Origin of the sequence: Pantoea sp. BL1 (assembly GCF_000963985.1) — a bacterium.
In the GTDB taxonomy this organism is placed as follows: domain Bacteria; phylum Pseudomonadota; class Gammaproteobacteria; order Enterobacterales; family Enterobacteriaceae; genus Pantoea; species Pantoea rwandensis_B.
The window spans coordinates 57,672-115,165 of record NZ_JZRH01000010.1 but is presented as its reverse complement, the minus strand read 5'-3'; the positions used below and the strand labels follow the sequence as shown (position 1 = coordinate 115,165).

General features: G+C 55.0%; 54 protein-coding genes, 1 tRNA gene and 1 other annotated feature (2 of these 56 cut by a window edge). Of the genes, 35 read left to right on the top strand and 20 right to left on the bottom strand.

What is annotated here, in order from left to right:
• From hisA to hisL, 7 genes are all read right to left on the bottom strand, one after another.
• Window positions 1-340 carry the start of a 1-(5-phosphoribosyl)-5-[(5-phosphoribosylamino)methylideneamino]imidazole-4-carboxamide isomerase gene (gene hisA / locus VH86_RS06520; RefSeq protein WP_045832302.1) on the bottom strand. Its footprint begins 398 nt before the window's first position, so only the first 340 of its 738 coding nucleotides appear in the window; its start codon is at window positions 338-340; its stop codon lies beyond the left edge, outside the window.
• Window positions 340-930, bottom strand: a complete 591-nt coding sequence (hisH, locus tag VH86_RS06515; protein WP_034824743.1) for an imidazole glycerol phosphate synthase subunit HisH — start codon at window positions 928-930, stop codon at window positions 340-342. Before hisH ends, hisA begins: the two co-directional genes overlap by 1 nt.
• Window positions 930-1,997, bottom strand: coding sequence for a bifunctional histidinol-phosphatase/imidazoleglycerol-phosphate dehydratase HisB (hisB, locus tag VH86_RS06510; protein ID WP_045832301.1), 1,068 nt, complete (start codon window positions 1,995-1,997; stop codon window positions 930-932). Before hisB ends, hisH begins: the two co-directional genes overlap by 1 nt.
• Window positions 1,994-3,064 (bottom strand): histidinol-phosphate transaminase, encoded by a 1,071-nt coding sequence (gene hisC, locus VH86_RS06505; RefSeq protein ID WP_045832300.1) that lies wholly within the window; start codon window positions 3,062-3,064, stop codon window positions 1,994-1,996. The genes hisB and hisC overlap by 4 nt, the downstream gene beginning before the upstream one ends.
• Window positions 3,061-4,368 (bottom strand): histidinol dehydrogenase, encoded by a 1,308-nt coding sequence (gene hisD, locus VH86_RS06500; RefSeq protein WP_045832299.1) that lies wholly within the window; start codon window positions 4,366-4,368, stop codon window positions 3,061-3,063. Before hisD ends, hisC begins: the two co-directional genes overlap by 4 nt.
• Window positions 4,369-4,372: 4 nt before the next feature.
• A complete protein-coding gene (hisG, locus tag VH86_RS06495; protein ID WP_034824735.1) occupies window positions 4,373-5,272 on the bottom strand; it encodes an ATP phosphoribosyltransferase in 900 nt (299 codons plus the stop codon).
• A gap of 54 nt (window positions 5,273-5,326) precedes the next feature.
• Window positions 5,327-5,448 (bottom strand) — a sequence feature (His leader region).
• Window positions 5,424-5,471 carry a his operon leader peptide gene (gene hisL / locus VH86_RS25690; RefSeq protein WP_100396937.1) on the bottom strand — a complete coding sequence of 16 codons (48 nt, stop codon included), beginning with the start codon at window positions 5,469-5,471 and terminating at the stop codon, window positions 5,424-5,426. (Overlaps the previous feature by 25 nt.)
• 180 nt (window positions 5,472-5,651) lie before the next feature.
• Between hisL and VH86_RS06490 the strand changes: the two genes are divergently transcribed.
• Window positions 5,652-6,479 (top strand): SDR family oxidoreductase, encoded by an 828-nt coding sequence (locus VH86_RS06490; protein ID WP_045832298.1) that lies wholly within the window; start codon window positions 5,652-5,654, stop codon window positions 6,477-6,479.
• Window positions 6,480-6,585: 106 nt separating this feature from the next.
• Here VH86_RS06490 and VH86_RS06485 read toward each other — a convergent pair whose 3' ends face one another.
• From VH86_RS06485 to puuD, 3 genes are read right to left on the bottom strand one after another with little or no spacing between them, the layout of a single operon-like run.
• Window positions 6,586-7,863: an FAD-binding oxidoreductase gene (locus VH86_RS06485; RefSeq protein WP_045832297.1), complete on the bottom strand. Its 1,278-nt coding sequence runs from the start codon at window positions 7,861-7,863 to the stop codon at window positions 6,586-6,588.
• Window positions 7,864-7,887: 24 nt separating this feature from the next.
• Window positions 7,888-8,445 carry an HTH-type transcriptional regulator PuuR gene (puuR, locus tag VH86_RS06480; protein WP_034824711.1) on the bottom strand — a complete coding sequence of 186 codons (558 nt, stop codon included), beginning with the start codon at window positions 8,443-8,445 and terminating at the stop codon, window positions 7,888-7,890.
• Window positions 8,442-9,206 carry a gamma-glutamyl-gamma-aminobutyrate hydrolase gene (gene puuD, locus VH86_RS06475; RefSeq protein ID WP_045832296.1) on the bottom strand — a complete coding sequence of 255 codons (765 nt, stop codon included), beginning with the start codon at window positions 9,204-9,206 and terminating at the stop codon, window positions 8,442-8,444. Before puuD ends, puuR begins: the two co-directional genes overlap by 4 nt.
• 213 nt (window positions 9,207-9,419) lie before the next feature.
• On the opposite strand from puuD, the gene VH86_RS06470 reads away from it, so the two are divergent.
• The gene (locus VH86_RS06470; protein WP_045832295.1) at window positions 9,420-10,835 is read left to right on the top strand and encodes a glutamine synthetase family protein; all 1,416 of its coding nucleotides are present in this window, start codon (window positions 9,420-9,422) and stop codon (window positions 10,833-10,835) included.
• 358 nt (window positions 10,836-11,193) lie between these two features.
• Entirely contained in the window at window positions 11,194-12,549 is a 1,356-nt protein-coding gene (locus tag VH86_RS06465; protein ID WP_038646033.1) for an APC family permease, read from the top strand.
• Window positions 12,550-12,640: 91 nt separating this feature from the next.
• Here the strand turns inward: VH86_RS06465 and ygbI are convergent, their stop codons facing one another.
• Entirely contained in the window at window positions 12,641-13,402 is a 762-nt protein-coding gene (gene ygbI / locus VH86_RS06460) for a DNA-binding transcriptional repressor YgbI (RefSeq protein ID WP_045832294.1), read from the bottom strand.
• A 259-nt stretch (window positions 13,403-13,661) separates the two neighbouring features.
• Between ygbI and ltnD the strand changes: the two genes are divergently transcribed.
• The 5 genes from ltnD (at window position 13,662) to VH86_RS06435 (ending at window position 18,704) form a co-directional block, all read left to right on the top strand.
• A complete protein-coding gene (gene ltnD, locus VH86_RS06455; protein ID WP_072050585.1) occupies window positions 13,662-14,570 on the top strand; it encodes an L-threonate dehydrogenase in 909 nt (302 codons plus the stop codon).
• Window positions 14,571-14,572: 2 nt separating this feature from the next.
• On the top strand, window positions 14,573-15,832 hold the full coding sequence (gene otnK, locus VH86_RS06450; RefSeq protein ID WP_045832293.1) for a 3-oxo-tetronate kinase: 1,260 nt from the start codon (window positions 14,573-14,575) through the stop codon (window positions 15,830-15,832).
• On the top strand, window positions 15,829-16,455 hold the full coding sequence (locus VH86_RS06445; protein WP_038646045.1) for an aldolase: 627 nt from the start codon (window positions 15,829-15,831) through the stop codon (window positions 16,453-16,455). The genes otnK and VH86_RS06445 overlap by 4 nt, the downstream gene beginning before the upstream one ends.
• Window positions 16,455-17,234, top strand: a complete 780-nt coding sequence (locus VH86_RS06440) for an HPr family phosphocarrier protein (protein WP_045832292.1) — start codon at window positions 16,455-16,457, stop codon at window positions 17,232-17,234. The genes VH86_RS06445 and VH86_RS06440 overlap by 1 nt, the downstream gene beginning before the upstream one ends.
• 117 nt (window positions 17,235-17,351) lie before the next feature.
• On the top strand, window positions 17,352-18,704 hold the full coding sequence (locus VH86_RS06435) for a GntP family transporter (RefSeq protein ID WP_045832291.1): 1,353 nt from the start codon (window positions 17,352-17,354) through the stop codon (window positions 18,702-18,704).
• Between the two features lie 172 nt (window positions 18,705-18,876).
• On the opposite strand, the gene sbcB is transcribed toward VH86_RS06435, so the two are convergent.
• Window positions 18,877-20,298 (bottom strand): exodeoxyribonuclease I, encoded by a 1,422-nt coding sequence (gene sbcB, locus VH86_RS06430; RefSeq protein ID WP_045832290.1) that lies wholly within the window; start codon window positions 20,296-20,298, stop codon window positions 18,877-18,879.
• A 200-nt stretch (window positions 20,299-20,498) separates the two neighbouring features.
• Between sbcB and dacD the strand changes: the two genes are divergently transcribed.
• From dacD to tmaR, 4 genes are all read left to right on the top strand, one after another.
• Window positions 20,499-21,665 carry a serine-type D-Ala-D-Ala carboxypeptidase DacD gene (gene dacD, locus VH86_RS06425; protein WP_197079587.1) on the top strand — a complete coding sequence of 389 codons (1,167 nt, stop codon included), beginning with the start codon at window positions 20,499-20,501 and terminating at the stop codon, window positions 21,663-21,665.
• Between the two features lie 88 nt (window positions 21,666-21,753).
• Window positions 21,754-22,218 carry a GyrI-like domain-containing protein gene (locus VH86_RS06420; RefSeq protein ID WP_045832289.1) on the top strand — a complete coding sequence of 155 codons (465 nt, stop codon included), beginning with the start codon at window positions 21,754-21,756 and terminating at the stop codon, window positions 22,216-22,218.
• A 159-nt stretch (window positions 22,219-22,377) separates the two neighbouring features.
• Window positions 22,378-23,436: an FUSC family protein gene (locus tag VH86_RS06415; RefSeq protein ID WP_034824691.1), complete on the top strand. Its 1,059-nt coding sequence runs from the start codon at window positions 22,378-22,380 to the stop codon at window positions 23,434-23,436.
• A 284-nt stretch (window positions 23,437-23,720) separates the two neighbouring features.
• Entirely contained in the window at window positions 23,721-24,041 is a 321-nt protein-coding gene (tmaR, locus tag VH86_RS06410) for a PTS system regulator TmaR (protein WP_034824689.1), read from the top strand.
• 102 nt (window positions 24,042-24,143) lie between these two features.
• Here tmaR and VH86_RS06405 read toward each other — a convergent pair whose 3' ends face one another.
• Window positions 24,144-25,211 (bottom strand): LacI family DNA-binding transcriptional regulator, encoded by a 1,068-nt coding sequence (locus VH86_RS06405; RefSeq protein WP_045832288.1) that lies wholly within the window; start codon window positions 25,209-25,211, stop codon window positions 24,144-24,146.
• A gap of 99 nt (window positions 25,212-25,310) precedes the next feature.
• Here VH86_RS06405 and VH86_RS06400 point away from each other — a divergent pair, with 99 nt between their 5' ends.
• Window positions 25,311-26,078 (top strand): YdcF family protein, encoded by a 768-nt coding sequence (locus VH86_RS06400; RefSeq protein ID WP_045832287.1) that lies wholly within the window; start codon window positions 25,311-25,313, stop codon window positions 26,076-26,078.
• A 165-nt stretch (window positions 26,079-26,243) separates the two neighbouring features.
• Here the strand turns inward: VH86_RS06400 and VH86_RS06395 are convergent, their stop codons facing one another.
• Window positions 26,244-27,161: a ketopantoate reductase family protein gene (locus tag VH86_RS06395; protein ID WP_045815203.1), complete on the bottom strand. Its 918-nt coding sequence runs from the start codon at window positions 27,159-27,161 to the stop codon at window positions 26,244-26,246.
• A 213-nt stretch (window positions 27,162-27,374) separates the two neighbouring features.
• Here VH86_RS06395 and fusA point away from each other — a divergent pair, with 213 nt between their 5' ends.
• The 8 genes from fusA (at window position 27,375) to VH86_RS06355 (ending at window position 38,510) form a co-directional block, all read left to right on the top strand.
• Window positions 27,375-29,474, top strand: a complete 2,100-nt coding sequence (gene fusA, locus VH86_RS06390; RefSeq protein ID WP_045832286.1) for an elongation factor G — start codon at window positions 27,375-27,377, stop codon at window positions 29,472-29,474.
• 259 nt (window positions 29,475-29,733) lie between these two features.
• Window positions 29,734-31,347 carry an ABC transporter substrate-binding protein gene (locus VH86_RS06385; protein WP_045832285.1) on the top strand — a complete coding sequence of 538 codons (1,614 nt, stop codon included), beginning with the start codon at window positions 29,734-29,736 and terminating at the stop codon, window positions 31,345-31,347.
• A 217-nt stretch (window positions 31,348-31,564) separates the two neighbouring features.
• Entirely contained in the window at window positions 31,565-32,080 is a 516-nt protein-coding gene (locus VH86_RS06380; RefSeq protein ID WP_038646074.1) for a GNAT family N-acetyltransferase, read from the top strand.
• 29 nt (window positions 32,081-32,109) lie between these two features.
• Window positions 32,110-33,723, top strand: a complete 1,614-nt coding sequence (locus VH86_RS06375) for an ABC transporter substrate-binding protein (RefSeq protein ID WP_045832284.1) — start codon at window positions 32,110-32,112, stop codon at window positions 33,721-33,723.
• A 13-nt stretch (window positions 33,724-33,736) separates the two neighbouring features.
• Window positions 33,737-34,729 (top strand): ABC transporter permease, encoded by a 993-nt coding sequence (locus VH86_RS06370; protein WP_038646076.1) that lies wholly within the window; start codon window positions 33,737-33,739, stop codon window positions 34,727-34,729.
• Entirely contained in the window at window positions 34,726-35,559 is an 834-nt protein-coding gene (locus VH86_RS06365; RefSeq protein ID WP_045832283.1) for an ABC transporter permease, read from the top strand. Before VH86_RS06370 ends, VH86_RS06365 begins: the two co-directional genes overlap by 4 nt.
• Entirely contained in the window at window positions 35,556-37,160 is a 1,605-nt protein-coding gene (locus VH86_RS06360; RefSeq protein ID WP_045832282.1) for an ABC transporter ATP-binding protein, read from the top strand. The genes VH86_RS06365 and VH86_RS06360 overlap by 4 nt, the downstream gene beginning before the upstream one ends.
• Before the next feature lie 12 nt (window positions 37,161-37,172).
• Window positions 37,173-38,510: an LLM class flavin-dependent oxidoreductase gene (locus VH86_RS06355; RefSeq protein WP_045832281.1), complete on the top strand. Its 1,338-nt coding sequence runs from the start codon at window positions 37,173-37,175 to the stop codon at window positions 38,508-38,510.
• Window positions 38,511-38,821: 311 nt separating this feature from the next.
• Here VH86_RS06355 and VH86_RS06350 read toward each other — a convergent pair whose 3' ends face one another.
• The gene (locus tag VH86_RS06350; protein WP_369800313.1) at window positions 38,822-39,607 is read right to left on the bottom strand and encodes a phosphate/phosphite/phosphonate ABC transporter substrate-binding protein; all 786 of its coding nucleotides are present in this window, start codon (window positions 39,605-39,607) and stop codon (window positions 38,822-38,824) included.
• The gene (locus VH86_RS06345) at window positions 39,504-40,553 is read right to left on the bottom strand and encodes a fatty acid desaturase (protein WP_045832280.1); all 1,050 of its coding nucleotides are present in this window, start codon (window positions 40,551-40,553) and stop codon (window positions 39,504-39,506) included. Before VH86_RS06345 ends, VH86_RS06350 begins: the two co-directional genes overlap by 104 nt.
• 217 nt (window positions 40,554-40,770) lie before the next feature.
• Between VH86_RS06345 and VH86_RS06340 the strand changes: the two genes are divergently transcribed.
• The 3 genes from VH86_RS06340 (at window position 40,771) to VH86_RS06330 (ending at window position 42,578) form a co-directional block, all read left to right on the top strand.
• Window positions 40,771-41,793, top strand: coding sequence for an LLM class flavin-dependent oxidoreductase (locus VH86_RS06340; protein WP_045815195.1), 1,023 nt, complete (start codon window positions 40,771-40,773; stop codon window positions 41,791-41,793).
• A 163-nt stretch (window positions 41,794-41,956) separates the two neighbouring features.
• A complete protein-coding gene (locus VH86_RS06335) occupies window positions 41,957-42,145 on the top strand; it encodes a type II toxin-antitoxin system HicA family toxin (RefSeq protein ID WP_034824653.1) in 189 nt (62 codons plus the stop codon).
• Window positions 42,146-42,164: 19 nt separating this feature from the next.
• On the top strand, window positions 42,165-42,578 hold the full coding sequence (locus tag VH86_RS06330; protein WP_045832279.1) for a type II toxin-antitoxin system HicB family antitoxin: 414 nt from the start codon (window positions 42,165-42,167) through the stop codon (window positions 42,576-42,578).
• Window positions 42,579-42,663: 85 nt separating this feature from the next.
• On the opposite strand, the gene VH86_RS06325 is transcribed toward VH86_RS06330, so the two are convergent.
• The 3 genes from VH86_RS06325 to VH86_RS06315 form a co-directional block, all read right to left on the bottom strand.
• Window positions 42,664-43,491 (bottom strand): glycosyltransferase family 8 protein, encoded by an 828-nt coding sequence (locus VH86_RS06325; protein ID WP_045832278.1) that lies wholly within the window; start codon window positions 43,489-43,491, stop codon window positions 42,664-42,666.
• A 19-nt stretch (window positions 43,492-43,510) separates the two neighbouring features.
• Window positions 43,511-44,893: a D-arabinono-1,4-lactone oxidase gene (locus VH86_RS06320; protein WP_045832277.1), complete on the bottom strand. Its 1,383-nt coding sequence runs from the start codon at window positions 44,891-44,893 to the stop codon at window positions 43,511-43,513.
• A gap of 74 nt (window positions 44,894-44,967) precedes the next feature.
• Window positions 44,968-45,609, bottom strand: a complete 642-nt coding sequence (locus VH86_RS06315; RefSeq protein WP_045815191.1) for a TetR family transcriptional regulator — start codon at window positions 45,607-45,609, stop codon at window positions 44,968-44,970.
• Window positions 45,610-45,820: 211 nt separating this feature from the next.
• Here VH86_RS06315 and VH86_RS06310 point away from each other — a divergent pair, with 211 nt between their 5' ends.
• The 7 genes from VH86_RS06310 to VH86_RS06280 all read left to right on the top strand — a co-directional run bounded on the left by VH86_RS06310 (window position 45,821) and on the right by VH86_RS06280 (window position 52,051).
• Window positions 45,821-46,648, top strand: a complete 828-nt coding sequence (locus VH86_RS06310; protein ID WP_045832276.1) for a MetQ/NlpA family ABC transporter substrate-binding protein — start codon at window positions 45,821-45,823, stop codon at window positions 46,646-46,648.
• Window positions 46,649-46,657: 9 nt separating this feature from the next.
• Complete coding sequence (locus VH86_RS06305; protein WP_052696560.1) at window positions 46,658-47,785, top strand: methionine ABC transporter ATP-binding protein; 1,128 nt, start codon at window positions 46,658-46,660, stop codon at window positions 47,783-47,785.
• Window positions 47,766-48,422 (top strand): methionine ABC transporter permease, encoded by a 657-nt coding sequence (locus VH86_RS06300; protein WP_045832275.1) that lies wholly within the window; start codon window positions 47,766-47,768, stop codon window positions 48,420-48,422. Before VH86_RS06305 ends, VH86_RS06300 begins: the two co-directional genes overlap by 20 nt.
• Window positions 48,423-48,704: 282 nt before the next feature.
• Complete coding sequence (locus VH86_RS06295; RefSeq protein WP_045832274.1) at window positions 48,705-49,904, top strand: M20 family metallopeptidase; 1,200 nt, start codon at window positions 48,705-48,707, stop codon at window positions 49,902-49,904.
• A gap of 11 nt (window positions 49,905-49,915) precedes the next feature.
• Entirely contained in the window at window positions 49,916-51,220 is a 1,305-nt protein-coding gene (locus VH86_RS06290; protein ID WP_045832273.1) for an NtaA/DmoA family FMN-dependent monooxygenase, read from the top strand.
• Between the two features lie 170 nt (window positions 51,221-51,390).
• The gene (locus VH86_RS06285; protein WP_045832272.1) at window positions 51,391-51,744 is read left to right on the top strand and encodes a type II toxin-antitoxin system RelE/ParE family toxin; all 354 of its coding nucleotides are present in this window, start codon (window positions 51,391-51,393) and stop codon (window positions 51,742-51,744) included.
• A gap of 4 nt (window positions 51,745-51,748) precedes the next feature.
• The gene (locus VH86_RS06280) at window positions 51,749-52,051 is read left to right on the top strand and encodes a helix-turn-helix domain-containing protein (RefSeq protein WP_038646107.1); all 303 of its coding nucleotides are present in this window, start codon (window positions 51,749-51,751) and stop codon (window positions 52,049-52,051) included.
• A gap of 408 nt (window positions 52,052-52,459) precedes the next feature.
• Here the strand turns inward: VH86_RS06280 and VH86_RS06275 are convergent.
• Window positions 52,460-52,535: transfer RNA gene (locus VH86_RS06275), tRNA-Asn, on the bottom strand.
• A 507-nt stretch (window positions 52,536-53,042) separates the two neighbouring features.
• Between VH86_RS06275 and VH86_RS06270 the strand changes: the two genes are divergently transcribed.
• The 4 genes from VH86_RS06270 to nac all read left to right on the top strand — a co-directional run.
• A complete protein-coding gene (locus VH86_RS06270) occupies window positions 53,043-53,966 on the top strand; it encodes a sugar ABC transporter substrate-binding protein (protein ID WP_045832271.1) in 924 nt (307 codons plus the stop codon).
• Window positions 53,967-53,998: 32 nt separating this feature from the next.
• Window positions 53,999-55,483, top strand: a complete 1,485-nt coding sequence (locus VH86_RS06265; RefSeq protein WP_034824628.1) for a sugar ABC transporter ATP-binding protein — start codon at window positions 53,999-54,001, stop codon at window positions 55,481-55,483.
• Window positions 55,484-55,497: 14 nt separating this feature from the next.
• Window positions 55,498-56,529 (top strand): ABC transporter permease, encoded by a 1,032-nt coding sequence (locus VH86_RS06260; RefSeq protein WP_038646197.1) that lies wholly within the window; start codon window positions 55,498-55,500, stop codon window positions 56,527-56,529.
• 795 nt (window positions 56,530-57,324) lie between these two features.
• Window positions 57,325-57,494, top strand: partial view of a nitrogen assimilation transcriptional regulator NAC gene (gene nac / locus VH86_RS06255; protein ID WP_045832270.1) — the 5' end (the start) only. Its footprint extends 748 nt past the window's final position; 170 of the gene's 918 nt are visible here — the first part of the coding sequence; it begins with the start codon at window positions 57,325-57,327; its stop codon lies off the right edge, out of view.

The window sequence follows — 57,494 nt, the reverse complement described above, 5'->3', positions numbered from 1 at the left end:
TTTTCACTTCTTCTGGCTGTTTCACGGCCGTGGAGCCCACCACCACGCGGGTCGCGCCAGCCGCCAGCAAGGCTGCAACGTCTTGACGATTGCGGATGCCGCCGCCGACCTGCACCGGTACATTCACGCCGCGCAGCAGGGTAGTCAGCAGAGGGATCTGGCGTTTAGCCGGATCTTTGGCGCCAGTGAGATCCACCAGGTGCAGCACTTCCGCGCCCTGACGTTCGTAATCCTGCAGGCGCGGCAGCGGATCGCTACCGTAGTCGCGCTGCTGGCCGTAGTCACCCTGATGCAAACGCACCACTTTGCCGTCGATTAAATCTAATGCCGGGATAATCATCACATCTCCAGGAAGTTTTTCAGCAACTGCGCGCCTGCTTTGCCAGAACGCTCCGGGTGGAACTGCACGCCGAAGAAATTATCTTTCTGCAACGCAGCGGTGAACGGATGGCCGTAATCGCACTGGGCGATGGTGGCGGCGTTCACCGGCATGGCGTAGCTGTGCACAAAGTAGAAGTAGCTGCCGTCCGGGATATTACGGAACAGGTGGTTGCCAGCTTGCGAAGTGATCTGGTTCCAGCCCATGTGCGGCAAGGGCAAACCCTGGGTATCCATCAGCGAAACGGGTTCATCCACCAGACCCAGCGTGGTCACGCCGCCATTCTCATCGCTCCCGCGCCCCAGCAACTGCATACCAAGACAAATGCCGAGCACCGGTTGGGTACAGGCTTTGATCAGATCGATCAGGTCACGCTCCTGCAACTGGTTCATGGCGGCTTGGGCGGTGCCCACGCCCGGCAGCAACAGCTTATCGGCGCGCAGCACCACATCCGGATCGCGGCTCACCTCGGGCGTATAGCCGAGGCGCTCAATTGCCCACTTCACCGATGACAGGTTGGCGCACCCGGTATCGAGAATCACCACATTCATCACAGCACTCCTTTCGAACTCGGCAGGGTGTTGCCTTCTACGCGAATTGCCTGGCGCAAGGTGCGGCCAAAGGCTTTGAACAGGCTTTCCACACGATGATGGTCGTTCTTGCCTTTGGTCTTCAGGTGCAGGGTGCTCATCATGGCGTAGGATAGGGAGCTGAAGAAGTGCTCAACCATCTCGGTGCTGAGATCGCCGACACGCTGGTAGCTGAACTCGGCTTTAAATTCGATGTGCGGACGACCAGAGATATCCAGTGCGCAGCGCGCCAGGCACTCGTCCATCGGCAGCACGAAGCCGAAACGGCCGATGCCTCGCTTGTCGCCCAGCGCTTTCAGCAGTGCTTCACCCAGCGCCAGACCGGTATCTTCTACGGTGTGGTGATCGTCAATATAGAGATCGCCTTTCACGTCGATGTTCATGCGGAAGCCGCCGTGTACGGCAATCTGATCCAGCATGTGGTCAAAGAAGCCGACACCGGTGTTGATCTTGCTGCCGCCTTCGCGGTCCAGCCACACTTCCACCTTGATCTGTGTCTCTTTGGTGTTGCGTTGCACCAGCGCATGGCGGTCACGTTTGGTCAGGCGTGCCTGGATCGCGTCCCAGTCAATACCTTCCGCACCGTAACGCAGGCCCTGAATGCCCATGTTCTCAGCCAGCTGGATATCGGTCAGGCGATCGCCAATCACGTAGCTGTTTGCGGTATCCAATGCGCCTTGTGCCAGCCAGGCTTCCACCATTTTGGTTTTCGGCTTGCGGCAATCACAGTTATCTTCTGGCTTATGCGGGCAGATCAGGATGTCGCTGAAGTTCACACCCTGTGAAGTTAGGATCTGCATCATCAGGTTATGTGGGCCATCAAAATCAGCCTGTGGGAAGCTGTCGGTGCCCAGACCATCCTGATTGGTGATCATCACCAGCTGATAGCCGGCATTTTGCAGGGCCAGCAGCGCAGGGATGGCGTTCTTTTCAAACGCCAGCTTCTCCATGCGATCTACCTGAAAATCCGTTGGCGGCTCAGAGATAATGGTACCGTCGCGGTCGATAAAAAGGGTCTTCTGACTCATGCTTGCTCCACTGATAAGGCTTGCAGCGCGGCGATCAGGCGCTCGCACTCTTCACGGGTGCCGATGGAGATGCGCAGGCATCCCGCAAGGCCGGGGTTTTTGTTTTGGTCGCGCAGAATAATGCCTTGATCCCACAACGTTTTAAACACTTTTGGCGAATCAGTGAAACGCGCCAGAATATAGTTGGTTTCGCTTGGGAACACCTGCTGCACCACGCTCAACTGTGGCAACTGCTCAAACAGCCAGGCGCGATTGGCGTTGAGTTCCGCCACGTGCTGACGCATCAGTGCAATGCCTTCTTCGCTCAGCGCCTGTCCCGCCACATCAGCAACCGGGGTCGCCAGCGGGTAAGGAGCGATCACTTTCATCAACAGATCGATCACTGGCTTGTTGGCCAGCGTAAAGCCACAGCGCAGGCCAGCCAGCGCAAAGGCTTTTGACAGCGTGCGCAGGATCACCAAATGTGGATATTCTTTCAACCAACCCGCGAGAGTCGCTTCCGGGCAGAACTCGATATAGGCTTCATCGGCGACCAGCAGTGCTTTACCGGCGGTCATCTCCAGCAGTTTGCGGATATCATCTTGATTGATCAGGTTGCCGGTCGGATTGTTCGGGCTGCACATGTAGACCACTTTCACGCCGTCTAACTGGTCCGCAATCGCCGGCAGGTTCAGCTGCCAGTCATCCAGCGCTGCCACGGTGCGATACTCAATGCCGATGGTTTCTGCGCTGACGCTGTACATGCCATAAGTCGGCGGACAGAACAGAATCGCATCCTTGCCCGGCTCACAGAAGGCACGCATTAACAGCTCAATGCCTTCATCAGCGCCACGGCTGACAATCACTTGCTCCGGCGATAAACCGGCATAAGCCGCATAGCGCTCAATCACCATCTTCGGCTGGCATTCCGGATAGCGGTTCAGCGTTTGCTGTGACAGCTCAAAGGGCACCGGAAGCGGAAATTCGTTGGCATTCAGCCACACATCACCGTTACCCCCCAAACGACGCGCAGATTGATACGGCGTCAACGCGCGCACATTGGCGCGGGCTAAATCTTCAATGCTCATGCTTGCTCCTTCAGCGCGGCAACACGCAGGGTAACGGCGTTCTTATGGGCTTCCAGCTGCTCAGCAGCGGCTAAGGTTTCGATGGTGGCCGCCAGATTGAGGAAGCCTTGCGGCGTCAGCTCTTGCACCGTCATACGCTTCTGGAAATCGGCTAATCCCAGGCTGGAACAGGTTGCGGTATAACCGTAAGTCGGCAGCACATGGTTGGTGCCGGAAGCGTAATCACCTGCCGATTCCGGTGACCAGTCGCCCAGGAACACGGAACCCGCACTGGTGATCGTATCCACCAGATCGCGTGGCTGGCGCGTCTGAATAATCAGGTGCTCAGGACCGTACAGGTTGGAGATCTCCACACACTGAGCCAGATCGCGCAGCACGATCAGACGGCTACTCTCCAGCGCCTGACGCGCCGTGGCAGCACGTGGCAACTGCGCGAGCTGTTCTTCCACCGCCTGCGCCACGCCTTCTGCCAGTTTCAGCGAAGGGGTCAGCAAGATGACCTGAGAATCCGGGCCGTGTTCTGCTTGTGATAGCAGATCAGAAGCAACAAATGCCGGTGTGGCACCTTCATCAGCAATCACCAAAACCTCTGACGGGCCAGCAGGCATATCAATCGCGGCACCATCCAAGCGCTGGCTCACCTGGCGTTTAGCTTCAGTGACGTAGGCGTTGCCTGGGCCAAAGATCTTGTCGACTTTCGGCACGGTTTCAGTGCCGAAGGCCAGCGCAGCAATCGCTTGTGCGCCACCAACCTGAAACACTTCTTTCACGCCGCACAGTTGCGCGGCATAGAGAATTTCGTCGGCAATCGGCGGGGGAGAACAGAGCACCACACGACCACAACCGGCGATACGTGCTGGGGTTGCCAGCATCAAAACCGTGGAGAACAGCGGGGCAGATCCGCCAGGAATATACAACCCAACCGATTGCACCGGACGGGTGATCTGCTGGCAGCGCACGCCAGGCTGCGTCTCGATATCCACCGCGGGCAGAATCTGCGCGTTATGGAAAGTTTCGATATTACCGACAGCCACTGCCATCGCCTGCTTCAGCGTATCGCTCAAGCGATCGCTGGCGGCTTGCATCTCTTCTGGCGTGACGCGCAGGTTTTCCACCTGCGCTTTGTCAAAGCGCGCACTGAACTCGCGCAGCGCATCATCGCCTTGTTCTTTTACTTGCGTCAGCACATCGCGCACGATTTCGCTGATGCTCGCCGAAGCAGAAATTGCCGGGCGCATCAGCAGCGCTTGCTGCTGTTGTTCATCACACTGTTGCCAGTCAATCGGGGTCATGATTGTGCTCATGCTGTTACTCCAACATTTTTTCAATTGGCAGTACCAGGATGGAGCTGGCACCCAGCGCTTTCAGTTTTTCCATGGTTTCCCAGAACAGGGTTTCACTGCTCACCATGTGCATCGCCACGCGGCTTACTTCGCCTGCCAGCGGCAATACGGTTGGGCGCTCGGCACCTGGCAGCAGGGCGATCACTTCTTCCAGGCGCTCGCTTGGCGCGTGCAGCATGATGTACTTGGATTCACGTGCTTTGATAACGCCCTGAATGCGCGTCATCATTTTGTCGATCAGTTCTTGTTTCGCCGCTGGCAGTTCGCCATCGCGCTGAATCAGTACCGCTTTAGAACGATAAATGACTTCCACTTCGCGCAGGCCGTTGGCTTCGAGGGTGGCACCGGTCGATACCAGGTCGCAAATGGCATCGGCCAGACCCGCACGTGGCGCGACTTCCACCGAACCGTTCAGCAGGCAAGACTTAAAGGAAACGCCTTGCTTATCGAGATATTTCTTCAGCAGGTGCGGATAAGAGGTGGCAATACGTGAGTTCTGCAGGCACTGCGGGCCGGTGTATTCTGCATCTACGGGCATCGCCAAAGACAGGCGGCAGCCGCCGAAATCGAGACGGCGCAGGGTGAAGTAGCGTGGATCTTCGCCCTGTGCACGGCGGTCCAGCAGCTCTTCTTCCAGCACGTTCTCACCGACGATACCGAGATCCACCACGCCATCCATCACCAGGCCAGGGATATCGTCATCACGCACACGCAGGATATCGATAGGCATGTTCTCCGCAAACGCAATCAGACGCTGCTGCTGAAGGTTAATTTTGATACCGCAGCGGGCCAGCAGTTCGCGTGATTCATCACTTAAACGGCCAGATTTCTGCATAGCTATGCGAATACGGGTGTTATCTAACATGTTTCCTATCCTCTTATTCAATCCTGTCTGAACTCAGTTGGGTTGCGTTCGCCCATAAAAAAACCCCCGGAAGATGATCTTCCGGGGGCTCTCTTTGCGTTCGCACCACTGGAAGATCCTAATCGTCTCCCAGCACACATCGCCTGAAAGACTAGTCAGGATGATGGTGATGATGGTGGTTGAACTGAACGCGTGTCATAGTAAATTCCGTTGCTGAATGAGTATTCATTTGCGTGCTGATTAACCTAACGAAGATGACGGCGCTTGGCAACCCTTTTTTAACGTCAGTTCTCGGAACCTTCCGCAACAGTTTGCGCTGGTTTGCCATAATCGCTGGGACTAAGATGAAGTGTCTTAGCGCTGTAAAGCAGGAGTCGGTATGAAAAAAGTCGCGATTGTAGGTCTGGGATGGCTGGGTATGCCGCTGGCGATGGCGCTGACGGCGCGCGGCTGGCAGGTAACCGGCAGCAAAACCTCCCCCGATGGTGTGGATGCTGCGCGCCGCTGCGGTATTGAGGCATTTCAACTGGTGCTAACACCCGAGATTGAATGTGAAGCGGATGAGTTGGCCACGCTGATGGCGGTGGACGCGCTGGTGGTGACATTGCCTGCCAGCCGCACGGTGCAGGGCGGAGAAGATTACATGCAAGCCGTGCAGAACGTGGTCGATACGGCATTAGCGCATAAAGTACCGCGCATCATTTTTACCAGCTCGTCGTCGGTGTATGGCACCGGTTCGGGCGTCATGAAAGAGAGCAGTGCGTTGCAGCCAGAAAGTGTGGCGGGCAAGACGCTGGTAGAACTGGAAAACTGGTTGCATGATCTGCCCGGTACCAGCGTGGATATTGTACGACTGGCGGGTCTCGTCGGGCCAAACCGTCATCCGGGGCGCTTCCTCGCCGGGAAGATTGGACTGGAGAATGGTGGCCATGCAGTTAATCTGGTGCATCTGGATGATGTTGTGGATGCCATTGTACTGCTGCTGCAAACGCCGAAGGGTGGACGCGTGTATAACTTGTGTGCCTCAAAGCATCCAGCGCGTGATGATTTCTATCCGTTTGTCTCGAAGCAGTTAGGGCTGGTGGCACCAACGTTTGTTGCCGAGCCGGAGCGAGAGGCGGGGAAAGTGGTGGATGGGTCGAAGATCTGTAATGAGCTGGGGTTTGAGTACAGCTACGATGACCCGATGAAAATGCCGCTGGAGTGAGGTTAGCGTTCGAGTGCCGACTTTTGCACTTTTTCCGTAGCGGCGAGGTTTATCACGCGTTGTGCAAAACCCACGCAATAAACTTTGCCGCTACAATACGTTACGGCTAAACCCCCAACCGATCCCGTAACGCGTACCACGCCGCACCCATCGCCGTCAGTGGCACTTTAAACCGCCTGCCGCCGGGAAACGGTAAATGCGGTAATTTGGCAAACGCATCAAATCTTTCTGCATGTCCGCGCAGCACCTCGGCAATCAGCCTTCCCGACAAATGGGTACAGGTCACGCCATGTCCACTATCCCCCTGCATAAAGAACGCATTCTTCTCGATCTGTCCAAACTGCGGCATACGTGACAGCGTCAGCAGGAAGTTGCCGCTCCAGCGGTGGCTGAATTTCACTTCCTTCAGCTGCGGGAAAGTGCGTAACAGCTTGGGTCGAATCAGCGCTTCAATATCATCCGGCTCGCGTGCGCCATACACCACGCCGCCGCCGTACAGCAGGCGGTTATCGGCGGTGAGGCGGAAGTAATCCAGCAGGTAATTACAATCTTCGACACAGTGATTGTTCGGCAATAAACCCAATGCCTGATCGCGGCTTAATGGCTCAGTGGTGAGGATTTGCGAGCCACACGGCATGCTTTTACGACTCAGGCGCGGTTCAAGTTGTGAGGGGAGATAAGCATTACCGGCAAAAATCACAAAGGTGGCAGTGACTTCGCCTTTAGCGGTCTTTACGCGATGCGGCTCGCCATACTTCACTTCCAGCGCAGCAGATTGTTCATAGATACGTCCACCGTGCCGGCGAATTGCTTCCGCTTCACCCAGCGCCAGATTAAGCGGATGCAGATGACCGCCGCGCTTATCCAGTAAGCCGCCGACGTAACGATCGGTCGCCACTTCGCGACGAATCGCGCGCTCATCCAGCAGCTCTAAATGATGGTTGCCATAGCGCTCCCAGTTGGCTTTTTGGCTGCGCAAGTGGCCCATCTGGCGCTGATTCAACGCCGCAAAAATGCCGCCTGGGCGGTAATCGCAGGCGATGGCGTAACGGTCAATGCGATCGCGAATAATCTCCGCGCCCTCAAACATCATATTGCCCAGCATCTTCGCCACGTCTTTGCCGTAGCGCTGTTCGATCACGTCCACGTCGCGGCTGTAAGAATTCACCACCTGGCCGCCGTTACGACCGCTGGCTCCGAAACCAATCCTGGCCGCTTCGAGTAGCACCACGTCATAACCGGCTTCGGTCAGAAACAGTGCCGAGGAGAGGCCGGTAAATCCGCCGCCAATAATACAGACATCACACTGCACCGATTCCTGCAGTTCGGGCCACGGCTCATGCGCATTAGCCGTTGCTGCGTAATAACTTCCCACATGTTGCATCACATCCTCCTTTAGCGCGTGAACTCAGAAATTCGCTGGGGTGTGCGCACTGACGATGCGACACGGCAGCTCAGACGTATTGGTAAAACTGTGCGGCAAACCGGTATCGATCACATAACTCTCGCCACAATAAAGGTGATAACTCTGACCATTGACCACTAGCGTGATTTCCCCTTCCAGCACCGTGCCGGTCTCCTCGCCAGGGTGACGCAGTTTCTCTCCGGTACTGGAACCCGGTTCGTAGCGTTCAATCAGCATCGCCAGCGCACGTTTTTCAGCACCGTTCTCCACCAGACGCAACGACACGCCGAGGCTGCCGATCTCCACGCACTCTTCCGGACGGACAATAACGCGCGGCGTGCTGTTCACCTTGGGTTCCGAGAAAAATTCTGACAACGACAAGCCGTACACCTTCAGCAGTTTCTGCAGGGTACTCAGCGCTGGGCTGACTTTGTCCTGCTCAATGGTGCTGATGGCACTGTGAGTGAGTCCTGACAACTCAGCGACGCGACGCTGAGACAATCCCATCTCCTGCCGGATTTGCGATAAACGTCGTCCGGGCGCCAGAGTGGCATCATTCATGGCCGTTTTTCCTTGTGATAACAGACAGCAGCGTGGATAAAAGCCGCAAACAGGCGTTGCGAAACCGGGTCTTGATCAGAGTGCCACTCCGGATGCCACTGCACCGCAAGTGCAAACGGGTGCTGACGCAAACTCACCGCTTCAATCAGCCCGTCAGGCGCACGCGCTTCAATACGCAGCTGCGGGCCGGGTTCGCGGATGCCTTGTCCATGCAGAGAGTTCACGGCAAAGGATTGCGCGCTGCCCAGCACCTGGCTCAATAGACCTTCCGCTTCAGGCTGCACTTCATGCACCGGCGCGTATTGCTGTTCGAGCGGCAGCGCATCATCCTCACGATGTTCCTGAAACAGGTGCGTCATGTGCAGCTGGCGATGCAGGGAACCCCCGTTGGCCACCACCAACTCCTGCAAGCCCCGACAAATACCCAATATCGGCATTTTTTTACCGATTGCATGGGTGATTAGACCAAATGCGAGGCGATCGCGTGCCGGATCGGCATGTTCCTCTTTACCCTCTTCACCGTAGTGCCAGGGCTCAATATTGCTCGGGCTGCCGGTGAGTAAAATGCCGTCCAGCAGCGTCATACTGTTTTCTAATAGATAAGGGGCGTGCATCAGTTGGTGGGGCAAAGGCAAGGGAACACCACCGGCAAGCACGATGGCATCGAGATACTTATTGTGAACTGTCTGTCCGAGATGGCTGCCGATGTGGTTCTGACACATCACTACGCCAATCAAGGGTTTGTCAAAAATAATGCCCATAACGTCTCCGCGTTGCTGTTCAATATTTTCACCGTTTTTGCGCGTCCGGCCTAAAAAGTGTGCAATATATTGTCAATCTAGCAACCGGTTGTTCGTTCTTCCAACAGAATTGTTACATTTGCACACTTTTTGCGTTAGCGCTATGTTAGAAGAGTGGCTGTTATTTTGAGCATTGCGCGAACCAATACTAGACGGTAAAGGGCGGGTGGGAACATGACGAACCTCGTAGAAGTAGAAGACTTCACGCGGCACAGTGAAGAGAAACGAACAAGCGCGTTCCAGCTGGAGGTCAAAACCTGGCTGGAACGCCATCCTGAAACGCAGTATGTCGATATTCTTCTGAATGATTTAAATGGGGTATTTCGCGGAAAGCGCATTCCCATCGCTGCATTGGCAAAACTGGAAAAAGGGTGTTACTTCCCGGCCTCGGTTTTCGCCATGGATATCCTCGGTAATACCGTCGAAGAAGCCGGACTCGGACAGTCCCTGGGTGAACCCGACAACCTCTGCATCCCGGTTCCCGGAACCTTAATTCCCTCTGCCGCCGATCCTGAACGCATTGCGCAACTGCTGCTCACGATGTGTAACCAAGATGGCACTCCCTTTGACGTTGAACCCCGCAATGTCCTCAACCGCTTGTGGCAGCAACTGCGCAATCGAGGGCTATTCCCGGTGGTAGCGGTAGAGCTGGAGTTCTATCTGGTGGATAAAAAGCGCGATGCGGAAGGCTATATCCAGCCACCCTGTGCGCCGGGCAGTGATGAAAGGAATATGCAGAGTCAGGTTTATTCAGTCGATAATCTCGACCATTTCGCTGATGTTCTGCGTGATATCGACGATATTGCAAAACAGCAGGGCATTCCTGCTGATGGCGCGCTGGCGGAAGCTTCGCCGGGCCAGTTTGAGATCAATCTGCATCACACTCGTGATGTATTAAAAGCCTGCGATCATGCCATTTTGCTCAAACGTCTGGTGCGCCAGGTGGCGGAAAATCACGGCATGACGGCGACCTTTATGGCCAAGCCCTATGAAGAGTATGCGGGGAGTGGCATGCATGTGCACATCAGCATGCTGGACGCCGCCGATCACAACGCTTTCTCTCTCGATGACGGCAGCGATTCGCCGCTGTTAAAACGCGCGTTAGCAGGGATGATCGATTTAATGCCCGCTTCAATGGCGCTGCTGGCACCGAACGTGAACGCTTATCGCCGCTTCCTGCCTGAGGCTTACGTGCCCTTGCAGGCTTCATGGGGACACAACAATCGCACCGTTGCTTTACGTATTCCCTGTGGCGATGTGGATAACCACCGCGTGGAGTATCGCGTAGCCGGTGCGGATGCAAATCCTTACCTGGTAGTGTCAACAATTCTTGCCGGTATTTTGCACGGTCTGGATAATCAACTGCCCTTACCGCATGCGGTGCAGGGCAATGGTCATGAGGCGGAAGGGCTGCCATTACCGGTCCGCCAGAGTGATGCGCTGTATGAATTTGAAAATAGCTATCCGCTGCAAAAACTGCTGGGCGAGCATTTCAGCGGGGTGTGGCACTGCTGCAAACAGAACGAGTTAATGCAGTTTGAACGCCTTATCACCGCCACGGAAATTGACTGGATGCTGAAGAACGCCTGACCCGCAGAAGAATTTCGCTAACGTCTTGTGCCGATGGCATAAGTTGGGGCAGAATACGTCCCCTGCAAAATTCGAAACATAACCGACGCTTATACCGTCGGTTATTTTTTTGCAGATTGCAGTACACACACAAATTACCGAGGCCGGACACGCATCCGGATAGATAGATACTGACAACACGCTTGGGCGTGAGATTTGAGGAAAACAAAGATGGGGCTGTTTACAATTGCACCAGCGCAAGCTGGTTCTCGCTTTCGTGATGATTACGGCGCGGCGACAATCGCAAACACTAATATCACTTCTCACTGCAGCACGTTGCGCAGTATCCCGCAGATCACCTCTGTTGGGGGCCTGAACAATGTCGCTTAACACCTCCGCACCACAGCGTGCACACCTGAAAAAATCCCTGACTCTGATCCCGGTTGTCATGATGGGCCTGGCGTATATGCAGCCAATGACCCTGTTTGATACTTTCGGTATCGTCTCTGGATTGACCGACGGCCACGTCGCCACCGCTTATGCTTTCGCGCTGATCGCGATACTGTTTACTGCCGTGAGCTACGGCAAGCTGGTACGCCGCTTCCCATCTGCGGGCTCCGCTTACACCTATGCTCAGAAGGCTATCAGTCCGCACGTCGGCTTTATGGTGGGTTGGTCATCACTGCTGGACTATTTGTTCATGCCGATGATCAACATCCTGCTGGCGAAAAGCTACTTTGAGACGCTGGTGCCGGGCATTCCATCGTGGATTTTCGTGGTGTTGCTGGTGGCCTTTATGACCATCTCTAACCTCCGTGGTATCAAAACCGTTGCCAACTTCAACAGCGTGATCGTCGTGCTGCAAGTGGTCGTGATGGTGGTGATTACCGGTATGGTGGTTTACGGTGTGGCGCACGGTGTTGGCGCAGGAACCCTGACCAGCAGCAAGCCTTTCTGGTCTGAGAATGCTCACGTAGTGCCGATGATTACCGGTGCGACAATTCTGTGCTTCTCGTTCCTCGGCTTTGATGGCATCAGTTCGCTGTCAGAAGAGACCAAAGATGCAGAACGTACCATCCCGCGCGCGATTTTCCTGACCGCGCTGATCGGTGGTGTGATCTTTATCGGTGTGTCTTATTTCCTGCAGTTGTACTTCCCGGACATCTCGCGTTTCCAGAATCCGGACTCTTCACAGCCTGAAATCATGCTGTTTGTCGCGGGTAAAGCGTTGCAGATTGGCATCCTGATTTTCTCTGTGGTCACCGTGCTGGCGTCTGGTATGGCCGCACACGCAGGCGTTTCTCGTCTGATGTACGTGATGGGCCGTGATGGCGTGTTCCCGCAGCGTTTCTTTGGCTTCGTGCATCCGAAATACCGCACGCCGTCACTGAACGTGCTGTTGGTCGGCGCTGTGGCACTGCTGGCGATTAACTTCGACCTGGTCACGGCGACTGCACTGATTAACTTCGGTGCGCTGGTGGCATTCACCTTCGTCAACCTGTCAGTGATTGCGCAGTTCTGGATCCGTGAAAAGCGTAACAAGACGCTGAAAGATCACCTCAACTATCTGGTGTTGCCAGTGATGGGTGCTTTAACAGTGGGCGCGTTATGGATCAACCTGGAAGAGACCTCGATGGTACTCGGCCTGGTGTGGGCAGCGGTCGGTATTATTTACCTGGCGTTTGTTACTCGCACCTTCCGCAATCCGGTTCCGCAGTTCAGCGAAGAAGTGTAATTTTCGCTGCGCAATGCGTAGCGGATAAAGACTTCATGTTGTATGCAAAAGGTCGCCATATTGGCGACCTTTTGCTTTTATCCCGGCACATTCAACCCGCCAGCACCAACTCCCAACTCCCCGCACTCAGCGTTTCACGTCCCGCTTTACTTAATTCTGAATCGGTCACCAGGGTATCAAAGCGCTCCAGCGGCAACGCCAGATGCGTGGCAATCTTGTTGTATTTCGAACTGTCGCTCAGCAGCACGCGTTTACTGCTGACATCGCTGGCCGCCAGTTTGACTGGCACCTTATCTTCATCCGGTGTAAACAAGCCGCGTGGCCCCCAGCAGGAGGCAGAAATAAACGCGATATCAATCGCCAGCATGCGCAGACTTCTCGCCGCCGCTTCGCCCACGCTGGAGCGATTCTCACGGCATACGGTGCCGCCAGTGTGAATCAGTTTGCAGCCGCTGCTCTCCATCAATAAACGGGCGATCACGAAATCATTGGTGACCACCAGCAAATCGTCGCGCTCGACTAACTCACGGGCCAGCGCCAGCGTCGTGGTGCCTGCATCGAGATAAATGCAGCTGTTACGTGGGATGTGGCGCGCGGCAAACTGACCAATAGCCATCTTTTCACTGCTGTACATGCTGGTTTTCACCAGATGTGACGGCTCGGCCGCCAGACGATCGGCCGAGCGCACGCCGCCCGATACCGACAGCACGGCACCTTGCTCTTCCAGCTTCTGCACATCGCGACGAATGGTCATGTGCGAAACGCCCAAGCGCTCGGTCAGCTCGGCAATGCTCACCACGCCGCGTTCGGCAACCAGCGCTAAAATTTGTTGATGACGTTCTACCGGAATCACATCGATCTCCCTGAATTACCAATTTTTCACATTGTAAGGCATCGATTCACAGCCTGCAGCACAAATTATCCCAGAGAAATGTTAGCAAATACCCCGCCATACTGGGCGTTTCCGTGGGGATGCTGGGGTGTGAATCGATGTTATGCGTTGTGCGTGTAAGTTAATTTTTGTGATTTACCGCACGTTTCTCCGCCAGTAACTGCGGCAGAATTAACACCATTGAACAAAATATCACTTAAATTAACAACGGAGGTGTGCTGTGTCAGCAACCGTGAATAACATTGGCGTCATTGGTTTGGGTTCCATGGGCATGGGCGCAGCGCAGTCCTGTATTCGCGCTGGATTGAACACCTGGGGCGTTGATTTAAATCCGCAGGCGCTGGAAACCCTGCGTCAGGCGGGTGCGCGCGATGCACAGACTTCCGCTGCCAGCTTTGCCGCAGAGTTAGATGCCGTGCTGCTGTTGGTGGTCAACGCTGCGCAGGTCAAAGCGATTCTGTTTGGCGAAACCGGTCTGGCGGCACAACTCAAGCCGGGTACTGTGGTGATGGTCTCTTCCACCATTTCTTCACAGGATGCCCAGGCGATTGAACAGCAGCTGGCGCAACATCAACTGCTCATGTTGGATGCGCCGGTCTCAGGCGGCGCAGCAAAAGCGGCGGTCGGCGAGATGACCGTGATGGCGTCCGGCAGCGATGAAGCCTTTGCCCTGCTGAAGCCGGTACTGGATGCGGTTGCCGCCAAAGTGTATCGCGTGGGCAGCGAAATTGGCCTGGGATCAACGGTGAAAATTATTCACCAGCTGCTGGCGGGTGTTCATATTGCGGTAGGTGCTGAAGCAATGGCGCTGGCTGCGCGCGCAGGCATCCCACTCGACACCATGTACGACGTGGTCACCAACGCAGCGGGCAACTCGTGGATGTTTGAGAACCGCATGCGTCATGTGGTGGACGGTGACTACTCACCAAAATCTGCCGTCGATATCTTTGTGAAAGATCTCAACCTGGTGGCAGATACGGCAAAATCGTTACATTTCCCGCTGCCGCTGGCTTCCACCGCACTCAACATGTTTACCGAAGCGAGTAATGCAGGCCACGGCCGCGAAGACGACAGCGCAGTCATCAAGATTTTCAGCGGCATCACGCTGCCAGCGTCAAAGGAGAAGTAACCATGCGTTTAGGCGTGATTGCAGACGACTTTACCGGTGCAACGGACATTGCCAGCTTCCTGGTGCAAAACGGTTTGCCCACGATTCAGTTCAACGGCGTGCCGCAAAGTCATGACGATGTGAGCGCGCAGGCGATTGTCATTAGCCTGAAGTCACGCTCTTGCCCGGCGCAGCAGGCGATTGATCAGTCACTGGCGGCGCTCGCCTGGCTGCAACAGCAAGGCTGCGATCGATTCTATTTCAAATACTGCTCGACCTTCGACAGCACCGAACACGGCAATATCGGCCCGGTGACCGATGCACTGCTGGCCGCACTGGTGCAAACGCAGACGGTGATCTCCCCAGCGCTGCCAGTGAATGGGCGCACGGTGTATCAGGGCTATCTGTTTGTTGCCGACCAGCTGCTGTCTGAATCGGGCATGCGTCATCATCCGGTGACACCAATGACCGATAGCAATCTGGTGCGTCTGATGACACGCCAGGCGAAAGGGCAGGCGGCGGTGATCAATGCTGCACAGCTCGATAAAGGCGCGGCCGCGGTGCGTGAACAGCTGAATGTGCTGAAAGCGCAGGGCATCAACTATGTGGTGCTGGATGCACTCAACGAACAGCATCTGTTGACACAAGGTGAAGCCCTGAAAGAGACCGTACTGGTCACCGGCGGTTCGGGTCTGGCGATTGGTATCGCACGCGCCTGGGCCACCCAACAGCAAAACAGCGATGCCGAGCAAGCGGGTCGTCCACAAGGCGATCGTGCAGTGGTGATTTCTGGCTCTTGCTCGCAGATGACCAATCGTCAGGTTCAGGCCTATCGCCAGCAAGCGCCATCGCACGAGGTGTTGGTTGAGCGCTGCCTCGACGATGCGCAAGGTTACGCGCAGGAACTGTGTGATTGGGTGGCAGCGAATAACGAGCAGCCTTTGGCACCACTGCTGTTTGCCACCGCGGATGCACAGCAATTGCAGGCAATCCAGCAGCAATATGGCGCAGCACGCAGCAGCGAAGCGGTTGAGCACTTGTTTGCCGCCGTCACCCGTGAGCTGAAATCACGCGGCTGGCAGCGCTTTATCGTCGCCGGGGGCGAAACCTCTGGCGTGGTGGCACAGAGCCTGGGCGTAACGGCGTTCCATATCGGCCCGATGATTTCCCCTGGGGTGCCGTGGGTGCGCGACATCCAGCAGCCGCTGTCGCTGGCCCTGAAGTCGGGCAACTTTGGTGACGAACAATTCTTTGCCCGCGCACAAACGGAGTTTTCAGCATGACCGAACAACAAGCACGCGAAGAGATGGTGCAACTGGGCGCGTCCTTCTTCCAGCGCGGATACGCCACCGGTTCAGCCGGCAATCTTTCACTGTTGCTGGAAGATGGCAATCTGCTGGCGACCCCCACCGGCTCTTGCCTTGGCGAATTGCAGGCCGACCGCCTGTCAAAAGTGACGATGCAGGGCGAGTGGATTTCCGGTGACAAGCCTTCTAAGGAAGTGGCGTTTCACCGCGCGCTTTATCTGAACAATCCCGCCTGCAAAGCGGTGGTGCACCTGCACAGTCACTATCTGACCGCGCTTTCGTGCCTCAACGATCTCGACAGCGAAAACTGCATTCGCCCGTTCACGCCCTATGTGGTGATGCGCGTGGGCGATGTGCCCGTGGTGCCGTATTACAAACCGGGTGACGATCGCCTGGCCGAAGATCTTGCGCAGCTCGCGCCACGTTACAACGCTTTTCTGCTGGCCAATCACGGTCCAGTGGTGGTCGGAAAATCGTTGCGAGAAGCGGCCAATAACACTGAAGAATTGGAAGAGACCGCGCGTCTAATGTTCACGCTCGGCGACCGCTCAATTCGCTATCTTACCGATAGCGAAGTGGCGGAATTGAGGAATTACTGATGCCTAAGTTTGCAGCCAATTTATCTACGCAGTTCGGCGAATTACCGTTTATTGAACGCTTTGCCGCAGCGGCTAACGCCGGTTTCCGTGCGGTGGAGTTCCTGTTCCCGTACGACTATCCGGCTGAGGTGATCAACGCTGAGCTGGAGAAACATCAACTGGAGCTGGTGCTGTTCAACACGGCTGCCGGGAACGTGCAGGCGGGTGAGTGGGGCGTGTCGGCAATTCCAGGACGTGAAGACGAGGCGCGTGCCGATATCGATCGTGCGCTGGAATATGCGCTGGCGCTCAACTGCCCACAGGTGCATGTGATGGCGGCAACGGTGCCTGAAGGTGCCGACCACGCCGCATACGAAGAGACCTTCGTGCGCAATATGCACTACGCCGCTGAGCGTTTTGCGCCACACGGTATTCGCCTGCTGCTGGAAGCGCTCAATCCGATGACGAAACCGAATTACCTCTACTCCAGCCAGTATCAAACGCTGGCGATGATGGAACGTATCAATCGTCCTAACGTGTTTACGCAGTTGGATCTGTTCCATGCGCAATTGGTAGACGGCAACCTCAGTCATCTGATTCACGAGTACGCCGGGCGTTATCGCCATATTCAGATCGCTTCTGCGCCGCATCGTCACGAACCAGACGAAGGCGAGATCAACTATCCGTACCTGTTTAGCCTGCTGGATGAAGTGGGCTACGACGGTTGGGTCGGCTGCGAATACTTCCCACGCGGTCGCACCGAAGCGGGCCTCGGCTGGTTCGCACCGTACGCGAAATAACTTTTTTGTACCGACCTGCACAGGGCCTTTACGCCCTGTGCGGGGAAAAATTGCCTGAAGCCGCCAATACCAGAGAAAGCTGTACCCAAAATATACTAATATAATTAGAGGTTTATCATGTCTACCGCGTTACTGCTCGCTATTGCGACAGCCAGCATTGTGATATTGCTGCTGCTGGTGATAAAAGCCAAAGTCCATCCGTTTGTTGCTTTACTGATTGTCAGTCTGATCGTCGCCATCAGTACCGGGATTCCGGCTGATAAGATCATGGAAACCATCTTTAGCGGCATGGGCAACCTGCTGGGTCATATCACCATTATCATCGTGTTGGGGGCGATGCTCGGCGCAGTGATTGAAGCCTCGGGCGGTGCCGAATCACTGGCGCAGCGCTTCAGTAAGTCGCTGGGTATCAAACGCACCGTCGCAGCCCTGACCATGGCGGCATTCATCCTGGGTATTCCGGTATTCTTTGAAGTCGGCTTTATCATTGTGATCCCGCTGATTTACGGCTTTACCAAAGTGGCGCGCGTCTCACCGCTGAAATTCGGTTTGCCGATGGCGGGCGTGATGTTGACCGTGCACGTAGCGTTGCCGACACACCCAGGCGCAGCCGCCGCAGCCGGTATTCTGCATACCGACATGGGCTGGTTAATGATGCTCGGCATCCTGATTTCAATCCCGGTGGGTATCGTCGGTTACTATGTGGCAAAAGCGATGAACCTGCGTCAATACCACCTCTCAGTGGATGTACTTGAGCAGTTGCAGCTGGCAAAACCTGAAGGCACGCCAAAAAGCGAAGTGCCACCACCGGGTGCGATGACCATTGCGGGTCTGATTGTCGTGCCGATTGTGCTGATCGTATTGGGTACGCTGGCGCACACCATGCTGGCGGAAGGCAGCATTTTGCGTGATGTGATGACGGTGATTGGCAATCCACCGATTGCGTTGCTGATTGCGCTGGCACTGGCGGCATGGCTGCTGGGCGTGCGTCGCGGCTGGAGTAAAGAGAAGCTGGAAGACTTAACTGGACGCGCGATTCCCAGTTCAGCCAGCGTGATTCTGGTGGCCGGTGCGGGCGGTGCATTCGGTAAAGTGCTGGTGGAATCCGGTGTGGGTAAAGCCCTGGCGGTGACGCTGGAAACCCTGCATCTGCCTCTGGTGCCCGCTGCTTTTATCTTGTCACTGGCACTGCGTGCGTCTCAGGGTTCTGCCACGGTGGCGATTTTGACCACCAGCGGCTTGTTGAGCCAGGCGGTGGGCGATGTGACCGATATGCAGCGCGTGCTGGTCACACTGGCGGCGTGCTTCGGTGGCCTGGGCTTGTCCCACGTTAACGATGCCGGTTTCTGGGTGGTAACGCGTTATCTGGGGCTGTCAGTCGCCGATGGCCTTAAGACCTGGACCGTACTCACCACATTGATGGGGTTAAGTGGTTTTGCGCTGACCTGGCTGGTGTGGGGGATGATTTAAGGTTTAAAACGGTCGCCATTGAGGCGACCCTAAAGAGGCTACTGGTATGGCGCACATTAAAGTGCGCCTGCATCTGAAATGCATTTCAAACGATCATCAACCTGGTACACATTTATGCCCACCAGGTTGCGATATGCCGCGATTCAAATGACAGGATCACGCGCGTGAGCGATTAAGACATCAACTCCTGCGCATACAAATACAACGCTTTCAGCTGCGCCATCTTCTCCGCATTATCCTCATGCAAGCTCGCTAATGACTCCAGCTCTAACAGGAACGCCTGCACACGCTCGGCATTCAGTGCTTCACGGCGATGCTGCAACCATCGCTGCTGCTCGTGATCATCCAGCGTGCCGGGGAAGTTACGCGCACGATAGCGGAACAGCAGTTTCGCAATACGTTTATCGTCGAAGGTCAAATCCAGCGCCGGTAGATTCTGCGGCGGCGTCTGACGCACAATGTTCATTGCCGCGCGATCCGCATCGCTAAAGAAGCCGTCATACAGTTGCGCATCGACATCATCGGAAGGTTTGAACGGCTCCGCTTCAGCAAACAGCGTCACTGCTTTCTCGCGCACTTCGGCATGCTGACGCAGCAGCGCCAGGTTCGCCAGACAGCGCTCACGATCAATATTCAGGCGTGCAGCATCTTCAGGACGTAAGGTATTCGCCGGGGCTAACACCGGGCATTTATTAATGTGCACCAGCTTAATCGGCACTGCTACTCGATCACCCAACTCACTCTGTTTGGTGTACAACCGCTCGCGCAGTTCATCCGCATCCAGTTCCAGCAGCGGCGACATATCGCCCGCCAGATCCACCACAATCAGCGCATTACGATTATCCGGATGCCATGCCAGCGGAACGACCCAACTGGTGTTGCCACGTGCCGCACCGAACATGCCGGAGACGTGCACCAGCGGCTTCATCTGTGGAATATCAATCAGGTTCATCAGTTTCTGCTTGTTGCGATGGGTAAACAGAAACTCGAACAACTTCGGCTGCTTCTCTTTCACCAGTTTCGCCATCGCCAGCGTGGCATACACATCCGACATCGCATCGTGCGCCTGTTCGTGCGCCACGCCGTTGGCCTTGGTGAGATGTTCCAGTTTAAAGCTGGGGAAGCCGTCATCATTTTCCGGCCAGATAATGCCTTCCGGGCGCAGGGCATAACAGGCGCGCATCACATCCAGCAGATCCCAACGTGAATTGCCGTTCTGCCAGCTCCAGCCGTAAGGATCGAAGAAATTGCGATAGAAGATATTGCGCGTCACTTCATCATCGAAGCGCACGTTGTTGTAACCAATCACACAGGTTTGTGGCTCGGTAAACAGCCCATGAATTCGTTCAGCAAATGCCGTCTCTGTTACGCCGCGCGCTTTAGCGACCTGTGGCGTGATGCCGGTGATCATCACCGCTTCCGGCTGCGGCAGGTAGTCATCGGCGGGCTGGCAGTAAAACACCTGCGGTTCACCTACGGCGTTGAAATCTTTATCGGTACGCAGCCCGGCAAACTGCGCCGGACGGTCCAGTGAGGGACTTTTACCGAAGGTCTCGTAATCGTGGAACAAGAAGGTGAACTCAGAGGCGGGCACGGCAGTATCCTGGCAATAGAAAATCAACGCACAGAATAGTCGTGTGCAGCAGGCAGCACAACCTTGTTTACCGCTGCTGCGGGAAGGCGCACAGCATTTGTCCGCAGTTCATACTTTTTTTCAATTTATTCAACTATCCAGGCGCTAATTGCCGTAAAACGTGCGGCGGTAAATTCATTTTTTGATTTGAGGAAGAAGTGTTGAAAAGGCGTCTGCTGGTAACTGTATCTGGAATGATTGTTTGGGCATCACTGGCACACGCTGATGACAGCATGCCATTCCCAATGACACCTCCGCCGATCGATGCGGCTTCGTGGGTGTTAATGGACGCCACCACGGGCCAGATCCTCACTGCCGGCAATCCCGATGAAGAGCGTAACCCGGCCAGCCTCACCAAGCTGATGACCGGCTACGTGGTGGATCGCGCGGTTGATCAGAAAAAAATCACCCGTGATGATGTGGTCACTGTCGGTAAGGATGCCTGGGCTGCCGGTAATCCGGTGTTCAAAGGCTCCTCACTGATGTTCCTCAAGCCCGGCGACAAAGTGACGGTTCGCGATCTGATGCGTGGCGTAATCATCGACTCCGGCAACGACGCCTGTGTGGCGCTGGCGGATTATGTGGCGGGCAGTCAGGACAGCTTCGTCAATATGATGAACAACTATGTACAAAAGCTCGGTCTGACGCATACCCATTTTGAAACCGTGCACGGCCTGGATGCACCCGGCCAGCACACCACCGCGCGTGATTTGGCGGTGCTGTCGCGTGCCATCATCAATGGTGAGCAGGATTTCTACGCCATGTACGCGGAGAAAACCCTGAGCTGGAACGGGATTACGCAAAATAACCGTAACGGTTTGTTATGGGATCAAAACCTTCACGTTGATGGCATGAAAACAGGCCATACTGAAACGGCAGGTTTCAACATCATCGCGTCAAACATTGTTGGTCGTCATCGCCTGATTGCGGTGATCATGGGCGGTAAGAGCTCGAAAGGGCGTGAAGAGCAGGCGCGTAAATTGCTGGTGTGGGGCCAGAACAACTTCGATACCGTGCAACTGTTCCATGCAGGTAAGAAAATCGGCACCGAAAACGTCTGGTACGGCAATCCGCACAAAGTGGATGTCGGCACCACTCAGGATGTTTATCTGTCTCTGCCGCGCACCGAAGTTTCAAACGTCATGGCGAAATATGTGATTGAGCGTAAAGACCTGGAAGCACCGCTGAAAGCCGGTGAGCAGGTGGGTGAGATCCAGGTGATGGATAAAGATAAGCAGTTGGCGAGCTATCCGCTGTATGCCTTACAAGGTGTGGATAAAGCCGGCATCATCACGCGTATCAGTGACTACGTAAAACAGAAATTGTAATCCGCAGCGGATAGCTGAGTCACTCCCATGGCACAACAGCATGGGAGTAAAACAGTGAAGCTTTCTGCTGCTGAACGGAGGCAAAGGTATGAAAGCATCTATCGTTGAACGCAATCCTCAAAGCTGGCTGGGCTACCATCTACAGGGACCGTGGCAGGAAACCGTGCCGCGTGGGTTTAACCAGCTTAAAAGCTGGGTCGAGCAGCATGGCATGACAGGCGAGTGGCTGGCCATCTATTATGGCAATCCTGAAGTTCTGCCGCCGGAAGAACTGCGGGTTGAAACGGTGATCACCGCGCCTGCAGATGCGGTGCCCTCCTATGGCGACGACATCGAACAAGGGTTGCTGCCCGGTGGGCCATATTTTCATGCGCGCATGGAAGTGATGAATAACGATTTCTTCACCGCCTGGCACAGCCTGTTTGATCACCTCAAGACGCAAACCGACTGGCAGGTGGATAACCGCCCTTGCTTCGAACACTACCTGTCCGACGGCTCCGACAGTGGCGACTGGCTGGTGGACATGTACATTCCAGTGCGTTCAGCCGACTAATATCATCAGTGCGTTACCTCAATGTTTCATAAGAGAAAATAAGATGTAGCGCACTTGTTGAATCGTAAAAAAAGAGCGGAAATAGTGCTGCGCAGCACTCAATGTTCCTGCCGTGCCAGGGTAACATAGCGCGCAAATTTTTATCGTTTCCGGACCACCATGTTACGCGCCGACAAACCCATCTCTGCCATTGAGTTCTGGTTCTACCGCCACTATCGCGCTGTGCACGGCGTGCGCATCGCTATTGCCTTCGTGCTCTGTTTTCTGTTTGTGCGTTTGACGGATATTCCGGAAGGAACCTGGCCGCTGATCACCCTGGTGGTGGTGATGGGGCCGATCTCGACCTGGGGCAATGTGTTTCCGCGTGTGATCCAACGTATCAGCGGCACTTTTGCCGGGCTGGCATCGGGTTTGATTGCTCTGAAACTGGAGCTGATCTCACTGCCGATGATGTTGTCATGGTGCTTCGTGGTGATGATTATTTGCGGCTATCTGACGCTGGGTAAGCACCCTTATATGGCGCTGTTGATTGGTATCACGCTCGGCGTGGTGGTGGGTGCACCGGCCGGTGACTTCACCGTGGCGCTGTGGCGTGGCGGCGATGTGATCCTAGGTTCGATTATGGCGCTGCTGTTTAGTGCGATTCTCGCTCAGCGCGCCTACACACACTGGCGGATTCAGCTGTCCGATTCATTTCTGGCGATGGCGAAACTGCATCACACCGGCTTTTCCGCTAACCTGCTGGAAAAACCCCGACTAAACAAACCCTTCCAGAAACAGCTGACCAGCGTCATTAAGATGCGCGCGCTGCTGGAACCGGCCAGCAAAGAGACGCGTATTCCTAAATCGGTGTTTGAAGCGATTCAGACCATCAACCGTAATATGGTTAACACGATGCAGATGCAAATTGATGCATGGTGGTCATCACGTGAGAGTCACCTGTTGCTGCTCAATGCCCCGACGCTGCGCCGCAGTCAGAAAATGACTGAAGACACGTTGAACGCGCTGGCCACATTGATGGTGAAAGGGGAGACGGAAGGCGTGATCGCCAACAGCCATGAGTTGGAAGAGATCACCCAGGAGCTGGAGCAGTTGATTGCCAACCGCAGCGGGCGCTTAGAGACCACGGCGATCTATGGCTACGTGTGGTTGAGTCTGGAACAGGCGCGTCAACTGGAGCGTATTACGGACCTGGTCCGTCTGGCACTGCGCAAATAGTTTTCTCAGGCAATGACTTAATGTGAATCACCCTTTCTTTGCGCTAAGATAAGTGCCAGTCCGAAATTAGCTGTGAAAATTGCGAACTCAGCTAGCAAGCCGCTAAGCTGTAGCTCACCCGTCATACTTCAAGACGCAGGTGCGTTAGCTACATTCACACACCCCGGTCGCTTACTGATGTAAGCTCGCGGGGATGTGTACATTTGCTGCCTTCCTGCGCCTTGAACTATCTAGGGTGTATGACTATTCCGCCTGCCGCGGCAGGCTCAAAGAAAGGTGCCAACATGGAAAATGCCAAGCAATCATTTCAGGACGTGCTGGAGTTTGTACGTATGTTTCGTCGTAAAAACAAACTGCAGCGCGAAATCGTGGATAACGAGAAGAAAGTCCGTGATAACCAGAAACGTGTGTTGCTGCTGGACAACCTGAGCGAGTACATCAAACCAGGCATGAGCGTTGAGGCGATTCAGGAAATCATTGCATCCATGCGTGTGGACTATGAAGACCGCGTCGATGAGTACATCATCAAAAATGCTGACTTGTCGAAAGAGCGTCGCGAGCTGTCGAAGAAGTTGAAAGCGATGGGTGAACCAAAGCCGCAGTAAAAATGTTGGGACCGTAAGGTCCCAAATTTTTTGCAGCGTAACGGCTTCCGCCACGCATTGCCTGCCGTGGCATGCGTATTAGCCTGTGCTGCTTTAACCTGATCAGGCTTTGGGTTTTAATTGTCGCGCTAATGCCTGCAACTGAACGGCGATCTCCGCCATATCCACATCGTCTTGCATCGGCGCAGCTGTTGTTTCGCGCAATACCAGCTCGGTTACCAGCGGCAGAGGCTGTACCGCTTCTCCGGCCAGTTCCGCCAACAAGCGGTCCACAGATACCGCACCCAACTGCTGCAAATCCTGACGCACGGTGGTGAGCGGCGGCTGATACCATGCGCTCTCGGCAGTGTCGTCATAACCAATAATCGACATCTCCCCAGGAATCTTCACGCCGTGTTGGTGCAGTGCACGCATCGCCCCAAGCGCCATCTGATCGTTCGCCACCAGCAGGGCCTGTGGCAGGCGATCCGGCAGCAACTGCAAAAGCGCCTGATATCCGGATGCCGCGCTCCAGTCGCCATGCAGTACGCATATCGGCTGCAACTGGTGTGACGATAACGCCCGTTGCCATGCAGTGAAGCGCGCCCGCGCCGAAGCCGAACTCTCAGGCCCATTCAGCACGCCAATCTGCTGGTGGCCCAGCGCGATGAGATGCTCTACTGCCTGCTGCGCACCCGATTCACTCTGATACTGGCACTGGCTGACAGCAGCATGTTGTTCAACATCGAGAAACAGCACAGGCTTGCTGCCGCACTGCTGCTGCACCTGTGCCGCCTGTTCAGCATCGAGCGGCAGGTTGATGAGTAGCGCATCAACGCGCTGCGCCAGCAGTTCATTCACCGTGTCCTGGGCATTTCCGGCCGTATTCGCCATGGCGATCACCAGATGGTAACCCTGTGCGGCGGCACGTTCATGGATCGCAGAGGCAATCTGTGCCGGGGCCATCAATGCCAGATCGCTGGTTGCCAGCCCCAGCGTGCGCGTGGCTTTTCCTGCCAGCTGCTGTGCCACGCGGTTGGGCACATAGTTCAGCTGTTGCATCGCGGCTTCGACTTTGGCGCGCGTGCGTGGCGAAACCTGCACGGAATGGTTGAGCACACGGGAAACGGTCTGGTAGGAAACCCCCGCCAGTGCAGCGACATCATCGAGGGTAACGGAACGCGCAGTCATAAACTCTCCTGAATCTGATAGCGGCGAGTGTAGCAAATTTTTCTCTGCTGTCGCGGAGTTAAGCCGCTACACTGCCAGTGTTAATGCGAGGAGAACGCGATGCAGCTCAATAGCCAACAGATTCAGGATATCAATACGCTTGCGGCCTGGCTGGCGCTTGACCACATGCCGACAGATGGCACGCTCGAGGTTGATTTGGCAATTCTTGCCGGTCACGCGGTACTGCCCAACGTTGAAGGTGTGATTGCGCTGGCGAAGAAGTATCAGCTGCCTCTGATGATCAGCGGCGGTATCGGTCATTCCACGGTGCTACTGGCGGAGATGATCGCTAATCATCCGCTTTATCGTCAGATTTCTACCCAAGGCAAAAGCGAAGCAGAGTTGCTGGGCGACATGGCGCGGGTTTTTGCCGCACTGCCGGACGATCAGCTGCTGCTGGAAACCGCCTCACGCAACTGTGGTGAGAATGCCGCCTTCAGCCAAAAACTGCTGGATGAGCAGAAGTGGCAGCCGCAGCATGTGCTGCTGGTGCAGGATCCACTGATGCAGCGACGCACCTGGGAAACCTTCCGCTACCAGTGGCGCGACCGAACCGATGCGCCTGAATTTATCAGCTGGCCGGTGTTTGTTCCGCAGGTGATGATGGATGCCGGTATGCTGCGCATTATCGGTGCGCCGCCGCAAGGATTGTGGTCGATGGAGCGTTTTCTCTCCCTGCTGATGGGTGAAATCCAGCGCCTGCGCGATGATGAAAACGGCTACGGTCCGCGCGGCAAAGGTTTCCTCGGGCATGTGGATATCCCGGATGAAGTTGAAGCAGGCTGGCAGCGCTTGATGCAACTCAAAGGCGTGCAGTCGCGTCTTTAAACATCAGGCCACCACCCACAGTGGCCCAACAATCCCCGTAGGGTGTGCATGTTGTACGACGGATGTTAACCATCAGGTCACCAGCAACAGCGACCTTACAAACCGCGCAAAGGTGCGCTTTTATGCGCACCTGGCCCGAAAACCACAGCGGTTAACGTGGCGCAACTATGCGCTGCGATTCTGTAAATACACCTGCAAATTCACATACACCGCATTCAACAACGGCGTCACCACGCCACTGCGTGCGCCTCGCACCAGCAGATCACCAATCACCTGATCCGCCTCAATCTCATAACCCTGGGTTAAATCGCGATACATTGAAGAGGTCATCGCCACCTGAGGATTATTCAGCGTCTCATAGATCTTTGCCGTGACCGCTGGCCGTTCCTGATAGCCGTCAGCACCAAGCACTGAAAGCACTTCAGTAAAAATCCCCTGCAATAAGGCTTCACCACCTTGAGACCGCAACACCTGCTGGGTATTACCCCGCGCGATGCAGCACACCGCCCCTAGGGTGCTTAGCAGCAGCCACTTCTCCCACAATTCGCTGATGATGTTGTCAGCAAAGACCGTATCGAATTGCGCGATGTTCAGCGTCTCATCGACACGTTGCAGACGTGCATCATTGTGCCCATCGAGTGCACCGTAGTAGAGAATATGCAGTGGCGTCATCTGCACCACTTCACCTTGTTCACCCAGCGTGGCGTTGATTTTGCACAGGCCGCCAATCACCTTGTCGCCAAAGCGAGCGCGCAGCGTATCGATATGCCGCATGCCGTTGAGGATCGGCATGATCAGGGTTTCTGGCCCGACGGCGGGTGCGATATCCGCGATAGCCTGATCGAGCCCGAAGCTTTTCACCGTCAGAATGATCAGATCAAACTGGCCTGTCAGCTTGCCGGTTTGCGCCAGCTGCGGCTGAATCACTTCTGTGCCGCCCGGCGTTTTTAGCACCAGACCGTTTTGCTGCAGTTGCTGAAAACGGCGCTCGCGCACCAGAAAAGTCACATCACGTCCTGCTTGCGCCAGACGTGCACCGAAATACCCGCCGGTGGCTCCGGCGCCGACAACCAGAATGCGCATGGTTAGATTTCCCGTTGAGAGTGAGACCTTTACCATAAATCGCCTGGGATAAGCTTGCCAGCCCGTAAATGCTGAATCTATTGCAAGATTTTTTCGATGGCTAAAAAAGGCTCAAACTGTTCGTATTTACTCGTACAATAGGTCTATGCTGTTGCGCAGCGGCGGGCAATGGTGCCCGCCCACTTTTCCAGTCGAACAGACTAAGGACGCATCATGCCCCGACCCCTACCTATCGAACGTTATCGCAATATCGGCATCTCCGCGCACATCGATGCCGGCAAAACCACCACAACGGAGCGCATCCTGTTTTATACCGGAATGAGCCACAAGTTAGGTGAAGTGCACGATGGCGCGGCAACCACCGACTGGATGGCGCAGGAGCAGGAGCGCGGCATTACCATCACCTCGGCGGCAGTGAGCTGCTATTGGCCGGGAATGGATGGCAGCTTCACGCCGCACCGCATCAACATCATCGACACGCCCGGACACGTGGATTTCACCATCGAAGTGGAGCGATCCATGCGCGTGCTGGATGGCGCCGTCATGGTATATGACGCTGTAGGTGGCGTGCAGCCACAGTCGGAAACCGTGTGGCGCCAGGCCAACAAGTATCATGTGCCACGCATTGCTTTCGTTAACAAAATGGACCGCCAGGGCGCGGACTTCTTCCGCGTGGTACAGATGATGAAAGATCGTCTGCATGCCAACCCGGTGCCGATTGTGATTCCGATTGGTGCGGAAGAGCACTTCGCAGGCGTGGTGGATCTCAACAAGATGCGCGCCATCTATTGGGATGACGCCAGCCAGGGCATGACGTTCAGCTATGCGCCGATCCCTGATGAGTTGCAGGCGCTGGCTGCCGAATGGCGTGAGAATATGGTGGCCGCTGCGGCGGAAGCCAGTGAAGCGTTGATGGATCGCTATCTGGAGCAGGGTGATCTCAGCGAAGAAGAGGTCATCGCGGGCTTACGCCAGCGTACGCTGATTGGCGAGATCCAGCCGATGCTGTGTGGTAGCGCGTTCAAAAACAAAGGTGTGCAGCGCATGCTTGATGCCGTGATTGAGCTGATGCCTTCACCGCTGGACGTGCCGCCGGTTGCCGGTGTGAACGAAAAAGGCGAACACGATGAACGCCATGCTGATGACGATGAACCGTTCTCGGCGCTGGCCTTCAAACTGATGAGCGATCCCTATGTGGGCCAACTGACCTTTGTCCGCGTCTATTCAGGCGTGCTGCGCAAAGGCGACAGCGTGTGGAATGCGGTGAAAGGGCGTAAGGAGCGCATCGGACGTATCGTGCAGATGCAGGCTAACGATCGCATCGAAATCGAGGAGATTCGTGCGGGTGATATAGCCGCCTGTGTCGGTTTGAAAGAGGTGACGACGGGCGAAACGCTGTGCGATCCCAATGCGATGATCACGCTGGAACGTATGGAGTTCCCGGACCCGGTGATTTCGCTATCGATTGAGCCGAAAACCAAGGCAGATCAGGAGAAAATGGGGCTGGCGTTGCAGCGTTTGGCCGCAGAAGATCCGTCATTCCGCCTGCACACCGATGAAGAGTCGGGGCAGACGATTATCTCCGGTATGGGTGAGTTGCATCTGGAGATCATCGTTGATCGCATGAAGCGTGAATTCGGTGTGGAAGCCAACATTGGTCGGCCACAGGTCACCTATCGCGAAACCATTCGTAAGACGGTGCGCGATGTGGAAGGCAAGTTTGTGCGTCAGTCGGGCGGTAAAGGGCAGTATGGTCATGTGGTGCTGACGCTGGAGCCGCAGCCAGCAGGCGCCGGTTTTGCCTTTGAAGATGCCACCAAAGGCGGCGTTGTGCCACGCGAGTTTATTCCTTCGGTGGAGAAGGGGATTCGTGAAGCGCTGAACAGCGGCGTACTGGCGGGTTATCCGGTGGTAGACCTTAAAGCTACGCTGACCTTTGGTTCGTATCATGACGTCGACTCCTCGGAAATGGCGTTCCGCATGGCGGCGATTTTCGGTTTCAAAGCCGCGGCAAAACAGGCTGACCCGGTGATCCTTGAGCCGGTGATGCAGGTGGAAGTGGAGACGCCAGAAGAGTATGCCGGTGGGGTGATGGGCGATCTGTCCTCACGTCGCGGTACGCTGCAAGGCATGGACGAACGCTTTGGCGCTCGTATCATTCGTGCGGAAGTGCCGTTATCGGAGATGTTTGGCTACGCCACCACGCTGCGATCCATGTCGCAGGGCCGTGCCACTTACAGTATGGAGTTTGCGCATTACGCTGAAGCACCACGCAATGTGGCCGAGGGAATTATTGCGGCGCGTGCGGAGTAATTTTATCGGCGGCAGGGAAGCCGCCACTTAACGCCCTTTCAGATCATGACTCGTAAAGTACGCATGACAGCGCCGGATTGCAGATCGGTATAAATAGCGACTTTACGGTTTTATTTCCCGCCTTAAATCATTTCATCACAACCTTTGCCACTATTGTCGTTTTACATTTATTTATCCGGATTTTAATAATTTAGCGGAAATTAAAAACAGACCGAAATCGGACTGATTAAAAATAACACCTGCTATCACCAAGGATAATATGAAAATAAATGCAATTTCTCTGGCACTGGGCCTCAGTTTGCTCGGCGGTGCACCTCACGTTGTTGCCGCCGATAAACCGGTGACCGGTGGCAGTTTGACGGTGGGCGTAGAAACCGAACCCACCACTTTTAACCCGCAGCTGAACGGTCAGGACAAAGCCGAAATCACACTGCGTAACTTCTGGGAATCGCTGTTGGCACGCCGTCCTGACGGCAGCTTTGTGCCCTGGTTGGCCGAAAGCTATCAGGTCAGCGAGGATAGCAAAACTTTTCGCTTTAACCTGCGCCGCGATGTCACCTTCTCCAACGGTGAAAAATTGGATGCAAACGCGGTGGCTGAAAACTTCCGTCAAACTCAGGTGGCGCAATACTGCGCCGGCACCAGTCTGTGCCTGATGGGATCGCACATCGACAAGATTGAAACACCAGACGATCATACGCTGGTGATCACGCTGAAAGAGGTTTATTCGCCGTTCCTCTCCTTCGCCGCTGGGCTGCAAATCCTCTCTCCATCCAGTTGGAAATCATCGCAGTTGAAATCCGGCGGTCCAGAGATTGCGGGCACCGGGCCGTTTATTCTGCAAAGTTATGAGAAGGGCCAGCAGGTAACCTTCGTCAAGAACCCAAAATACCACTGGGCACCAGCCACCGCTAAGCATCAGGGGCCGGCTTATCTTGACCGTGTGACCTATCGCTTCCTGCCAGAATCCTCGGTGCGAACTGGCGCGCTATTGTCTGGCCAGGTGGATGCCATTGAAGGGATTTCCGGCAACGATGCCGGTGAGTTCAAAGACAACAGCGATTTCACCTACCAGCACGCGCTCAATACCGGTACGCCGTACTCGCTGTTCCTCAACGTCGAATACGGTCCGACCCAGGATGTGAAAGTGCGTCAGGCACTGTTGCAGGGGCTGGAAATCGACCCGCTGCTGAAATCAGTGTATCGCGGTGAACGCACGCGCGCTTGGGGCATTACTTCGCCAATTGATCCGCTGTATAACAATGAATTAGAAGGGAAATACGGCAATAGCCCGGATGCTGCTAACAAGCTGCTGGATGAAGCGGGCTGGCAAACCCGTGACAGCGAAGGCTTCCGCACTAAAAATGGCGAACGCCTGCGCATTGAACTGATTCAGGCACAGGCCACGGTGCGTGACCAGCGAGACGTGTTGTTACAGGCGATTCAGGCTCAGGCGCGTCAACGTTTAGGCATCGATCTTAAACTCAACTACGTGGATTCTGGAACCTACGCGGACGTGCGAAAAAGCGGCAAATTCGGCACCATTGCTAATTCCAACACGCCGACCGATGGCGTAGATATTGAGAATCACTATCGGCCGATAGCCCAGGGGGGTGCGATTAACTACAGTCGCGTCAACGATACCAGTATCAATACATTGCTGGATAAGGCGGCCGCAACGCTGGACTTGCAACAGCGCCGTCAGTTCTACAGTGAACTGCAACAGCGCGCACTGCCGCAGCTAGCCTTAGCGGTTCCGCTGTACGAACCGGAAGATCAATTGGCCACCGCCAGCTATGTGCACGGTTATGGGTTCCGCAGTTATAAACAGATGCCGGAAAGCGTTTACGATGTGTGGTTAAGCAAACACTGATCCATAAAAACGATTTGTAGCGGCATGATTTATTGCGCGTGTATGAAAAGCAGCTTTAATGCTCATCGGCGCGCGATAAATTTTGCCGCTATGCTGCATGCCGAATAATCGAGGGTGTTATTTCCCACAATTAACAAATCGATTGCCACTATTCTCGTTTTACTTTAATTCCCCGGATTTCAATAATTCCCTGAAGATTAATTCAGGAAACTCGCAGATGAGCCAATCTATTCAGGTCGCAACTCCCGACGATGCCGAAGAAATATTTGCCCTGTTACAACGGGCGTACGCCTCGCTGGTGGCGCTGGATGTGCATTTCACCATCTCGCAGGGCAACGTGGAGCAAGTGCGTCGTGTCATTGAACAGGAAACCGTATTGGTGCTACGCAAATGGAAGCGGGCGGTGGCGACCGTGACGGTTCGTTTTCCATGGCAGCAAGAAACGGATGCGCCTTCCTCTTTGCCGTTTATCCACTGGTTTGCCGTGGACCCCGATTACAAGGGGCAGGGCTATGGCCGTGAAATCATCAGCTACGCCGAAGACACACTGCTGAAACAGACACTGAAAGCACCGGGTGTTTATCTGGCGACGGCCACCAAACATCCGTGGTTGAGCGAGCTTTATCTGCGTCGTGGCTATCAGCCTTTCTATCATCGTACCAATGCGTTGGGCGAAGCGCTGGTGTTCCTGAAAAAGGAGTTCCACCCGCAGCCCATCGCCAATATTGCCTGATTTACCGCAGTTAAAATAACAGGGACATTATGAAAGCGAATTCAATCACGCTCGCACTGGGGCTGGCGTGCCTGCTGATCACCACGGCGACGTTGGCCGCAGAACAACCGCGCAGCGGCGGTTCACTCACCTATGGCGTGGAAACTGAACCGGCGCCGTTAAACCCGCAGTTAAATGGTCAGTCAAAAGCGGAAGTCACGCTGCGTAATGTGTGGGAATCACTGCTGGCGCGCCGCACCGATGGCAGTTTTGTACCCTGGCTGGCGACGGGTTACGAAGTCAGCCCGGACGCAAAAACCTATCGATTCACGCTGCGTCCTGACGTCACTTTCTCGAACGGTGAGAAACTGAATAGCCGTGCAGTGGCGGAGAACTTCCGCCAGGTTCAGGATCCAAAATACTGCGCCGGAACCAGCATCTGCGCTTTGAGCGCACGCATTGCCAGCGTTGAGACACCCGATAACGACACCGTGGTGATCACCCTAAAAGAGGGTTATGCGCCATTCCTCTCGTTTGCCGCCAAGCTGCAGATTCTGGCTCCCGCTAGCTGGCACTCCTCACAGCTCAAAGCGGGCGGTAAAGATATCGCCGGGACCGGGCCGTTTATCATCGAAAGCTACGAAAAGGGGCAGCAGCTCACGCTGGTGCGCAATCCACACTACAACTGGGCTCCGGCGACTGCACATCACCAAGGTCCGGCATATCTGGAACGGGTGACGTACCGCTTCCTGCCAGAATCCTCGGTACGTACCGGCGCGTTGCTTTCCGGTCAGTTGGATGTGATTGAAGGCATCTCGGGGAATGATGCCAGCGAGTTTAAAGACAGTGCGGATTTCACCTACCAGCACGCCCTCAACACCGGTACACCCTATTCGTTATTTCTCAATGTGGAGTATGGCCCTACGCAGGATATGAAGGTGCGTCAGGCGCTGCTACAAGGGTTGGATATCGATCCGTTGCTGAAGTCGGTGTATCGCGGTGAGCGCACCCGCGCATGGGGCATCACCTCACCCGTGGATCCGCTCTATAACAACGATCTGGAAGGGCAGTACGGCAACAACCCGACGGCGGCCAATAAACTGCTCGATGAAGCGGGATGGCAAACCCGTGATAGTGATGGTTTCCGCACCAAAGCGGGCCAGCGCCTGAGCATCGAAGTGATTCAGGCGCAGGCCACGGTGCGCGATCAGCGTGATGTGTTGCTACAGGCGATTCAGGCACAGGCGCGTCAACGTCTCGGCGTCGAAATCAAACTGCGTTATGTCGATTCCGGCACCTATGCCGAGGTGCGGAAAAGCGGCCACTTCGGATCTATCGCTAACTCAAATACCGAAACCGACGGTATCGACATTGAAAACCACTATCGCCCGGTCAATGCCGGCGGGGCGATCAACTACAGCCGGGTAAATAGTCCGGAAATCAATGGCTGGCTCGATCAGGCTGCCGCCACCCTGGATATCAACCAACGCCGCAAGTTCTACAGCCAGCTGCAGCACTACGCATTGGCGCAGCAGGCTTTGGCGATTCCGTTGTATGAACCGGAAGACCAGATTGCGGCAGCCCGCTATGTGCACGGTGTAGGTTTCCGCAGTTATAAGCAGATGCCGGAGAACGCTTACGACATCTGGCTAAGTGACCATTAATCAGGAGGCGAAGATGAGTCTGGAAAGCATCGTAACCCGCGCACCACGACCGCGTAAGCCGGCCCTCTGGCGCGGTGAACTGTCGCGCCGCATCATCGGCCGCTTGCTGGGAGGTGTACTGGTGCTGTGGGCCGCCGTCTCACTGGCCTTCCTCGGTGTGCATTTAGCACCCGGTGATATCGTCAGCCTGCTGATTGGTGAGCAGGTACGCACCCCGGCGATTGAAGCGGCGATCCGAGCCGAATGGGGGCTGAACGAGCCGCTGTGGTGGCAGTATCTGCACTACCTGTGGCGAGTACTGCACGGCGATTTTGGCCGTTCCTACATGCTCAACACAGAAGTCAGCCATCTGCTGGCGACCCAGCTGTGGCCGACCATCAAGCTCACGCTGGCGGCACTGCTGGTGAGCATTATTTTCGCCGTGGCCGTTGCTGTGGGAACGGCACATCGCCGTATCGGGCGCCGTGTTGCCAACAGCGTTGAGCTACTGCTGGCGTCCACGCCTTCTTTCTGGATGGGCATCGTATTGCTGTTTATTTTCAGCTTCACGCTGCGCTGGTTCCCGGTGGCTGGCGATCGATCGTTATCTTCGCTGGTGTTGCCCGCGCTGGCGCTGGGACTGGCACAAGGTGCGGTGGTTGCACAGCTGCTGCGACGTGAACTGGAGCGCGCTTTGGATGCCCCGTTCACACTGACACTGCGCGCCTGGGGCGTGGGGGAAACCACCATACGTTTGCGCCATGCACTGCGCCATGCTGCGTTACCCGCGGTGACCTTAACCGGCTGGCTGGTGGGGGGCTTGCTGAGCGGCGCGGTGATCACGGAACAGGTGTTTGGTCGCCCAGGCCTCGGCAAGCTGACCGTTGATGCCGTGTTAGCCAAAGACCTGCCCGTGGTGCTGGCGGTGGCGATTCTCTCGGCGCTGATCTACGTGGTGATGAGTACGCTGGTCGATATCCTGTCGTTGTGGATCGACCCGCGTCTGCGTGGGGAGAACAAATCATGATTGCCGCATTGCAAAGGCTACCGACCACATTGCCCAGCGCTGTCTGGCTGGCACTGCTTTACCTGGTTTTACTCGCCATCGCGGTAATAGCACCAGGTGTGCTCACCCACAGCGATCCGCTGTTAGCCGATCCGGTCAATGCCCAGTTGCCACCTTCCGCCACACATTGGCTGGGCACCGATCAGCTTGGACGCGATCTGCTGACTCGCGTCATTTACGGTAGCCGCTATTCGCTGTTGATCAGCGTAGCCGCCATGGCCCTGGCGGTGGTGTTTGGCACCTTACTGGGTCTGCTTGCCGCGCTGGCGCGTGGTGTGATCGATGAGCTGTTAAGCCGTGCGGTGGACGTGATCTCCGCCTTTCCGGATCTGCTGCTGGCACTGATGCTGATCGCCTTTACCGGACCGGGCACCAATAACCTGATCATTGCACTTGGTGTGGCGTCGGTGCCGCGTTTTGCCCGCGTGGTGCGTGCACAAACTTATACGGTGATGACCTCTGGCTACGTCGAGCAGGCGCGCACATTTGGCTTGTCACGCTTCACTTTGATCACTCGCCATATTTTGCCACATGCCATCGCGCAAGTGCCGGCCTTGGCCACGTTGGGTCTCGGCACTGCCATTATCGGCACCGCCGGGTTGAGCTTTCTCGGCATGGGGCCGCAACCGCCGACTGCTGAATGGGGCTTGATGCTAGCGGAAGGGCGTAACTATCTGCGCAATGCCTGGTGGATTGCCGTATGGCCGGGGGTGTTTATCACCCTGACGGTGATTGCGGTGAATACGCTGGGCCGCTATTGGCAGGCCCGTTTTGAAGGGAGAAGCGCATGAACCAGCCATTTATTGATATTCAAAATCTCAGCATTCGCTTTGGCCCACAGCAGGTGGTGAAAAATCTCAACCTACAGGTATGGCCAGGTGAATCGGTGGCGCTGGTAGGGGAATCTGGATCGGGTAAAACCCTGACCGCACGCAGTTTGCTTGGCCTGTTGCCCGAGGGGGCGGAGATCAGTGCAGACCGCTTCATGATTGATGGTCGCGATATGCGCAAGGCTAACCGAGCTGACTGGCGCGCACTGCGCGGTCGGTGCATTGGCTATGTATTGCAGGATGCGCTGGTTTCACTCGATCCGTTGCGCCGGATTGGACAACAGCTGAGCGATGCACTGAATGCCGCTGGGCATCGTGAAGGGATTGAGGAGAAGAGTCTGTCCCTGCTGAAAGCGGCAGGTATTCATGATGCCGAGAGTCGCCTGGCGCGCTATCCGCACCAACTCTCCGGTGGCCAGCGCCAGCGCGCGTTGATTGCCACGGCATTGGCGGGCAGTCCGATGCTCTTGATTGCTGACGAACCCACCACCGCGCTGGATATGACCGTGCAGCGTCAGATTTTGCAGCTGCTGGCACAACGCCGTCGCGAGGGTCATGGCCTGCTGCTGATCAGCCACGACCTGGCGGTGGTGGCTGAGCTGGCGGATCGTGTGCTGGTGATGCGCGATGGTGAAGTGGTGGAGCAGGGTGAGAGTGGCCCGCTGCTGCAGCGCCCGCAGCATGCCTGGACGCAACGCCTTTTGCGCGCGGTGCCCACACCGGCCACCCGTGGGTTGCGCCTCAGTGCCGCAGAACCCACGCCGCTGCCGCCACGTCCACAGCCGGGTCATGCACCGTTGCTGCAGGGTATTAACCTGAATAAAGCCTATGGCGATCGGCAGGTGCTGAACAACATCAATTTCACACTGCATGCCGGGGAAACTTTGGGTGTGGTCGGAGAATCTGGATCGGGCAAAACCTCGTTAGTGAAAGTGGTGATGGGCTTAACCGAACCCGACAGTGGCACGCTGCAACTTGAAGGCGAACGCTGGGACCGCCTGCCAGAGAAAGCCCGTCGCGCACGTCGTGCTCGCTTACAACTGATCGCGCAGGACCCGTTCAGCTCTTTCGATCCACGCTACACGGTCGAGAAAATCATCGGTGAAAGTCTCGACAGCGTGGGGATTTATGGCGACGCACGACGTCAGCGAGTGCGGCAATTGCTGGATGAAGTGCAGCTTGGCGATCGCTTCCTGCAGCGCTATCCACAGCAGCTGTCAGGTGGGCAACGACAACGTGTGGCGATTGCCCGCGCCTTCGCCCCCAATCCGGCACTGTTAGTGGCGGATGAACCTGTCAGCGCATTGGATGTGTCGGTGCAGGCACAGGTGCTGGATCTGCTGGCAGAGATGCAGGCCGAGCATGGCACCGCACTGCTGTTTATCTCTCACGACCTTGGCGTGATCCAGCATCTGGCGGATCGCGTGCTGGTGATGCAAAACGGTCAAATCGTCGAAAGCGGGGCGCTAACGCAAGTCTTTGCCGCCCCACAGCATCCGTGGACACAAAAACTACTTCAGGCGCTGCCGGTCATCCCTGACTGGCAGCCCGCACACGTATAAGAGGAGCACGACATGAGTCAGACACAACGCCAGCTGCGGTTAGGCGCCATCATCCAGGGTGTATCCGGCAATATGTCCGCATGGCGCCATCCTGACGCGGTGGCGGATGCCAGCATCAATGTGGATTACGTGCTGGATCTGGCGCGCAAAGCCGAACAGGCAAAGATCGATTTTCTATTCGTTGCCGATGGCTTGTACATTACACCCCAGTCGATCCCGCATTTCCTTAACCGCTTTGAGCCAATAACGCTGCTATCGGCGTTATCGCTGGTGACGAAAAACATCGGCTTAGTGGCGACACTTTCCACCTCGTATAGCGAGCCGTTTACCGTAGCACGTCAGTTTGCCAGCCTCGATCACCTCAGCCATGGGCGCACGGGCTGGAATGTGGTGACCTCGCCGCTGGAAGGTTCAGCGAAAAACTTTTCCCGTGCGACGCACCCTGAGCACGATGAGCGCTACCGTGTGGCCAGCGAATATCTTCAGGTGGTGAAAGGGTTGTGGGACTCGTGGGAAGAAGGTGCTTTTGTGCGCGACAAAGCCAGCGGGCAGTTCTTTGATGCAGACAAACTGCACACCCTGAATCACAAGGGGAAATACTTTGCCGTGCAAGGGCCATTAAACGTTGGCCGCTCACCGCAGGGACGCCCGATTGTGTTCCAGGCGGGTGCTTCTGGAGCGGGGAAAGCTTTTGCGGCAGAAGCAGCGGATGCGATATACACCCGCCAGGAGACGCTTGAAGAGGCACGAGAATTCCGTGAAGACGTGCGCCGTCGCTTAGTGGCGCGCGGCCGTGATGCCGATGATATTCGTGTGTTCCAGGGCATCAGTGTGATCATTGGTAACACCGAACAGGAAGCTGAGCAGCGTTACCAGCAAACCGCCGAGTTGGTGACCATCGATAAAGCACTGGAGTATTTGGGCCGTTATTTTGAACACCATGACTTCAGCCAATATGCGTTGGATGAACCCTTCCCGGAGATTGGCGATCTCGGCGCAAACAGCTTCCGCAGCACCACCGATAAGATTAAGCAGAATGCGCGCGAGCGCGGTTTAACCTTGCGTCAGGCCGCGCTAGAGGAAGCCACTCCGCGTCCGAGTTTCCTCGGCACTGCACATCAGGTGGCAGACGGATTAGCGCAGTGGTTCCTTGCAGGTGCAACCGACGGATTTATCGTACGCGGCGGCACACCGAATGCCTTTGATGATTTTGTTGAACAGGTGATCCCGCTGCTGCAGGCGCGCGGTATTTACCGCACCGAGTATGAAGGGGAAACCTTGCGTGCGAACCTGGGCTTAGCCGAGCCAGCAAACCAATTTGCCGATCAGCGTCGTCAGCACGTGGCGTAAAACTCTGTTAAAGCGCCGCCAGCACGTGGCGTAATACTCTATTAATGCGCCGACAGCATGTGGCGTAAAACTCTGTTAAAGCGTCGTCAGCACGTGGCGTAAAACTCTGTTAAAGCGTCGTCAGCACGTGGCGTAAAACTCTGTTAAAGCGCCGCCAGCACGCGGCGTATTACTCTGTTAATGCGCCGTCAGCAAATGGCGTATTACTTTGTCAAAGCGCCGCAAAACCCGTAGCGGCGCGATTTATCGCGCATCATTTAACCGCAGCTCACCTGGCAGAAAGACAACACATCTCGCCGCTAACCCTCCTATCACAACGCCGTCACACCGTATTCCGCTGCCTGATCTTCCCACGCTTGCACCTCATCGTAGAATGCGCGTTCTGGCACAGCAAAACCGCCGATCAGACTCTGTGCCAGCGACGGCTGATACTTCTTATCCGTAGTGAGTTCGGTCAGGGCGCTGCGCAAATGCTCAAGGGTGGCGGCGTCTGTTTTCGCGGAGGTGATCAGTGGCAGAGCGGCGCACAGCGGGGTTTCGCCGATGATCTCTAACCCGGCCAGTTCTTCAGGATGGTGAGCACGCAGCAGTGCCCAGGTGATGCAATCGATCGCCGCAATATCCGCACGCTGTTCACGCAGCGCGGTCAAAGACTGACGATGACTGCCACTCAGCAGCGTCGTACTAAAGAACGTGCCAGCGCGAGCCAGTGGGGCGATCACATAGCGCAGTGAGTTATAGCCTGAGTGCGAATCCTCGCTGTTGCACACCGCGCGGCGACCGCGAAAATCACGCAAAGTGAGATTCTCATCCTCCTTACGCGCCACCAACCAACTGCGATAGCGTAATCCCTCGCAACCCTGTGCGCTGGATTGAAATGCCCCAACCAGTTGCACATCAGGCAGCAAAGCGACCAGCGGATAGCCGCAGGTCTGGCTCAACAGCACATTATCATCGCGCCAGTGGGGTAAGAGATCGGTGTGCCACTCAACCTCAGCCAGCACGCCGCGTTGGGTCAACAGCGTCGTTAGCGCTGTGGTCAGGCCAAGCGTCGTCGGATGATGGATGTCGTACATTGGCAATGAAATGATTGGCATGCTGTGCATCCTTGTTCGTTCCCGGATGGGCGTTTACATCGACCGGTTTGCGCCAGAAGCGCAGCAACCACTCGCCATAACCGGCGACGCGGAAACCGTGATTGCGCTGATGGTAGCCGTCGCGATACAGCAAATAGACTTTGCGCAGGCCGTACCATGGCAAACCGGGCAGATCGTGATGTACAGAATGATAGTTGAGATTCAGAAATAGCAAACGCCACGGCCACGCGGCTTCGTTGTTAACGGAACGTGCCAGTGGGGCCTCTTCTGCGCGATGCTCGTAAAAGGAGCGTACTTTCGTCAGCGCCAGCGCTGGATAACTGACCGCAACCACAAACCACAGCGGCGACAATCCTTGCTGTTGCATCCAGTAAAAAAGCCCAGCCAGCAGCGTCAAATGAATTACCCACATTGAAACCGCGGCACGGTCCCGCGCCAGCAGCATCATTTTCAGCGTAGCCACGATATCCAGCAACGGTGCTAACAGCAAACGACCGGGAAAGGTATTGCGTAAATGAATCACGCGCTGTTGCCACGGTTTGAGCTGCGCCCAGCGTTCCGGTGACAGGTAATAGGTTTCCGGGTCGTCATCCGGTTCGGTCAGGGTGTGATTACGGTGATGGGCCAGATGCGAATCACGATATAGCCCATAGGGATACCACACCGCCAGCGGCAGGGTGCCGAACAACTGATTGAGGCGTGGGAAGCGCGTGGGATGTCCATGGATCAGCTCATGTTGTAGCGACATGTACCAGGTGGTCAACACGATCAGCAGCAGGGTAGTCACTAACAGTCCCAGCGTTTGCCAGAAAATCACGCAGGCGAACCAGCCGCCGTACACCGTCACCATCAAAGCCCAGGTGGGCAGTTCACTGCGCCACAGCCAGCTGCGGCCCAGTTGATGCACCACTTCGCGCTGCTGTGCGTTGATATAGTCGTTTGCCATGCGGATACCCTAAACCTGCAAAACCGGGAAAATTCTGCGCACGATGATTGATCACCGTGATAAACACAAAGACCGTGTTTTTATGACTTATGCAAAAAAGTTGATGAAGCGCGCGAAAACTATTGGCTATCAGTCACCTCTTGCGTGGCGTAACCTTTCTCCATCGAAACGTAATGCATCACGTGCGGGCCAGTGCGCCCCCCTGGAGAATTTCACTATGAAAAAGATTGGCTTCTTGTCCTTTGGTCACTGGACCCCGTCATCGCAGTCAGCGACCCGTTCCGCTCAGGATGTTTTACTGCAATCCATTGATTTAGCCGTGGCGGCAGAAGAGCTGGGCGCAGATGGCGCCTACTATCGCGTCCACCACTTTGCGCGACAGTTAAGCTCGCCTTTCCCACTGTTGGCGGCAGTCGGTGCCAAAACCAACCGCATTGAAATAGGTACTGGCGTGATCGATATGCGCTATGAGAACCCGCTGTATATGGCGGAAGATGCCGGTGCGGCAGATCTGATTTCTAACGGACGCTTGCAGTTGGGTTTGAGTCGCGGCTCTCCGGAGCAGGTGATCGAAGGCTATCGTTACTTTGGTTTTAACCCGAAAGAGGGCGAAACTGATGCCGATATGGGACGTCGCCATACTGAGGAACTGCTGGAAGTGCTGCGCGGTGAAGGTTTTGCCAAACCGAATCCGCAGCCGATGTTCCCAAATCCGCCGGGCCTGCTGCGTCTGGAGCCGTTCTCAGAAGGCCTGCGTGAGCGTATCTGGTGGGGCTCCGGCTCAAACGCGACATCAGTTTGGGCAGCACAGCAGGGGATGAATCTGCAAAGCTCCACACTGAAGGATGATGAAACCGGCGAACCGTTCCACATCCAGCAGGCGAAACAGATTCGCGCTTACCGTGAAGCCTGGAAAGCAGCTGGGCACCAACGTGAACCGCGTGTTTCAGTGAGCCGCAGTATCTTTGCGCTGACCAACGATATCGACCGTGCTTACTTTGGTCGCAGTGGCCAGGATCAAGACTCTGTGGGCTTCCTTGATGAGAAAACCCGTGCCATCTTTGGTCGTAGCTATGCCGCAGAGCCAGAGCTGCTGATTAAACAGCTGGCGCAGGATGAGGGCATTGCCGAAGCGGATACGCTGCTGCTCACTATCCCGAACCAGCTGGGCGTGGATTACTGTGCACATGTGATGGAAAGCATCCTGACCCATGTGGCACCTGAGCTGGGCTGGCGTTAAACCTTAAAAGGCGCACTTTTTGAAGTGTGCCTTTTCTTAACCATCACCTTAATCAGTAAATCAATCTCACTTAAATTAAAAGATAACTCTGGCAACCCCGAATATTGCAATTTAGGGTTATTGGAGTTATCTTTCTGCTTTCAGGACGAAGCAGAGAATGGACATGGATAGCAGGTCATTAATGGCTGAGATCAAGGCCGATGGTTGGGAGCTGATTCGGATTAACGGCAGCCATCATCATTTTGTGCATCCCACCAAGAAAGGTCTGGTAACGATTCCGCACCCCAAAAAAGATCTGCCGATTAAGACGGTAAAAAGCATCCGCAAACAGGCCGGACTTGCAGTCCATTAAACTGAGAGAGGTATTCCTTATGTTCTATCCGATTGCGATTGAAGCGGGTGATGAAAGCACGGCGTTTGGTGTCACGGTTCCTGATTTACCTGGCTGCTTTTCAGCCGGAGATACGCTGGAAGAAGCGGTAAAAAACGCGAGAGAAGCCATTATTGGTCATTTGGAATTGATGGTTGAGTTGGAGCAGGATATTCCCGCGGTTTCAGAGTTAAAAAGCGTGATGAAAGATCCCGCCTATACAGGTTATGTTTGGGTGTTGGTAGAAGTAGATGTCACACGCATTTTAGGTGGTTCAGAGAAGATTAATGTCACTCTGCCGAAGCTGTTAATTGACCGGATTGACCGTTGTGTCGCTACCCATCCGGAATTTAAAACCCGTTCAGGTTTTCTGGCTCAGGTGGCACTAGAACGTATTGCCAAAACTCGCGAGTAAACTGTTGGCAAATACGGGCCTCCGCATTATTGCTGAGGCCCGTATTTGTGAGCCGCATGCCTCAGGCATTTCTGAGGCGATAATGTTAATTGACCCCTAACTCCCACCACAGCTTATCCAGCGCATAGTAACGGTCGCGCTCGCTTTCGGGTTGGTTGAGGTCGCGTTTCCATGGCTTAGCCAGAATAAAGTGCAGATTCTTCACTTCATCCTCTTGCCACATCGCACTGTGCTGGAACGGCAGCGTTTTCAGCGCGTTGTAGATATATGGCAGCGGCAGCCAGCGATGCTCAAACACCTCATTAAGCAAATCTTGTTCTGAGAACGTATAGCGGCGTAAATCCGTGATGGCCGCAACTTTTTGCTGTAGCCAGTTAAACACCTCTTCATTCGGTTCAAGCACCAAAAAGCCGCCATTCAGATAACGGTCAAGGCTAGCCGGTGCCGGCTCACCGCGATCCTGCCACGTATAGTGACAGTTCTCCGGTTGCCAGCTGGCAGGATAACTGGCGATCTTGTTGGGATTGCAGCGGCAGGCATGGCAGGCGGCCAAAGCGTGATCGCCCAGATCCAGCGTAAACAGCTCATCCATATTACGCAGCACCAGCATATCCGCGTCGAGAAACACCACGCGCTCGCAGCCGGTCAGTTCCCAGGCCCGCAGCTTGCTCCACACTTCGCCGAATTGAGCAGAAGCGTAGTGCTGTTCCAGGTCGGCGCTGGGCATCAACGGCTCAACCGGGTGAATCACACATCCTAATTCCTGTAAGGCTTCACGCGTTTCGATATCAATTGCATCGGTGACCATGACAATTAACGGCCATTTCGTTTCGCTGCGTTTTAGCGATCGGTGCAGCGCTTTTACGCCGATAAAATAGTCCGGCTGCGTCAGAAGTGTTACCCAGGCGTACATAAATCTCCCCCGTCAAAATTTAATCAAATAAAGCCGTGACATAGTCATTGCTAAAACGAGACTGCGGATCGAGCTGTTCACGCACCGCGCGGAAGGCATCCCACTGCGGATAAATTTCACGCCAGCTGTAGCGCTGTGGATCGTAATATTTGCCCCAGTGCGGTCGCCCACCTTCTGCGGCCAGCAATTTCTCCACTTCGGTGAGGAAGTGCAGGCCTTCCTGGGACAGCGAACCGTCATCGGCGTAATAGACCACGAAGCCAAAGAAACAGGTCGGCTGTTGATAAGCCGGGCTGAGCCAGGCTTCGGACGCGCCGGTGCAGCGCAGGATGATGGGGTAGTGCATGTGCGGATGATTCTCCGTATACCAGGCTTTGATTTTGCTGATAATCTCCGGGGTTCTGTCCAGCGGCACGCCAATTTCAACATTGATTTGCGGCACGGCAATACCGCGACAAAACAGCTGGTAGATATCGCCGCTCAGGTCGGTGAAATCGCGGAAGCGCGTGACCGTACGGAACTGTTTGCCGCCTTTACCTTCGATCTGCGTATCACGATGCATGTGCGCCAGCGTCTGATCGATGGTGTCATTCAGACTGCTGTCGGTATCCTCGCCATGCTCGATCACCTCGCCGCCATTGGCGTGCCACGCCTGAACATCTGCTTCACTGGCGGGGTTGGCATTCCAGACGTGCATCAGGTTGTCATCCACAAACCACCAGGCTTTGCTCAGTTCATTTTGTTGATTCCAGCGCGGCAGGTCCTGCTCCAGGGTATCGGCAGACACCGCGAATTTATGACAGGTAAACAGGCGAAACGGCTCAGTGCGCATCGTTATGGCGGTCACAATCCCCAGTGAGCCTAATGAGGTTTGCGCCGCAGGGAAATCGCTATCGCCACGTTGAAACTCCCGCACGCTGCCGTCGGCCATCACCATGCGGATGCTTATCACTTCATCCGCCAGTGAACTCTGGTCCAGTCCCTGGCCGTGAGTGCCCGTTGCTATCGCGCCCGCCAGCGTCTGCACGGATATCACGCCAGGCGAACAGCCTAACATGCGATTGCGTGCGGTGAGGGCGTCGAACACCTGCTGCAGCAGCGTGCCTGCCGCGAAAGTGATGCTGCTCTCATCTTCTCCCAATACACCTTGCATGGCGCTAAGATCGAGTAACAAATCGTCAGTATTCACACACAGCATGCGGCCGGGTGATAAACGGCTGCCAATCACGCGCACTTTGCCTGTTGACGAACTCAGTAGCTGTTGCAGTTCGGCTTCGTTTTGCGGCTGATGGACTTGTTCACGCTGGCCCACCACCGTGTTTTGCGCCCAGTTCCACAGCGCACTGTCGTGCTCGGTATTTTGTGGGTTGCGAAGGGGATAAAGGAGGGAATCTCTATTCACTACGGCGTTCCTTATTCTGAGGTCTGTGACGGTCCCAAAGCTTTAAGCGTAGACCATCACAGCACTGCCCAGGTTTAAGGCGCCTTGCAGATGTAGCGCAGCGTTGCGGTCACGGCCAGTTGGCGGTTACGACGGATGCTGTCCTCTTCCGTATCTTCAGGAGTGAACAGGAAATGGAAGGTGTAACGGTTGGCGACGTGGTGCACACAGATACTGCTTAGCAAGCGGTGTACATCCACGGTATTTAGGCCATCCATAAAGATGCCTTGCTGCTGACCGCGCGTCAGGATGTCATCCAGCAGGTCCAGTGTACTTTTATTCAGTGCTTTGATGCGCTCAGACTGCACAATATAGCGACCGCGCAACAGGTTTTCCGTACACACCAGGCGCATAAAATCCTGATGGGTGGCGTGATAATCGAAGCTGGCTTCGACCAGTTTAATCATCGCCTGTTCGGGCTCCATTTTAGCCAGATTCAGCCCGGTTTCATGTTCGCGAATCGCCTGATACACCTGCTCCAGCACCTCAATATACAGCTTCTCTTTATTGACGAAGTGGTACACCACCATGCGTTTGGTGGTTTGCGCATGTTCAGCGATCTGCTCAAGGCGTGCACCCTGCATGCCAAACTCGGCGAAGGTCTTTAGGGCACCGGCAAGGATGCGTTTTTTTAGCCCTTCCGGGTCATTTTTACGTTTCGTTGTAGTGTCCGACATAGCGCTCAATACAGGTCAATCAAAACGGCATGGTATCACAGCCACCCTCTCACTTGTGGCGATGCGAGCGGCTGCGCATCTTTATTCTTTTCAGGAATAGCATTCCCGAATAAATCATAATGCAGGAATAAGCATCTGCGTATACTGCGGCTAACTGTTCATCACAACAGTCGATTTTACCTGACGCAATAATAACCATTAGGAAATAACTATGCACACACGCCTGGCCTCTGCCAAAAATAAATTTTTGTTAACCGCAGGCGCTTTGCTGCTGGCTAGCACTACCTTAGCACCGCTGTCACTGGCGCACGCCGCCGATAAAACCGCAGTGAAAGTCGGCATCATGAGCGGAGAAGATGAAGACGTTTGGCGCGAGGTGATCAAACAAGCCGCTGCTAAAGGATTAACGGTGAAAACCGTGATTTTTAACGACTACAACCAGCCAAATGAGGCACTGCAAAACGGTGAAGTCGATGCCAATGCCTTCCAGCATCAGCCGTTCCTCAACAACCAAATCAAAGTGAATCATTATGATATCGTGCGCGTGGGCGATACCGCTGTATGGCCGATTGGCCTTTACTCGAAGAAAGTGAAGAAGGCGGCTGAGCTGAAAGACGGTGCCGTAATTGGCGTGCCAAACGATCCCTCCAATGAAGCGCGTGGTTTAGTGCTGCTGGAACAGCAAGGCCTAATCAAGCTGAAACCGGGCGTCGGTATTGCCGCCACCACCGCGGATATCACCGCTAATCCACATCACCTGCAAATCAAAGAACTCGACTCGGGCATTATTGGCCGTTCAGTACCGGATCTGGACGCAGCAGTGGTGAACACCGACTGGGCATTGAAAAGCGGCTTGACGGCTGACGACCGCATTGCGCAAGAACCGGTGAAGGACAATCCTTACAACAACTTTATCGCCGTAAAGAAAGAGAACGTGGGCGCGCCTTGGGTGAAAACCCTGGTGTCCTCGTATCAGAACGACGCTGTGAAGACCGTGTTTGACAAGGTCTACAAAGGCACTGGCGAAACGGCCTGGTAAGGATTAAGCATGACGATTTTCTCAGGAGCCGAAGCACCCTTTAGCACGTTGACGCGTGGCGTGGTAGAGAATGCACAAGACCGTGAACGCCTTGCTCGCGAAAGCGGCAGTGTGGTGCGCTTACAGGGTGTTTCACGTCGCTTTGGTGAAACCCAGGCGCTGCGCGATATTTCACTGACGGTGCAGAAGGGTGAAATTCTCGGCCTGATCGGCCGCAGTGGTGCGGGCAAATCGACGTTGATTCGCTGTTTGAATGGACTCGAACAACCTGACGAAGGCGTCATCGAAATCGAAGGCCGGAAAATTACCGGCCTGACGGAAAAACAGCTGCAATCGGTGCGCAGCCGCGTCGGTATGGTGTTCCAGCACTTCAATCTGCTGTCGGCGAAAACCGTGGCGCAGAATGTGGCGCTGCCGCTGAAAATTGCTGGTCTGGATAAGGTGCAGCGTGCACAGCGCGTGACGGAGCTGCTGGAACTGGTCGGCCTGGCGGATAAGGCGCATCACTATCCGGCGGCGCTGTCGGGTGGACAGAAACAGCGTGTCGGCATTGCCCGCGCACTGGCGGCAAGCCCGGCGCTGCTGCTGTGTGATGAAGCAACCTCTGCGCTCGATCCTGAGACCACCCGTTCCATCCTTGCCTTGCTGAAATCGCTCAACCAAAAGCTGGGCATCACTATTCTGCTGATCACTCACGAAATGGAAGTCATCAAGTCGGTGGCACACCGCGTGGCGGTGATTGATGCGGGGGAGATCATTGAGCAGGGCCCGGTGTGGCAGGTGTTCGCCCATCCGCAATCCGAACTGACACGCACCTTGTTGCGGGGTTTGCTGCCGCAGCTACCGGAAGCGTTGGCCGCACGAGTTACCGAGCAGAGGCAGGGGGAAGCCATCTACAGCGTGCACTTTGCTGGCGAAGACGCGCAGGGCGATCTGCTGACCCGTTTCGCCGCGGCGTTGCCGGGCAAATTCCGCTTACTACAGGGCGGCATCGACCATATTCAGCACTACGCCGTAGTGCGTTTCTTTATCGCGCTTCCGGTCGCCAACGTGTCCGATGAGCAACAGATTCTCAGCTGGCTGCGCGGGCAGCAGGCGCAAGTGGAGTTAATCGGTTATGTCGCCAGTGATGATTGATTTATTGCTCAACGCGTTGGGCGAAACGGTGTTGATGACGCTAATTTCAGGATTGTGTTCGCTGGTGGCCGGTTTGCCGTTGGGGCTGATTCTGGTAATGACCAGCCCAGGCGGTATTGCGGAACATCGCGGCATTAACCGGGTGCTGGGGCTGGTGATCAACGGTTTTCGTTCGCTGCCGTTCATCATTTTGCTGGTCGCGCTGATACCTTTTACCCGCTTTCTGGTCGGCACGTCACTGGGGACCTGGGCGGCGATTGTTCCGCTGTCGATCACCGCAACGCCCTATTTTGCTCGCGTGGCAGAGGTCTCGCTGCGTGATGTGGATCGCGGTCTGATTGATGCGGTGCGCGCAATGGGGGCCAGCAAGCTACGTATCGTCTGGGATGTCCTGATTCCTGAAGCGCTGCCCGGCATACTCTCGGGGTTTGTGGTGACGCTGGTGGCATTGATCGGCGCATCAGCGATGGCCGGGGCGATTGGCGCGGGCGGGCTGGGAGACCTGGCAATCCGCTACGGTTATCAACGCTTTGAAACTTCAGTGATGATTGCGGTGATCGCCGTGTTGATTGTGCTGGTGTGTGGCATTCAGTGGGTTGGCGATCGACTGGTGCAGCACATCGATAAGCGACACTAGTTTTCACGCGATACATTGCCTGGCTACCGATGTTTAGGGGCTGCGAACCGTAGCTGATGCCCAGCACGCAAAGCATTTTCACGGTGCAGCCTTCAGGCCGCCCAATTCGGGCGTGGCAGGCTCGCGCCGCTGCGAAATAACCGTAGCGGCGCAATTTGTGAAGTGAACCCTAAATCAGTTGTGCCTTTTCCCGCAATCCTTATCACTATTTCTTGATAAACATCAGCAGGTAACGCGCTTAGAGTGAGGGCATTCGATTGCCTTGATTCAGGAGACTTCGTTATGCCGCTGAATACCCTTCAGCTCACGCTGGAAACCCATCTCGAACAGCACAACGCCGCGTATATTGCAGTGGCGAAATCGATCTTTGCTAAGCCGGAAACCGGTAACAACGAATACTTTGCCAGTGAGCAGTTGACGCGATTGCTGACTGAGCAGGGCTTTGAAGTGACGCGCAACGTTGCGGGTCATGAGACCGCGTTCTACGCGGTGAAAGCCAGTAGTAAGCCGGGGCCGACCGTTGCCTTCCTGGCAGAATACGATGCGCTGATCGGTATCGGCCATGCCTGCGGACACAACCTGATCGGCACCACCAGCGTCGCAGCAGCTATTACGCTGTCTCAGGTGCTGGAACAAACCGGCGGTCGTGTCGTGGTGTTAGGGACGCCAGCGGAAGAGGGCGGGCTGGCGGGTCCCGGCGGACCCAAAGGCAATGTGAAGAAGCGTTTTGTCGAAGCCGGGCTACTCGATGACGTCGATGTGGCGCTGATGGTGCATCCCTCAGGTAAAACGCGCCTCACCGAGTCGACGCTGGCGAACAATCATCTCTACTTCCATTTCTATGGCAAACCTTCGCACGCAGCCAGTGCGCCGCATGAAGGTATTAATGCGCTGGATGCGCTGGTGCTGCTGTACAACGGCATCAGTGTTTTGCGCCAGCAGTTGCCGGATGGCGTGCGCGTGCACGGGATTATCACCAATGGCGGCCAGGCACCGAACGTCATTCCGGAATACGCCTCGGCGCACTACTACATTCGTGCCGATAGCCGCGAGGTGGTGGAGTCCCTTGAACCTAAGCTAAGAGCGATCGCAGAAGGGGTGGCGCTGGCGACGGGCGCTCGCGTAGAGATAGACCATCAAATTGGTCCGCGTGATTTCAAACTCAATCCCGCACTGGATGCCTTGTTGCTGGAGGAGTTTCGTGCGGCGGGTGAACAGGTCGATCTCTCGCCGCAGCGCAATAAAGTCTCAACTGATGCCGGGGACATCAGCCATGCGGTGCCCACGGCGCACCCCTGGCTGAAAATTGGCCCGGATGATCTGATTTTTCATACCGTGCCGTTCCGTGAAGCTGCCAATTCGGAACGCGGCTATCAGGCGTTGCTGATTGGCGCATGCGTGCTGGCACGCACCGGGTTACGTCTGCTGATTGATGCAGACGCACTTCAGGCCGTTCAGGCCGATTTCATCCGTCAGGCCTAAAGGAGATTAGGGTGTCGCAAACGTATCGTCGCAAACTCAAAACATTAGTGGGTGCCAGCAGTGTGATCTCCGCGGGCAATGACAACCAACCTGGCGTGGGGATCACGCGTGCTATTGAACTGGCGAAAATCGCGGAGCGCGAGAAAATCACCGGCCTGTTCACCGCTGATTTGCTACAGACCGACCCGGCCGGATTAGCGGGTACGACGGGCACACAGGATCCGCTTATCGCATTAGCGGCGTTAAGTCAGGTGACGTCGCAGATTGGCCTGATCGCCACTGTCAGCACAAGTTGGCTACACCCTTATAATCTGGCACGTCAGGTCGCCACGTTAGACCATATCAGCGGCGGCAGAGCAGGCTGGAATGCGGTGACATCCTCGGTCGGTGAGGAGAATTTTGGTGAAGGTCAGCTGCCACCGCCACAGGAACGCTATGCACGCGCCACCGAGTTTATCGAAGTGATGAACGCGCTGTATGATGCTAATGAACGGGCGGCAGTACAGCGCACGGCAAGCGGTGGCATTCGCCTTGACCCTCGCAAACTGCATCCTATCCATTATCGTGGTGACTTTTTCCAGGTCGCCGGCCCACTGAATGTCCCGCCGCCCCCGCAGCGGCGCCCCGTCCAGTTCCAGGCCGGGCAATCTGAGGCGGGTGTCACGCTGGGTGCGCGCTACGCCGAGGTGATCTACACCTCGCAGCCCACCTTTGAAGCGGCACAGACGTTTGTGGCTGATGTGCAGCAGCGTGCGCGACGTTTTGGCCGCGAGCATAATCCACCGCTGATCATGAACTCATTCCATTCCATCATTGGCGAGAGCGATGCGGACGTAGCACGCCGCTTACGCGACAAACATGACCGCATCAATTATGAACAGGGTAGATTGCGTGTCGCGGATATGCTGGGCGGCGAGGTGAATCTGACTGAGGTGCCGCTTGATCAGCCCCTGCCAGCTGCTTTAATTCCACCGCTGGAGCAGGTGCATCGCCGGCAGGGACGAGCCGCCATTTTTCGCCAATATGCGCTGGAAGGGTTGACGCTACGTGAGCTGATTATCAAAGCAGAAGAGACGGGACACTGGTTTGTCGCGGGTACGCCAGAGCAACTCGCCGATGCTATTGAACAGCGTTATCAGGCGGGCGTACTGGACGTGATTTCCCTGCACGGTCTGGGGAGCCCAGACCAGCAAGATTTGTTGTTAAACGGACTGCTTCCCGAACTGCGTCGGCGTAACCTGCTGGATAGCGACTATCAAGGCAGCGATTTCCGCAGCAGCCTGGAGCTGGCACCTTTACCGCCTGCCGTGGATTAGCGTTTTCGTTGATGAGGGCCACGCCCGCTCAGGACAACTGAGCGGGCATTTTTTTTGGAATCTCTATCGACACGTCATTACAAATAAAGTGCCTGATTTCCCATACTTCGCCACACTGATTATCGCCTTTAACCTATATAGTATTTGACCTATATCGACAGGGGCGTATCATGTGGCAGATAGTAACAACGGACACTTTTGATGATTGGCTGGTGGCGCAAGATGACACTGACCGAGCATGCGTTTTGTCTGCATTAATAGTATTGCAGCAAGCAGGCCCAGCGTTATGCAGGCCTTACGCTGACACCCTAAAAGGCTCTCGTTTTAGCAATATGAAAGAGCTTCGTATTCAAAGCAAAGGTGTTCCTATCCGGGCTTTTTACGCATTTGATCCCTGGCGCAGCGGTGTAGTGCTTTGCGCAGGTCATAAGAGTGGCAATGAAAAGCGTTTTTATGCCGGGCTGATCCCGCTCGCAGATAAAGAATTCACGCATCACCTTCAACGCGAAGAGAGAAAGGAGTAACGGTATGGGCAGAACACTTGAACAAATTCTTGCAGCTGAGAGGCCGGAAGTGGTGGCTGAAGCTAACGCCATGGCTGAAGAAGTATTACTGAATATCCACCTTGCTGAATTGCGTGAAAGAGTAAAAAAAACTCAAGTGGAGATCGCGCAACAATTAAATATTAAACAGCCTACGGTTGCAGGAATGGAGAAACCCGGTCGGGATTTAAAACTCTCGACGCTTAAGCGTTATGTTGAAGCTGCAGGAGGAAAACTGCGCCTTAACATTGAGCTTCCCGATGGCTCGCATTACGAATTTGTCGTTTAAACCCCATTTGTAACCCTCCACCCGTGAAAAAACAGTGCGTTCTCGCGCACTGTTTCACGCGCATGTAAACCGACTCACTTCTCCTGTTTTGCTTTTTTACTCACGAACAAATCACTAAATCGACAACTGGCGTATAAAAAACTCAAAATGATCAAATCACCCTGAATCTTTCATTTTGGCTCCTCTGACTGGGAGCGTTATTGCCGAAGTCTGGTCAGAAGGGATTTGTGCAAGCGGTGCTTGCACAATTACCCTGAAACCATCAGCTTCCCTGCTTAACAAACTCAACAGTCAGTAAAAACGGGGCGGGTATCTGCCAAAGCTAAGACTTCCTTCGTATCCGTTGCAATTAGCTTTTTTGCAAACAAAAAGCCCGCTCAGGTTTCCCTGAGCGGGCTTCTCTAAATATGGCTCCTCTGACTGGACTCGAACCAGTGACATACGGATTAACAGTCCGCCGTTCTACCGACTGAACTACAGAGGAATCGTGTGAACGAGGCGCATATTAGCGATGCCGATCCCTGTTGTCAAAGCCCTATCGCACACTTCTGGTTTAAGTGCGCGTAAAAGCAGCGGAATGCTGTTTTTCTGCCTTGAACGTTCAGATTTCAAACTGCCAGCAAGATCTCACTTTAAGCGCATTTCCTTTGAGATGTTAGATGCATGTCAAAGTTTTGTTATTTGCCGATTTTAAAACAATCATTTCAGTGCTTTTATGATGAAAATTTCAAATGCTGATCAGATGAAACAAATGAACTGCTTATCATCACGGGTGAAATCAGTTTTGAAGTCTGAAACAGCATTTTGAAAATAACCTTTTGATAAGTAGATAGTTGCAGGAAAGAGCAGTACCGAAACGATAGCGTTAGACCAGAAGCCTTACCTCTACAACCAGATAAATAACGCCAGTGCCGTTGAGTGAATGTAAAAAATATTTTTCATTCGTCGTATCAGCCCAACTGAGCATGTTAACGAATAAGAAGGGTTACCTATGAAATTCAAAAAAGCGTTAGTGACTTCCCTGTTAGCTTGCATGTTACCTGCCGCTGTTATGGCAAAAGACCTTCAGGTGGGCGTCTCTATGGCGCTATTTGACGATAACTTCCTCACCATTCTGCGCACCGCGATGCAGAAAGAGATGACCAAAGATGGCGTTAAGGGTCAGGTCGAAGATGCGAAAGGCGACGTTTCCCAGCAGCTGCAACAAATTCAGAACTTCATCGGTCAGGGCGTTGACGCCATCATCGTTAACCCGGTGGATACCAATGCGGTTAAACCGCTGATGGATGCGGCTTCTAAAGCGGGGGTGCCACTGATCTTCGTTAACCGCAAACCGGCAGGTGAATTGACCGACAAAATGGCTTACGTCGGCTCTGACTCCGAGCTGGCGGGCCGTCTGCAAATGGAAGCGCTGGCAAAAGCGATGAACGGTAAAGGCAACGTCGCCATTTTGATGGGCGATCTGGCTAACGAATCCACCCGTGACCGCACCAAAGGTGTTGAAGCGGTGGTGGCTAAATACCCGGGCATCAAAGTGGTTCAGAAACAGACCGCGAAATTCACCCGTAACGACGCGGTGGACGTCGTGAGTAACTGGATGACCGCAGGCGATGACATTCAGGCGATTGCGTCTAACAACGATGAAATGGCGATCGGTGCGCTGCAGGCGCTGGGCAAAAACCCGAACCACATCCTGATTGCGGGCGTGGATGGTACGCCGGATGCGTTGCAGATGCTGAAGAACGGCAAGATGGTCGCCACTGTATTCCAGGATGCTAAAGGTCAGGGTGAAGGCGCCGTACAGGCTGCTGTGAAACTGGCGAAAGGCGAGAAATTGGAGAAGGTGATTAACATTCCTTATCAGCTGATCACTAAAGACAACATGGCGCAGTTCGAATCTCGTAACCAGAAATAATCGTTCCCGACTCAGCCGTACGGAGGTGATGTATGACCGCTTTTGCGCTTGAAGCCGAAGGCATCAGCAAGTTCTTCCCCGGAGTGAAGGCACTCGACAATGTCTCACTACGCATTAAACCGGGGTCGGTACATGCCCTGATGGGTGAAAATGGCGCGGGCAAATCCACTTTAATGAAATGCCTTATCGGGATGTATCGTCCCGATAAGGGCACCATTCGCATTAAAGGGGAGCCGGTGCAGTTTCAGGACACCATGGATGCGCTGCGTTCTGGCATTTCCATGATCCACCAGGAACTGAATCTGGTGCCTTACATGACTGTGGCTGAGAACATCTGGCTCGGTCGCGAACCGATGAAGTACGGCTTTGTTGACCACGCGTTGCTGAACAAGCAAACGCAGGAATTACTCAACAAACTTAATATCCGTTTAAAGGCCGATCGTATGGTTGGCGAGCTGAGTATCGCTGCTCAGCAGATGGTGGAAATTGCCAAAGCGGTGTCGTGGAACTCCGACATTGTGATTATGGACGAACCGACCTCGGCACTGACGGAAACCGAAGTGGCGCATCTGTTCACCATTATCCGCGACCTGCGTGCACAGGGTAAAGCCATCATCTATATCAGCCACAAGATGGATGAAATCTTTACCATCACCGATGAGATCAGCATCTTCCGTGACGGAACTTGGGTGGGCAGCAACAGCACCTCTGAATTTACTCGTCAGTCATTAATTACCCAGATGGTGGGCCGTGAACTGACGCAACTGTTCCCGAAATTCAATGGTGAGATCGGCGAAGAAGTGCTGACGGTGCGCAACCTCACCTGTAAAGACCGTTTCACCGATATCAACTTCACGGTACGCAAGGGTGAAATCCTCGGCGTTGCCGGCCTGGTCGGAGCGGGTCGCAGTGAGGTAATGGAAAGTTTGTTCGGTATGGAAAGCTTCGACAGCGGTGAAGTGCTGATCGATGGCGTACCGGTCAAAATTGATTCGCCTTCCACGGCGATAGAGAAGGGCATGGCGTTCCTGACCGAGGACCGTAAAAAGTCCGGCTTATTCCTGGTGTTGTCGGTGATGGAGAACATGAGCATCGTCAATATGCCGGATTATGTCAGTAAAGCCGGTTTCGTTAGCCACATGAAGATGGCGCAGGACTGCATGGAGCAGATCCGCAAGCTCAATATTAAAACGCCGACCATGGATCAGATCATCAACAACCTCAGTGGCGGTAATCAGCAGAAGGTGTTGATTGCGCGCTGGCTGCTGGCACAACCGAAGATTCTGATCCTCGATGAACCGACGCGCGGTATTGACGTCGGGGCAAAAGCCGAGATTTACCGCTTAATCAGCGAACTGGCGAACCGTGGCGTGGCCATCATTATGGTCTCGTCTGAGTTGCCGGAAATTCTGGGCATGAGCGACCGCGTGATGGTTATGCACGGCGGACGTATAACTGGCATCCTCGATAAAGAAGAGGCCAATCAGGAAACCATTTTGTCGTTGGCATCCGAGTGAGGCGCGAGACATCTATGAGCAACGTAAAAATTACGGCCCCGCAGGCCGCGGAATCGACATCCTTCTTTGGCAATCTGCGCCATAAGCTGCCGAAAGATACCGGCATCTTTGTGGTGATGTTAGGTATTGCCCTAATCTTTGAAATTGCAGGCTGGTACGTACGTGACCAATCTTTCCTGCTCAACACCAACCGTCTGGTTTTAATTGTGTTACAGGTGGCGATCATCGGCATTATCGCGGTGGGCGTGACGCAAGTCATCATCACCACGGGGATTGACCTGTCGTCTGGTTCGGTGATTGCACTGACCGCGGTGGTGGCGGCCAGCCTGGCACAAACCTCTGACAGCCTGACACCGATGTATCCTTCTCTGGTCAACCTGCCCGCAGTCATTCCGATTGTGGCGGGGATCGGCGTAGGTCTGCTGTGCGGGGTAATGAACGGTTTCCTGATTACCAAAACCGGTATCCCGCCTTTTATCGCGACACTGGGCATGATGGTGTCGGCGCGTGGTCTGGCGCAGTACTACACGCAAGGTAACCCGATCAGCTTCCTGTCAGATGGCTTTACCTCCATCGGCCAGGGTGCAATGCCGGTGATTATCTTCCTGGTGGTGGCCTTCCTGTTCCATATCGCTCTGAAGCATACGCGTTACGGTAAGTATGTGTATGCCATTGGCGGCAACATGACCTCGGCCAAAGTGTCAGGGATTAACGTCAATAAATACCTGATCATCGTCTATACCATTGCCGGTGCGCTCTCTGGTCTGGCGGGTGTGGTGCTGGCGGCGCGCGTCAGTAGCGGCCAGTCAAGTATGGGTATGGCGTACGAGCTGGATGCGATTGCCGCAGCCGTTATCGGCGGTAGCAGCCTGATGGGTGGCGTGGGCCGTATTACCGGCACGCTGATTGGTGCGGTGATTCTGGGTCTGATTAAGAGTGGATTCACTTTCGTCGGTGTGGATGCTTACGTGCAGGACATCATTAAAGGCATCATTATCGTTGCCGCAGTCTCCATCGATATGCATCGCAACCGCAAAAAACGCTGATACGCTTCATACTTCACACTGTAGCTGCGTTGGCTGCGCCCGTTTACCCTGGTCACATAGTCATCTATGCTCCCAGGGCTAAACGGGCTTGCCGCCTTGCTACAGCGCGAATTATTTCGCGTATCTGCTTCGAGTGGGTTGTAAAACTTTTTATTTTTTCATGGATGACATGTTCAGCGGTTATCTGTGCTCTCAGATCTAAACTGCCTGCCAGCCTTGTTACAGCGCGAATGACTTAGCGTATCTGCTTTGAGTAGGGTGTAAAACAATTCATTTTTACGTTCATCTCCATCCGTTATCTGTATATCCCATGCTGAACGGCCTTTTCAGTTTTACAGCGCGAATGAGTGAACATATCGCCTTGAACGTGCTGGAATCAAAACTCCGCTTCTTGAGTCCTGTCACGCTTTAGCTGCCTTGCCTCACAATAAGTTTTCCCACTGGTTGATCCTGTTCCTTTCCCCGCGTTTGCTTTCGTTCTGACCGTTTTTGGTCACTTTCTGCGACTTCTGCACCACTGCAACGCTTTGGGTCATCACTTTTTTGCACACCTGCCACGCAATTTATGCACCATGGTGGTGCATTCTGATTCGTTTTTAATCACTCTGCGTCATGCGCTCAGCTTATTAACTCTTAAGAGGTAATCAGAAAGGCTTATTTTCCGTGCCGTTAGGAATATTCTGGCACTGCTTTTTCACGCTTCGAATAAACCTGGCCTGCATATTGCAACTTCATGAACACAAGCCAGCAGGCTGAGACACCCAAACGGGTTATTCGGGGATTGACGGAGGCAATATGAATTTAAGACGACTGAAGTACTTTGTAAAAATCGTCGATATCGGCAGCCTGACTCAGGCAGCAGAAGTGCTGCACATCGCGCAGCCTGCGCTTAGCCAGCAGGTTGCGACGCTGGAAAACGAACTCGATCAGCAGTTGCTGATTCGCACCAAACGTGGCGTAACGCC

Bases quoted from the DNA above. Each gene is read 5' to 3' on its own strand.
- VH86_RS06330 (WP_045832279.1), top strand. From the start codon at position 42,165: ATGTTCTATCCGATTGCGATTGAAGCGGGTGATGAAAGCACGGCGTTT.
- VH86_RS06325 (WP_045832278.1), bottom strand. From the start codon at position 43,491: ATGTACGCCTGGGTAACACTTCTGACGCAGCCGGACTATTTTATCGGC.
- VH86_RS06335 (WP_034824653.1), top strand. From the start codon at position 41,957: ATGGATAGCAGGTCATTAATGGCTGAGATCAAGGCCGATGGTTGGGAG.
- VH86_RS06465 (WP_038646033.1), top strand. From the start codon at position 11,194: ATGTCGCTTAACACCTCCGCACCACAGCGTGCACACCTGAAAAAATCC.
- VH86_RS06435 (WP_045832291.1), top strand. From the start codon at position 17,352: ATGTCTACCGCGTTACTGCTCGCTATTGCGACAGCCAGCATTGTGATA.
- VH86_RS06470 (WP_045832295.1), top strand. From the start codon at position 9,420: ATGACGAACCTCGTAGAAGTAGAAGACTTCACGCGGCACAGTGAAGAG.
- VH86_RS06270 (WP_045832271.1), top strand. From the start codon at position 53,043: ATGAAATTCAAAAAAGCGTTAGTGACTTCCCTGTTAGCTTGCATGTTA.
- VH86_RS06395 (WP_045815203.1), bottom strand. From the start codon at position 27,161: ATGCGCATTCTGGTTGTCGGCGCCGGAGCCACCGGCGGGTATTTCGGT.
- VH86_RS06350 (WP_369800313.1), bottom strand. From the start codon at position 39,607: ATGCCAATCATTTCATTGCCAATGTACGACATCCATCATCCGACGACG.
- fusA (WP_045832286.1), top strand. From the start codon at position 27,375: ATGCCCCGACCCCTACCTATCGAACGTTATCGCAATATCGGCATCTCC.
- otnK (WP_045832293.1), top strand. From the start codon at position 14,573: ATGCGTTTAGGCGTGATTGCAGACGACTTTACCGGTGCAACGGACATT.
- tmaR (WP_034824689.1), top strand. From the start codon at position 23,721: ATGGAAAATGCCAAGCAATCATTTCAGGACGTGCTGGAGTTTGTACGT.
- VH86_RS06305 (WP_052696560.1), top strand. From the start codon at position 46,658: ATGACGATTTTCTCAGGAGCCGAAGCACCCTTTAGCACGTTGACGCGT.
- VH86_RS06405 (WP_045832288.1), bottom strand. From the start codon at position 25,211: ATGACTGCGCGTTCCGTTACCCTCGATGATGTCGCTGCACTGGCGGGG.
- VH86_RS06360 (WP_045832282.1), top strand. From the start codon at position 35,556: ATGAACCAGCCATTTATTGATATTCAAAATCTCAGCATTCGCTTTGGC.
- VH86_RS06295 (WP_045832274.1), top strand. From the start codon at position 48,705: ATGCCGCTGAATACCCTTCAGCTCACGCTGGAAACCCATCTCGAACAG.
- VH86_RS06485 (WP_045832297.1), bottom strand. From the start codon at position 7,863: ATGCAACATGTGGGAAGTTATTACGCAGCAACGGCTAATGCGCATGAG.
- VH86_RS06285 (WP_045832272.1), top strand. From the start codon at position 51,391: ATGTGGCAGATAGTAACAACGGACACTTTTGATGATTGGCTGGTGGCG.
- VH86_RS06490 (WP_045832298.1), top strand. From the start codon at position 5,652: ATGAAAAAAGTCGCGATTGTAGGTCTGGGATGGCTGGGTATGCCGCTG.
- VH86_RS06355 (WP_045832281.1), top strand. From the start codon at position 37,173: ATGAGTCAGACACAACGCCAGCTGCGGTTAGGCGCCATCATCCAGGGT.
- VH86_RS06375 (WP_045832284.1), top strand. From the start codon at position 32,110: ATGAAAGCGAATTCAATCACGCTCGCACTGGGGCTGGCGTGCCTGCTG.
- hisG (WP_034824735.1), bottom strand. From the start codon at position 5,272: ATGTTAGATAACACCCGTATTCGCATAGCTATGCAGAAATCTGGCCGT.
- VH86_RS06370 (WP_038646076.1), top strand. From the start codon at position 33,737: ATGAGTCTGGAAAGCATCGTAACCCGCGCACCACGACCGCGTAAGCCG.
- puuD (WP_045832296.1), bottom strand. From the start codon at position 9,206: ATGGGCATTATTTTTGACAAACCCTTGATTGGCGTAGTGATGTGTCAG.
- VH86_RS06260 (WP_038646197.1), top strand. From the start codon at position 55,498: ATGAGCAACGTAAAAATTACGGCCCCGCAGGCCGCGGAATCGACATCC.
- hisD (WP_045832299.1), bottom strand. From the start codon at position 4,368: ATGAGCACAATCATGACCCCGATTGACTGGCAACAGTGTGATGAACAA.
- VH86_RS06420 (WP_045832289.1), top strand. From the start codon at position 21,754: ATGAAAGCATCTATCGTTGAACGCAATCCTCAAAGCTGGCTGGGCTAC.
- VH86_RS06300 (WP_045832275.1), top strand. From the start codon at position 47,766: ATGTCGCCAGTGATGATTGATTTATTGCTCAACGCGTTGGGCGAAACG.
- VH86_RS06440 (WP_045832292.1), top strand. From the start codon at position 16,455: ATGCCTAAGTTTGCAGCCAATTTATCTACGCAGTTCGGCGAATTACCG.
- VH86_RS06365 (WP_045832283.1), top strand. From the start codon at position 34,726: ATGATTGCCGCATTGCAAAGGCTACCGACCACATTGCCCAGCGCTGTC.
- VH86_RS06380 (WP_038646074.1), top strand. From the start codon at position 31,565: ATGAGCCAATCTATTCAGGTCGCAACTCCCGACGATGCCGAAGAAATA.
- VH86_RS06385 (WP_045832285.1), top strand. From the start codon at position 29,734: ATGAAAATAAATGCAATTTCTCTGGCACTGGGCCTCAGTTTGCTCGGC.
- VH86_RS06280 (WP_038646107.1), top strand. From the start codon at position 51,749: ATGGGCAGAACACTTGAACAAATTCTTGCAGCTGAGAGGCCGGAAGTG.
- VH86_RS06340 (WP_045815195.1), top strand. From the start codon at position 40,771: ATGAAAAAGATTGGCTTCTTGTCCTTTGGTCACTGGACCCCGTCATCG.
- VH86_RS06400 (WP_045832287.1), top strand. From the start codon at position 25,311: ATGCAGCTCAATAGCCAACAGATTCAGGATATCAATACGCTTGCGGCC.
- hisC (WP_045832300.1), bottom strand. From the start codon at position 3,064: ATGAGCATTGAAGATTTAGCCCGCGCCAATGTGCGCGCGTTGACGCCG.
- VH86_RS06345 (WP_045832280.1), bottom strand. From the start codon at position 40,553: ATGGCAAACGACTATATCAACGCACAGCAGCGCGAAGTGGTGCATCAA.
- VH86_RS06310 (WP_045832276.1), top strand. From the start codon at position 45,821: ATGCACACACGCCTGGCCTCTGCCAAAAATAAATTTTTGTTAACCGCA.
- VH86_RS06415 (WP_034824691.1), top strand. From the start codon at position 22,378: ATGTTACGCGCCGACAAACCCATCTCTGCCATTGAGTTCTGGTTCTAC.
- VH86_RS06445 (WP_038646045.1), top strand. From the start codon at position 15,829: ATGACCGAACAACAAGCACGCGAAGAGATGGTGCAACTGGGCGCGTCC.
- VH86_RS06265 (WP_034824628.1), top strand. From the start codon at position 53,999: ATGACCGCTTTTGCGCTTGAAGCCGAAGGCATCAGCAAGTTCTTCCCC.
- hisH (WP_034824743.1), bottom strand. From the start codon at position 930: ATGAATGTGGTGATTCTCGATACCGGGTGCGCCAACCTGTCATCGGTG.
- hisB (WP_045832301.1), bottom strand. From the start codon at position 1,997: ATGAGTCAGAAGACCCTTTTTATCGACCGCGACGGTACCATTATCTCT.
- puuR (WP_034824711.1), bottom strand. From the start codon at position 8,445: ATGAATGATGCCACTCTGGCGCCCGGACGACGTTTATCGCAAATCCGG.
- VH86_RS06315 (WP_045815191.1), bottom strand. From the start codon at position 45,609: ATGTCGGACACTACAACGAAACGTAAAAATGACCCGGAAGGGCTAAAA.